A 56,375-nucleotide genomic window follows, 5' to 3' on the forward strand; every position below is an offset into this window, starting at 1 on the left:
CCTCATGATCCAACGGTGCTGCGGAGCCGGCCAGCGGCCGGCACTACCAGGATGCGAGGAGCCGGCCAGCGGCCGGCACTACCAGGATGCGAGGAGCCGGCCAGCGGCCGGCACTACCAGGACGCGAGGAGCCGGCCAGCGGCCGGCACTACCAGGATGCGAGGAGCCGGCCAGCGGCCGGCACTACCGGGATGCGAGGAGCCGGCATTGCCGGGATTCGTGCGCCGACCAACGGTCGACGCCTACCGATGGATCGCGGCGCCCTCAGCGCCTGGCCGGTGCGTCCCCGGCGACGTAATACGCCGCCGTGCTGCGCGGCAGCGGAGCACGCCCCCGGATCCGGTCGGCGATCTTCTCGGCGATCATGATCGTGGTGGCGTTGAGGTTGCCGGTGATGATGCGCGGCATGATCGAGGCATCCACCACACGCAGGCTCTCCATCCCGTGCACACGGCCCTGGCCGTCCACCACGCTCATCGCATCGGTGCCCATCGCGCACGAGCAGGAGGGGTGGTAGGCGGTCTCGGCATGCGCGCGCACGAAGGCATCCAGTTCCGCATCGGTCTGGCACTCGGCGCTCGGACTGATCTCGCGGCCGCGGTACTCGTCCAGCGCGGGCTGGGCGATGATCTCGCGGGTGATGCGGATCGCATCGCGGAATTCCTGCCAGTCCTGATCGGTGGACTGGTAGTTGAACAGGATCGAGGGGTGCTCACGCGGGTCCAGCGACTTGGCATGCACATGGCCGCGGCTGGGCGTGCGCATCGACCCCACATGCGCCTGGAAGCCGTGCTCCTTGACCGCGTTGGTGCCGTTGTAATTGATCGCCACCGGCAGGAAGTGGTACTGGATGTTGGGCCAGTCGAAGTCCTCGCGGGTGCGGATGAAGCCACCGGCCTCGAACTGGTTGCTGGCACCGATGCCGGTGCCGGCGAACAGCCATTCCGCACCGATCGCCGGCTGGTTCCACCACTGCAGCGCCGGGTACAGCGAGACCGGCTTTTTGCAGGCGTACTGCATGTACACCTCGAGGTGATCCTGCAGGTTTTCGCCGACGCCGGGCAGGTCGTGCACCAGCGGTACGCCAAGTGCGGCCAGCAACGCCGGCGCGCCCACCCCAGAGCGCTGCAGGATCTGCGGCGAGGCGATCGCCCCGGCGCACAGCAGCACCTCGCGGCGGGCGGTAGCGTCGATCGGCTCGGCGCTGTTGCCAGCCAGGTAGCGCACGCCCACCGCGCGCTTGCCGGCGAACAGGATGCGGTCGGTGGTGGCGTGCACCACGATCTCCAGTCCCTCACGGTCCTTGGCCATGTCCAGGTAACCGCGCGCGGTACTGGAACGGCGCCCGCGCGGGGTCACCGTGCGGTCCATCGGGCCGAAGCCTTCCTGCTGGTAGCCGTTGAGGTCATCGGTACGTGGGTAGCCGGCCTGCACGCCGGCCTCGACCATCGCGTGGAACAGCACGTTGTTGCCGTTCTTCGGCGTGGCCACGCTGACCGGCCCGTCGCCGCCGTGGTAATCGTTGGCCCCGATGTCGCGCGTTTCCGCCTTGCGGAAGTAGGGCAGCACGTCGTGGTAACTCCAGTCCTCGAGGCCGTCGAAGCTGGCCCACTGGTCGAAGTCCATCGCGTTGCCGCGGATGTAGCACATGCCGTTGATCAGCGAGGAACCGCCCAGCCCCTTGCCGCGGCCGCACTCCATGCGCCGGTTGTCCATGTAGGGTTCCGGCTCGGTTTCATACGCCCAGTTGTAGCGGCGGCCCTGCAGCGGATAAGCCAGTGCGGCCGGCATCTGGGTGCGGAAATCCATCCGGTAATCCGGCCCGCCGGCTTCCAGCAGCAGCACGCTGACGCCGGCGTCTTCGGTCAGGCGCGCGGCCAGCGTGTTGCCGGCCGACCCGGCGCCGATGATGATGTAGTCGTACTCGCGCTTCATCGCGGTGTCTCCTGGTAAGGCCGGTTCAGAACACCGACGCGTAGCGGTCCAGTTCAATCTGGATGGATTTGGTGCGGGTGTAGGCACGCAGCGTGGCCAGTCCGTTTTCGCGGCCGACACCGGACTGCTTGTAGCCGCCCACCGGCATCTGCGCCGGCGATTCGCCCCAGCTGTTGACCCAGCAGATGCCGGCCTCGAGCTGATGGATCAGGCGATGCGCGCGCGCCAGGTCCGGCGTGACCACGCCGGCGGCGAGACCGTAATCGGTGTCGTTGGCGCGGCGCACGGCCTCGTCTTCGTCGTCGTACGCCAACAGGCTCATCACCGGCCCGAAGATTTCCTCGCGTACGATGCGCATGTCATCGCGGCAATCGCTGAAGATGGTCGGTGCCACATAGCAGCCCTTGCCCAGCGCGCCGTCGGTCAGCCGTTCGCCGCCGCAGACCAGCCGTGCACCCTCGGCCTTGCCGCTGCCGATGTGCTCAAGCACGCGCTGCATGTGCGCGGCGCTGACCAGCGGGCCGAAGTTGGTGTCCTTGGCCAGCGGGTCACCAATGCGGATGCGCTTGACCCGTTCCAGCAGTTTGGCTTCGAACGCGGCCAGGGTGCTGCGCGGCACGAACACGCGGGTGCCGTTGGTGCATACCTGACCGGAGCTGTAAAAGTTGGCCATCATCGCCACGTCGGCGGCCAGGTCCAGATCGGCGTCGGCGCAGATGATCAGCGGCGACTTGCCCCCCAGCTCCATGGTGACGTCTTTGAGCGTGGAGCTGGAGGCACTGGCCATCACCTTGCGGCCGGTGGCGGTGCCGCCGGTGAAGGAGATCTTCTCGATCAGCGGATGCTCGGTCAATGCCGAGCCGACGCCGGCGCCATCGCCAGGCAGCACGTTGAACACGCCATCGGGCAGGCCGGCCTCGGTGAAGATTTCCGCCAGCTTCAGCGCGGTCAGCGGCGTCACTTCGCTGGGCTTGAAGATCATCGCGTTGCCGGCGGCCAGCGCCGGGGCAGCCTTCCACAGCGCGATCTGGATCGGGTAGTTCCAGGCACCGATCGCGCCGACCACGCCAAGGGGCTCCTGCCGGGTGTAGAAGAAGCTGCTCTCACGCAGCGGCACCTGGCTGCCTTCCAGCCCGTGCATGACGCCGGCGTAGTACTCCAGCACGTCCGCACCGGTGACCACGTCCACGCTGAGCGTTTCGCTCAGGGCCTTGCCGGTGTTGCGCGATTCCAGCTCGGCCAGTGCATCGTTGCGCTCGCGCAGCAGCGCGACCGCCCGCAGCAGGATGCGCGAGCGCTCCACGGTGGTCAGCGCGGCCCATGCTTTCTGGCCGGCTTGGGCGCTCTCCACGGCAGCGTCGAGATCGTCGCTGTTGGCGCTGTGGACGTTGGCGAGCAACTCGCCGTTGGCCGGATTGATGACCTGGAAGGTCTGTCCGCCCTGGGAGGGAACGTGGCGGCCGCCGATGTACAGCAGCTGGTCGGGGAGGGTAGGCATGTCGGTGACTCCTTTGCAGCGGGAGATCAGTGCGTCAACGCGTGAGATGCAGGAACTGCAGGTGACGCTCGTACTGATCGATGATGTCGTTGATGATCTGCTGGCGGCTGTAGCCGAACAGCTCGTAGTCCTGTCCACCTTCATAAAGATGCACTTCGGCGCGGTAGTAACGCTGGTTGCGGAAGCGCTGCGCGGCGAACGAAGGCGTGAGGTAGCCGCGCATGATCACCTGGTAGGTGAACACCTGTTGTTCGCCATGGTCCACCAGCAGCTCCATGTGACCCGGCTCGAACTTCGTCTGCACATCCAGGCCCTGTTCGAGCAGCTGCGCCGCGACGGCTTCGATCGCCGGCTTCACATCGGTATCCATGAACCGGTACACCTCGTCGCGGACCGGGAAATGCACCGCCTGGGTGATGCGCTGGCGCCAGCCGCGCTGGTGTCGCGATTGCCCGATCAATGGGATCGGCGAGTACTGCGAGGCTTTCTTGCGCTGCGACTCTTCGCCCAGCGCGCGGGTCAGGCCCCACAGCATCAGCAGCAACACCACCGAGAACGGCAGCGAGGCCAGCACCACCGCGGATTTGAGTGCATCCATGCTGCCGGCCAGCAGCAGTCCGGCGGTGACCAGGCCGGTCATCACGCCCCAGAACACGCGCAGCCAGCGCGGGCCGTCGTCTTCCGGATTGCCGCCCTGCGAGGACAGCGTGGACAGCACCACCGTGCCGGAATCGGCCGAGGTGACGAAGAAGATGAAGCTGACGATCACCGTGACCGCGATGACGGCGCGGCTCCACGGATAGCTCTCCAGCAGCGCGTACAGCACGGTCGGCGGGTTCTCCACCGCCATCTGCGCCAGGTGTACCTGGTCGTGATGCAGGATCTGGTCCAGCGCGCTGTTGCCGAAGATCGACAGCCAGGCCAGGGTGAAGCCCAGCGGGATCAGCAGCACGCCGAGCACGAATTCGCGGATGGTGCGGCCGCGCGAGATGCGCGCGATGAACAGGCCCACGAACGGCGCCCAGCCGATCCACCAGGCCCAGTAGAACACCGTCCAGTTGCCCAGCCAGTCCGGGCGCCCGCCGTAGGCGTACACATCGAAACTCTTGCCGACCACGTTGCCCAGGTAGTCGCCCATGTTCTGCATGAAGGCATTGAGCAGGTACTGGGTGGGGCCGGCGAACAGCATGAACAGCAGCAGCGAGATCGCCAGCAGCATGTTGATGTTGGACATCCAGCGCACGCCTTTCTCCACGCCGGACACGGCCACGGTGATCGCCGCGCCCATCATCAGCACGATCAGCCCGACCTGCACCCAGGCCGCGTGCGGCACCGGGAACAAGGTGTTCAGGCCGGCGTTGAGATGCAGCACGCCAAAGCCCATGTCCGCGCCGAGGCCGAACACGGTGGCCACGATGCCCAGGGCATCCACGGTGTAGCCGATCGGCCCGTTGATGCGCTTGCCGATCAACGGATACAGCGCCGAGCGCAGCGCCAGTGGCAGGTTGTGGCGGTAGGCGAAGTAGGCCAGCGCCATCGCGGCCAGCGCGAACACGCCCCAGCCATGCAGGCCCCAGTGCAGGAACAGCAGCTGCATGGCCTGGCGCGCGCTGGCCTCGCCACTGCCGGTGCCGCCCTGCGGCGGCAACAGGTAATGGGTCAGTGGCTCGGAGACGCAGAAGAAGAACAGGGTGATGCTGATGCCGGCGGCGAACAGCATGCCGGCCCAGGACAGATAGCTGAACTCCGGCTCGTCATGGTCCGCGCCGAGTTTGACGTTGCCATAGCCGGACAACGCCACGCCGACCACGAACACCAGGTACACGGTCATCGCCAGCAGGTAATACCAGCCGACATTGCGCGAGGCCCAGGTCTGGGCATCGAGCAGCATCACGCCGGCATCGATGGGAAACACGGTGACCAGAATGGCGAATGCCGCCACGATCGTGGCGGCAAGCAGGAACACGGGTCGAAGCGTGCGCACCTCGGGCAGAGGCGGCTCCACGGTACTCATGGGGTGGGGGATACTCCCGGTGCCGGAGCGGCAGACGGCGGGATTTATCGCACAGGCGCTGTGGACAGCCTGTTTACACGCTCACGATGCCCGCCGCGCAAGGGCGGCGGGTGCACAGGGGTCAGCGCAGCGCGCTGCTCGGCACATCGATCGACATCGCCAGTGCGAGGTGATCGGAGAACGCGGCCGGCACGGCTTCGGCACTGCGTTGCTGCAGGCCGTCGCTGAGCAGGATGTGGTCGATCGCCCTGTCCGGGCGCCAGCTGGGGAAGGTCGGCACCACGCAGCCCGGCGGCTGCAGCGTCGTCTTCTGGTACAGCACCTGCATTTCGGGCCGTTCGGCCAGGCAGTTGAAATCGCCCATCAGCACGGCGTTGGGGTGGTCGGAGAGCAGATCGGCAATGAAGGCCAATTGCGACATGCGCGAATTGGTCCCCAAGGACAGATGCGCCACCGCCACCGCCAGGCCCTGGCTGCCTTCACCGAACTTGGCCAGCAGCACGCCGCGCCCGCCGATCCGGCCGGGCAGGGCGTGGTCCTGGACCTCGACCGGCTCGAGTTTGCTGAGCAGGCCGTTGGCGCTGGAGGCCACCCCACCCATCCGGCGGTTGGGCTGGTGGCTCCAGTAATTGAAGCCGGCGCGCTCGGCCAGATAGTGGGTCTGGTTGGTGAAGCCTGAGCGCAGGCTGCCGGGATCGGCCTCCTGCAGGCCGACGATGTCGTGTTCGCGGGCCATCTGCGCGATGGCATCCAGGCTGGTTCGCTTACGCCCGGCCGGCAGTGCATGCGACCAGCTGCGGGTCACGTAGTCACTGTAGCGGCGGGTGCTCGAACCGGCCTGGATATTGGCCGTCAGCAGGCGCAGGGTCCGCGTGTGGGGGGAGGTCACGACGGTTCGCTATCGCTGGATCAGTTGGCCTTGCCGGCGCGTTCGCGCGCGATCAGGTGATCGGCGATGCGCAGCATGTCCGGGAAGCCCTTGCCCTTGACCAGGTACTTGCCGTTGACGATCACCGACGGGGTGCCGGAGATCTTGCTGCGCTGGGCGAACTGCTTGGCCGAGTTGGTCTTGGCGTTGACGGCGAAGCTGCCCATCATCGCGGCGAACTGCTTCGGGTCGGCGCCGTGCTTGCCGTAGAAGTTGGCGATGTCGTCGACCGAATCACGGCCGCGCTCGCCCTTCAGGCTCTGCTCGGCATGGATCGCGGCGTACATGGCTTCGTGGGTCTTTTCCTGCAGGCCCATGGCCTGCGCGGCGTAGAACGCACGGCCGTAGTCATCCCAGGTGCCGCCGAACATGGCCGGCACGTAGACGAAATTGACATCGCTCGGCAGACCCGCCTTCCACGGCCCGATCAGCGGCTGGAACGCGGCGCAGGCCGGGCACACGTAACCGAAGATTTCGGCGACTTCGATCTTGCCGGTGGCCGGCTGGAACGGCTGGCCATTCTCGATCACCACATAGTCGGTGCCGGCAACCGGCTCCGGGCCGGTCGGGCGCGACGAGGCCGGCGCCGGCGCCGGGGTGGTGGCTTCGGCAGCGGCGGTCTCGGCGGCGGCGGTTTCACCGCTGGCGGCCGGGGCCTGCTCGCTCGGGGGGGCCGTTTCGGTGGCCGGGGTGCTGCTCGGCGCGGCCGGTTCGGCCGGGGCGGTGGTGTTGGCGGTACCGTCCTGCGCCTTGCAGGCAGCCAGGATCGGCAGCAGGGCCATGAGCGTAATGGCGAAACGGGTCTTCATCGAAGCATCTCCAGCGGATGAGCATGGTGGGGCCGATGCTGGAAGCACCGGCCAGGGAAGCATGATGACACGCGGAAACGAGCGTCCCGCGTGCACGGTGCGTGATGGTTCAGCGAGCGCTGTTAGAGCGCCTTGCCGCTGCGCGCACGGGCGATCAGGGCATCTGCATTGCGCAGCATCGACTCGAACGAGTCGCCCTTGACCAGGTACACGCCATTGACGATCAGCGTCGGCGTGCCGGGCACCTTGGTGCGCAGGGCGAAGGCACGGGCGGCCTTGACCTTGGCATCCACGGCGTCGCTCTTGAGCGCGGTGATGTACTGCGCCGGGGCCACGCCAAAGCCCTGGTAGAACGCGGCCAGTTCATCCGGCGAGACGTTCTGCATCGGCAGCGAGCCCTTCTCATGCAGGGCATCGAACATGGCGCGGTGGCTGCGCTTGGCCACGCCCAGCTGGTCGGCGGCGTAGTAGGCGCGGGCAAACGAATCCCACACGCCCCCGAAAGCGGCCGGCACCGGGGTGAAGCGGACGTCCTTGGGCAGCTTGGCGGCCCAGGCTTCCAGCTGCGGCTCGAAGTGCGCGCAGTGCGGGCAGGTGTAGCCGAACATCTCCACGACTTCGATCTTGCCGGCCAGCGGCGCGAACGGACCGGCATCGGCGATGCGTTCGTAATCCTTGCCCTCCACCAGCGGGGCCGGGGTGGCAGCGAGGGTGGTCAACGGGCTCAGGGCCAGCAGCAACAACATCAGGCGGGGCATCAACGTCATCTACATCCATCTCCATACAGAAAAAACGACGCCGGCCCAGTCGCCGGCGTGCCAGTGAACATACCCCGCCGGCCGGGGCGTCCGCATCCGTCATCCGACCAGGGGGATGCGCTGCGGGGTGGGCGGTCGTCAGGGAGCCTGCGCGCCTCCGGCGACCGGGGGGGCGGCTGCGGCGACGTCATCGGCCCGGTTGTGCAGGCCCTGCAGGTAGCTGGCCAGGGCCTGGATTTCCTGCTCGGTCAACGACTTGGCGATCGAGGCCATGATCTGGAAGTGGGCCTTGTCCGTTTCCTGGGTCGTCCCGGCCTGGTACTCCTGCAGGCGGCGCGCGACATACGCTGCGTGCTGGCCACTGATATGCGGGTAGGCCGGGCCCGGGTTGCCGGCGCCGGTGGGGCCGTGGCACGCCATGCAGGCCGGGATGCCGCGCTCGGCATCGCCGCCGCGATACAGCTGCTGGCCGATCTCATAGAACTTCTTGCCCGCGTACGGGCCCTCGGTCACCGCGCCATCGTCGGCGATGCCGGCCGTGGCCTTCTGCGTGGCGAAGTAGGCACCGATGTCGCGCATGTCCTGCGGGGTGAGGTCCTGCACGAACGGCACCATCGCCGCCGAAGCCCCGGAGGTGCGCTGCCCATTGGCGATCAGGGCCATCTGCTGGGCGCTGTAGCGCTCGCTCTGGCCGGCGATGCTCGGGTACATCTCCACCGTGGAATTGCCATCGGCCGAGTGACAGGCCGCGCAGGCGGCCGCCTTGGTCTGCCCGGCCTTGGGATCGCCCCAGGTGGTTTTGCTGAAATCGACCTCCAGCGAGGCGGTCTTGATCGGCCCGTTGTCCGGCAGGGGCGTGATCGAGGTCTGGGCAACGGCAACGGCGGCGAGCAGCGATACAGCAAGTGCGGAAACGGCAAGAACGCGAGCATGGCGCATGCGGAAGCTCCGTGTGGACCGGCCTGGCGGTTGCGGGACCGCAACCACGGGGATCGCCCGATTATCAACGCCGTTTCACGCCACGGTCAACGCAGGGTGCAGCAAAACCGAGCGCGGGCAGCGCGGATCGGGCCCGGACATGCGATCCTATGCCCATGTCATTGCTCCTCGAACGCGCCCAATACCTGCTTTCGGCCCACAACACCCGGCAATTGCCGGAAGACGTGGGCGCGGAAGTCGCCTTTGCCGGTCGCTCAAATGCTGGCAAGTCCAGTGCCCTCAACGCCCTGACCCGCCAGAACAGCCTGGCCCGGGTCTCCAAGACCCCCGGCCGCACCCAGCAGCTGGTGTTCTTCGAGGTCACCCCGGAGGCCAAGCTGGTCGATCTGCCCGGCTACGGCTACGCCAAGGTCCCGCTGGATCTGCAGGCGCACTGGCAGGCGTTCATCGACCAGTACTTCCGTACCCGCGAGGCCCTGCGTGGCCTGGTGGTGGTGATGGACATCCGTCACCCGCTGAAGGACTACGACCGCCAGATGCTCGCCTATGCGGTGCAGCGCGGCCTGCCGGCGCACGCGCTGCTGACCAAGGCCGACAAGCTCGGCCGTGGCCAGCAGGGCATCGCCCTGCAGAAGGTGCGCAAGGAACTGCAGTCCTCCTTCGGCGATACCGTCAGCGTGCAGACATTCTCCGGTCCCGCCCGCCAGGGCGTGGATGAAGCCCGCGGCATCATCGGCGGCTGGCTGGGCCTGAACAAGCCGGCGCCCGAAGCGGCCTGATCCGGGCGTTGCCGCGGTCCAACGGGCCGCGCGGCGCCGGGTAGTGCCGGCCGCTGGCCGGCTGCGCTTTCCATCAGATGTATCGGGAGCCGGCCAGCGGCCGGCACTACCCGAATGCGCCTGACGCCCGGTGTACGGCGCAGTCGTGTCCCCTCATTTCGCCGGTAACGGCGAGAATTCGCCCGGCACCCAGGCGAACGCCTCTCCTTCGCGCCGCACATGCCCCAGCCCCGGGAACGGCAGGTGCGCGCCGGCTACCCACCAGCCCTGATCGGCTGCCTGCGCCATCATCCGGCGCCGGCTGGCGATCGCGGCCACGCGGTCGCTGTCCGCTTCAAACGACGCCTGAGGCTGCGCGAACTGCACCGCGTGGAAGTGCACGATGTCGCCCCATACCAGCAGTTGCTGGCCGGCGCCGCCATCGATCCGGTAAGACACGTGGCCGACCGTATGACCGTGGCTGTCCAAGGCGGTGATGCCCGCCGGCAGTGTGTCCCCAGGTGCAAAACGCTTCAGTTTCCCGCCCGCTTCATACGGCGCCACCGCCTTGCGCGCCAAGGCGAAGGCAAAGCGCACACCCTGCGGCGCGGTTGCCTCGCTGGCCGGATCCAGCCAGAACGCGGCATCGGCCGCCGACAGCCACACCGTGGCATTCGGGTAGGCAATCCTGTCCTGCGCATCGAGCAGGCCGCACAGGTGATCCGGGTGCGCGTGGGTCAGCACCACCTCATCCACCTCGGCCGGGTCGTAGCCGGCCTTGCGCAGGTTGCCAAGCACCTGGCCCAGGCCGGGGCCGAAGCACTGCGCGGTGCCGGTGTCGACCAGGGTCAGGTGATCGCCCTGCTGCACCAGGTACGCATTGACTGCCGTCTGCAGGCCCTTGCCATCTTCGGGCACATAGCGGTGATCGAGCAGGCGGGTGACTGCCCCGGGGGCGATCCCGACCAGTTCCTGCCGGCCCAGTGCGACCGTGCCGTCGAACAGCGCCGTGACCTGCAGTGTGCCGATCGTCTGGTGATAGACGCCGGGGACCTGCTCGCGCGGGGTGTGCGTGGTGGTGGCCCATGTGGGGCTGGCGACAACGGCCAGCAACACGGCGCTGGCGAGCGTGCGAACGCGGGGGAAAGGCATGGCAGGTTCCGGACAGGGCGGCGGCGCCGCGGTGCCTCCATGCTGCGCGCCTGGTCGGCTGCGTTCCGCTCAGAATGCCGCGCGATCCGCTCGCGCTCAGCTGTTGCCTATCGCCGCCGGTTCCAGCCCATAGCGTTCGGCGAAGCGCTTGTTGAAGCTGCCCAGCGAACGGTAGCCCACGCGCGCGGCCACGGTCTTCAACGGCAGCCGGGTGGTGTAGAGCAGGCTCATGGCATGCGCGAGCCGCGCATCGGTGATCAGTTCGCGCACGCTGGAGTGCTCGCTGGCCAGGCGCCGCCGCAGCGTGGCACCGCTGAGGCCGAGCTGCGCTTCGAAATCGCGTGACTGCCAATCGCGCTCGGGCTGGGCAGCGATCAGATCGCGGATGCGTTCCCCCAGGCTGGGTTCGGGGGGAACCAGCAGGCTGCCGTGCCCGCGCCGGCAGAACGCCACGGCAAGCGATGCCAGGGCCAAGCGTGCTTCGGTGTATTGGCCGTGTTCCAGTGCCTGCCTCCACTGCAGCAGGGTCGCCGCATGCTCGACCAGTGGCAGCCTGGCCAGTGCATCACCGGCCTGCGGCAGCGGCTCGTTCCACAGCGCCCGGGCGGCAGTGAGCGCCTCGGCACACATCGGCACGATCGCACTGAGATAGAGGCCGCTATGCGGATCGGGAATGTTGACCACATCGATGCGGCAGCGCCGGGTGATGAGGAACAGATCGCCCGGTGCGAATTCCAGCGATTGCTGCGCGGTACGCACCTGCTTGCGCCCCTGCAGCAGGATCGCGAACTGCGGCTGCGGAATCTCCACGGAGGAGGCGCCATGCTCGCGGCGCGCGGTGATGCAGGCGTAGCCATCGGCGCGCTGGCAGTCAGCCAGGCTGGCCATTGTCGCCAGCAGCGAGGAGGTCGTATCGATCGACGCGGACACCGCTCAGCCCGCCACGTTGAACAGTCGGCCGACCAGCGCGGCCGCGGCCATCGCGATCGCACCCCAGAAGGTGACGCGCACCGCACCGCGCAGACGTGGGGCACCGCCGGCATGGGCGGCCAGGGTGCCGGTCAGGCACAGCCCCAGCAGCGTCACCGCGGTGGTGGCCTGGCCGACGACAGCATGCGGCGCGAGCAGGGCGGTCAGCACCGGCAACGCGGCGCCACTGACGAAGGCGCCGGCGGAGGCCATGGCCGCCTGCATCGGGCGCGCCCGCAGCTCCTCGGTGATGCCCAGCTCATCGCGGGCATGTGCCCCCAGCGCGTCGTGCGCGGTGAGCTGGGTGGCCACCTCATGCGCCAGGTCGGGGCTCAGCCCGCGATGGCGGTAGATCGCGGCCAGCTCTTCCAGCTCGCTGTGCGGGTCTTCGTGCAGCTCGCGCTTTTCCACCGCCAGGTCGGCCAGCTCGGTATCGGCCTGCGACTGCACCGAAACATACTCGCCAGCCGCCATCGACATCGCACCGGCCACGGTCCCGGCGATGCCGGTGGCCAGGATCGTGGCGGCCGAGGCGCCGCTCGCCGCGATGCCGACCACCAGGCCGGCTACCGAGACAATGCCGTCATTGGCGCCGAGCACCGCGGCACGCAGCCAGCCGACACGGTCGGAGCGATGTACTTCCGGATGTCGGGATCGGCTCATCGAATCAGTGTAGGGGCTGGCGGCGGCCAACAGCGGAATGACTCGCAGCCGCGGCGGGGCCGGCGCAGCGTCAAGCCCATGCCAGTAGGATGCTGAAAACCGTCACGGTGACACGACGGCAGGGGACGCCACGATATAGTGCGCCCTTGCGATGCGGGGGCGTGAACCCCACATCCCCGCCCTGACCAGAATTCTGCGAGCCTCCCCTTGTCGAGCCCCAGCCACGTCGCCGAGACGCCGATCACCGACCGTAATGAACTGGTCGCCACGTTGGCCTCCGGCGAAAAGCCCCAGGCGCAGTGGCGCATCGGCACCGAGCACGAGAAGTTCGGCTTCCGCCTGGATGACCTGCGCCCGCCCACCTTCGACGGTGACCGCGGCATCGAAGCGCTGCTCAACGGCCTGACCCGCTTCGGCTGGGATCCGGTGCAGGAAGAGGGCCGCACGATAGCGCTGCTGCGCGACAACGCCTCGGTGACGCTGGAGCCGGCCGGCCAGCTGGAACTGTCCGGCGCGGCGGTGGAGACCATCCACCAGACCTGCGTGGAAACCGGCACCCATCTCAATGAAGTGGCGCAGGTCGCCGGCGAACTGCAGCTGGGCTTCCTCGGCATGGGCTTCCAGCCGAAGTGGGCCCGCGATGAAATGCCGTGGATGCCCAAGGGCCGCTACAAGATCATGCGCGAGTACATGCCCAAGGTCGGCACGCTCGGCCTGGACATGATGACCCGCACCTGCACGGTGCAGGTCAACCTGGACTACGCCACCGAAGCGGACATGGTGAAGAAGTTCCGCGTGTCGCTGGCGCTGCAGCCGATCGCCACCGCGCTGTTTGCCGATTCGCCGTTCACCGAAGGCGAGCCGAACGGCTACCAGAGCTACCGCTCGCACATCTGGACCGACACCGACAACGACCGCACCGGCATGCTCGACTTCGTGTTCGAAGACGGCTTCGGTTACGAGCGTTACGTGGATTACCTGCTCGATGTGCCGATGTACTTCTCTTACCGCGACGGCAAATACCATGATGCCAGCGGCCAGAGCTTCCGCGATTTCATGGTCGGCAAGCTGCCGGTGCTGCCGGGCCAGCTGCCCACGCTGCGCGACTGGTCCGATCACATGACCACCGCCTTCCCGGAAGTGCGCCTGAAGAAGTATCTGGAAATGCGCGGCGCCGATGCGGGCCCGTGGAGCCGCCTGTGTGCGCTGCCCGCGTTCTGGGTGGGGCTGCTGTACGACGATGCCGCATTGGATGCGGCCTGGGACCTGGTGCGTGATTTCAGCCTGGTCGAGCGCAATGTCCTGCGTGATGGCGTGCCGCGGCATGGGCTGAAGCTGCCGTTCCGCAACGGCACCGTGCTGGATCTGTCGCGCGAAGCGTTGAAGATCGCCGTGGCCGGCCTCAAGCGCCGCGCCGCGCGCAATGCCGATGGTCAGGACGAAAGCAAGTTCCTGGAGGTGCTGCAGGAGATCGTCGATTCCGGATTGACCCCGGCCGATCGCAAGCTGGCGCTGTTCCATGGCGAGTGGGGCGGCAACATCGATCCAGTGTTCAAGGAATTTGCGTACTGATCGCAAAACCACCGTGGAAGAACGGCGCTCGCCCGGTCCGGGTGAGCGCCGTTTTTCCACGTGACACCTTACGACCAAGGTCGGGAATTTTCGACGCCACCTGGACGTTGCGAACTCAGGGGAGGGCAGAGTCCGCCCGAGGCCTTACGGGAGAACGGCACGCTCTTTGCGTGGCCCCACGACAGGCAGACGTTTCAGTTCCAGATCATGTTGCTGCCGTCAGGCCCAGCCATCCAGTCAGGCAGGCCTTACCGCCGACAAGACAGCTTCAATTCCGACGTCTGTACAGATCTCGAGCGCGAGCTCCCGCGCTTCAGAGGCCGTCAGTCGCCCGGCCGTCTTCAATGCTTCGAATGAAAACTCCGGATCAACCGAAATCCTGTTCACCACTTCCTCCTGGATTCGGCGATGCAATTCGATAGCCGGACCTAGCCGAACCCTATCTTCCGCATGTATTGCACTTGAAACCTCGTGGCCGTCCAACGCCTCGTAGTAGTAAAAATTAGAGTACGTGTCGATGAAGCTCTGGGCGTTGACAGCGCCTAGTGCAAATTCTCTGACAAGCCTCGTCATCTGGATGAGTTCTGCCTCGCTATCCATGTTCCACGCACTCCTCACTCATTGCTTTACGGGAAGCCAAGGGGTTCCATCGGCATTGGTTACACCTGGCACATGGCCATGCGGCTGCTGCGCTCGGGGATCGGGATGGGTTGATGGTTTATGTCCTCCATCAATACGCACTCCAGTAGGCTGGCCGTCGGGGCCTTTCGCTTGAACGAAGCGGCCATCTGGAGATCCTTCAATTCTTCCGCCTGGAGGTGTCGGGATCGCGTTTCCCTTGGAATCGACATAGATGGTTCCAGAAGCCTTCTGCTGGCTGGCGACCTTTCGTCCTAGTTGCGCGGCCTCGTCACCGTGCTTCAACACTGCCTTTCCGGCGTCACCGGCCAATGGAATCAGACCAATTGCCGCCCCGGCAATGTTCGCAGGTGTTGGAGCTTGGATTGCCTCAACGATACCTTTGACGTCCCCCAGGACCGGCGTGAAGTCGGCAACCACTGGGAGAATCTGCTGGGCTTGCTCAGCTGTTACAGGATTGTAGAAATCCCTTGGTGCTCCCAACGCTTGACGCCCATCTGGGTCAGTAAAGCGATATGGGTTGCCGTTCGCATATCGGTATCGATTGAATTGCCCCACCGGCTGGTCATACGCCGTCACAGGGTCCACCGACAGGAACCTGCCCAACTGCGGATCCATGTATCGCTGCTGCATGTAGCTGAGCCCCGTGGCCGCATCGCTCACATGCCCCGTATATCCCGGTCCATCCGTGACCTGTCCGCTCACAACAGCGCCATAGGGCTCATAGTCGTAGCGTTTGATCACGTTGCCATTGGCATCAGATTCGGCAACGACCGAACCGAGTGCATCGGTATGGATATAGGTGACGGTCTGAGCGCGTGCAGATGGCACAAGGGTCATGCTGACCAGTAGCACACAGCAGAGCCATGCGCCCACGACACTCAGCTTCCGAAAGAAATTCTCCACTTCTCTGCGGAGAGCAAACGTGCTGCCAGCACTTCCACCGAATCTGCGCATCCTTCCAATCCCTGAAAGAGCCTTGAAGCAAGGCGTGCCATTGATAGCACAGCAATGAGAGGCCTGTGGCTGAACTGCTTCAGCAAGGCCAAAGGTGCCATGGCGGGTCGGATCGTGCGAGAAGCGCCAAGCGCCAAGGGAGTCGGGCCAGGGAGCAGTGGCGAGGCCAGTGGCGACGCGTCAGCGGAAGATGACAATGGGAAGATCGCATCTTGGCAACCGGCAGCTAGGTGTCACAGCTCCGATCGGAGAGGGGGCGCTCCTGGGGCACCGTCCTCGGCCAACTACGCCGAGGACGGTGAAGATCTCCAAATCCCATCATCCGTTCGGTGTCAAGACTGCTCCTCTCAGACGAACAGTATTGCGGTGTCTCCGGGATGTTTCACTTGAACCTGTGGAAGGATCAGGCCGCCTTTTCCAGCGTGCCCATGTCGATGACGAAGCGGTACCGCACATCGTTCTTCGCCATGCGCTCCCAGGCCTCGTTGACGGTCTTGATGTCGATCACTTCCACGTCGCTGACGATGTTGTGCTCGGCACAGAAGTCCATCATTTCCTGCGTCTCAGCCATGCCGCCGATCGCCGAGCCGGTGATGTGCTTGCGGCCGAACATCACCGAAGCGCCCATCAGCGGCGGATCCAGCTCGGTCAGCACGCCGACCAGGCACATGGTGGCATCGCGCTTGAGCAGGGACATGTACGGGTTGGTGTCGTGGCTGACCGGGATGGTGTTGAGCAGGAAGTCGAAGCTGCCCGCATGGGCCTTCATCTGCGCCGGATCACGCGAGACCAGCACTTCATCGGCGCCCAGGCGCTTGGCGTCGGCACCCTTTTCCGGGGTGGTGGTGATCATCACCACGGTGGCGCCCATCGCCTTGGCGAACTTCACGCCCATGTGGCCCAGGCCACCGAGGCCGATCACGCCGACCTTCTGGCCGGGGCCGACCTTCCAGTGGCGCAGCGGCGAATAGGTGGTGATGCCAGCGCACAGCAGCGGCGCGGCGGCCTTGAGGTCGAGCGTTTCGGACACCTTCACCACGAAGCGCTGCTCGACCACGATGTGGTCGGAGTAGCCGCCGAAGGTCGGCTGGCCGCTCTCGCGCTCGGTGCTGTTGTAGGTGAAGGTCGCGCCCTTCTCGCAGTACTGCTCCAGATCTTCATCGCAGGCCGCGCAGTGGCGGCAGGAATCGACCATGCAGCCGACGCCGGCGAAATCGCCGACCTTGAAGCCGGTGACGTTGGCGCCGACCTCGGTCACGCGGCCGATGATCTCGTGGCCGGGCACCATCGGGAACTTGGAACCACCCCAGTCGTCACGGGCCTGATGCAGATCGGAGTGGCAGATGCCACTGAAGAGAATCTCGATGCGCACGTCATCGGGACCGGCCGGGCGGCGTTCGAAGGAGAACGGCACCAGCGGCGCGGTCTGGTCGTGCACCGCATAACCATGGGCGAGGGACATGGGGGAATCCTTGGCAGGTTTGTAGAAAGGCGCTTTACAATACGCCCCGATCCCGTGCACAAAAAGTCAGGATATCGGCATGATTCATCAAGTGAAACGGGATAATCATGGCCACTGACAACCTGACCCATCTGGCCGCCTTCGCCGCCGTGGCCCGCCACCGCAGCTTCCGCAAGGCCGGGGCTGAGCTGGCGCTGTCCACCTCGGCGGTCAGTTATGCGATCCGCGCGCTGGAAGAGCGCCTGGGCGTGGGCCTGTTCCACCGCACCACCCGCAGCGTGGCCCTCACCGAAGCCGGTCAGCGCCTGCTGGAGCGCCTGCAACCCGCGCTTGGGCAGGTGCACGACGCACTGGAAGAAATGAACCACTTCCGTGCGGCACCGGCTGGCCTGTTGCGCATCAACGCCACGCGCGCCGCCGTCCAGACCCAGCTCGGCCCGCGGCTGGCGCGCTTTCTACAAGCCCACCCGGATGTGCGCCTGGAGCTGGCCCAGGATGACGGTCTGGTCGATATCGTCGCCGGCGGTTACGACGCCGGTGTGCGCCTGCACGAATCGGTCCCGGAAGACATGGTCGCGGTGCCGCTGGGACCGGCGCTGCGCGGCTTGATCGTGGGTGCGCCAGCATATCTGGCAGGGCGCGAGATACCGCGGCACCCCCGTGATCTGCATCACCATGAGTGTGTGCGGTTCCGCTTCGCCAGCGGCCATCTTTACAAGTGGCAGTTCGAACGCGATGGCCAGGCGCTGGAAATCGACGTGCCCGGGCGCCTCACGTTGGGTGACCAGAACACCATTCTGCAGGCGGTGGTGGACGGGCTGGGGCTGGCCTACGTGCTGGAGGATTCTGCGCGTCCGTATCTGGACGACGGCCGGCTGGTGGCGGTGCTGGAAGACTGGAGCGAGCCGTTCGCCGGCTTTGCGGTGTATTACCCGCGGCAGCGGCAGATGTCGTCCGCGCTGCGGGCGTTCATTGATCTGCTGCGGGGGTAACGGCCGCGGTTTACCTATGCTCCGGATGCTCGCTCTTCAAAGGCAGATGCCGCATTCTGCGCGTGCACCTCGCATCGGAGGAGATGTATCTGGCTTCGAGTGGTGCAGCTCCACGCCCTGTCCTCATCAACGGTGAAATGGATGCGTAACCGACGATTCGTGAACATTCTGGCGCTGGTCGGCGGTGCCGCCCTTGCGCTGTATGGGGTGCTGATCCTGATGATCGCAACGACGGGAGATGTTACGCAGGGCCGCACAGCACTGGCGTGTGGCGGTGCAGGACTGCTGCTTGTCGGGGCGCCATTGCTGGCCCTGCCATTCTCCAACCGAGTCTCAAAGACGCTCGCGTTGTTGGCGTTGGTCAGCTTCGCTGTGCTCGCAGGCTGGCTTGCGTTCTGGCCCCAGCCGGGCATCTCGCCTGATCCGCTCGTTCAGACCGCGGTAGTGGCATTTGCGGTGTTGGTTGCCGGCCGCATCCATCTGGCACGCCGCCGCCGACTCTCGGACCATCAGCCCTGATCAGTCCTGGCGCAGAACCTACTGCCGAAAGGGTTGGTTTTGCGGATGCTGTATACTCACCCCCAGTATAGTTAACTGGCCTTGCCCCGATGCCTCATTCCCCGCAGGAAAAAAAGCGCGTTCTCGCCCGGGTCCGTCGGATCCGTGGTCAGTGCGATGCGCTGGACCGCGCGCTGGAAGCCGGCGCCGAGTGCGGGCCGGTGCTGCAGCAGATCGCCGCGATCCGCGGTGCCGTCAACGGGCTGATGTCCGAAGTGATGGAAGCGCATCTGCGCGAAGAATTCGGGCAGCCGGCCCAATCCGATGCGCAGCGCGACGAGCGCGTGCGCGAGATGAGCATGCTGATCCGGTCCTACCTCAAATGAGTACGCGGACGACCGCGTGCTGCCACATTCTGTTCCCTGCCTTGGAGTGCTCCCCATGAAATCCCGTGCCGCTGTTGCCTTCGCCGCTGGCGAACCGCTGAAGATCGTCGAGATCGACGTCGCTCCGCCGCAGAAGGGCGAAGTGCTGGTCAAGATCACCCACACCGGCGTCTGCCACACCGATGCGTTCACCCTGTCCGGTGATGATCCGGAAGGCCTGTTCCCGGCCGTACTCGGCCATGAAGGCGCGGGCATCGTGGTCGAAGTGGGCGAGGGCGTCACCAGCGTCAAGCCGGGCGACCACGTGATTCCGCTGTACACCGCCGAGTGCGGCGAGTGCCTGTTCTGTACCTCGGGCAAGACCAACCTGTGCGTGGCCGTGCGCGCCACCCAGGGCAAGGGCGTGATGCCCGATGGCACCACCCGCTTCAGCTACAACGGCGAGCCGATCTACCACTACATGGGCTGCTCCACCTTCAGCGAGTACACCGTGGTGGCTGAAGTGTCGCTGGCCAAGATCAACCCGGAGGCCAACCCGGAACACGTGTGTCTGCTCGGCTGCGGCGTCACCACCGGCATCGGTGCGGTGCACAACACCGCCAAGGTGCAGGAAGGCGATTCGGTCGCGGTGTTCGGGCTGGGCGGCATCGGCCTGGCGGTCATCCAGGGTGCGCGCCAGGCCAAGGCCGGCCGCATCTTCGCGATCGATACCAACCCCTCCAAGTTCGAGTTGGCCAAGCAGTTCGGCGCGACCGACTGCATCAATCCCAAGGATCATGACAAGCCGATCCAGCAGGTGATCGTGGAGATGACCACCTGGGGCGTGGACCATACCTTCGAGTGCATCGGCAACGTCAACGTGATGCGTGCGGCGCTGGAATGCGCACACCGTGGCTGGGGCCAGTCGGTGGTGATCGGTGTAGCCGGCTCGGGCCAGGAAATCTCGACCCGTCCGTTCCAGTTGGTCACCGGGCGCTCCTGGAAGGGCACCGCCTTCGGTGGCGTCAAGGGCCGCAGCCAGCTGCCGGGCATGGTCGAAGACGCCATGAAGGGCGACATCGAGCTGGCCCCGTTCGTGACCCACACGATGGGCCTGGACGAGATCAACGACGCGTTCGATCTGATGCACGAAGGCAAGTCGATCCGCTCGGTCGTGCATTTCTGAGCCATTACGGGCGGCGCGCGGTCCGCGCCGCCCCTACGGAGAATCACCATGGAACGCATCGAACATCGCGCCGCGTCCGGCGGTTGGCAGGACGTGTACCGCCACACCTCGCAGGTGCTGGGCTGCGACATGAATGTCGCCGTGTATCTGCCGCCGCAGGCCGCCACGCAGAAGCTGCCCGTGCTGTACTGGCTCAGCGGGCTGACCTGCAACGAACAGAACTTCATCACCAAGGCCGGTGCGCAGCGTTACGCCGCCGAGCATGGCGTGATCCTGGTCGCGCCGGACACCAGCCCGCGCGGCGATGACGTCGCCGATGCCGAGGGCTATGACCTGGGCAAGGGCGCCGGCTTCTATCTCAATGCTACCGAGCAGCCGTGGGCGGCGCACTACCGCATGTACGACTACGTGGTGGAGGAGCTGCCAGCGTTGATCGAGGCGCATTTTCCGACAACGGGTGCGCGCAGCATCAGTGGCCACTCGATGGGCGGCCATGGCGCGCTGGTGATCGCGTTGAAGAACCCGGGTCGCTACAAAAGCGTCTCGGCGTTCTCGCCGATCGTCGCGCCGACCCGCGTGCCGTGGGGGCAGAAGGCCTTCACTGCCTACCTGGGTGAGGACCGCGCCAGTTGGGCGGCGTGGGATGCCAGCGAGCTGGTCGCCGCCGCGACCGAACGCCTGCCGTTGCTGGTGGACCAGGGCGGTGGTGATGAGTTCCTCGACACCCAGCTGCAGCCGCAGTGGTTGCAGGCGGCCTGCACGGCGGCCGGTCATCCGCTGACGCTGCGCCTGCAGCCCGGTTACGACCACAGCTATTACTTCATCAGCAGCTTCATCGGCGAGCACATCGCGCATCACGCCAAGGCGTTGCACGGGTGATGCCCGCCCAACGGCCACGCGGGAGCGTGGCCGTTGCGTCGCTCATTGGCGATCGTAGGAGAACTGGATGCCGGCAGTGCCGCCCGTCTGGATGAAAAGATCCATGAACGCCGGCACCGTGTCCTGGCGCTGCCAATCGCGCTGCAGCTCACAGAACAGCTGAGGCACGCTGATCATCCTGCCGCCGGCCTGTTCGATGCGGCGCAGTCCCGCGTCATGCGCGGCCAGGGAGGTGCCGCCAACGGCATCGACCACGACGTACACCTCGTAGCCCTCCTTCAAAGCATCCAGGGCGGGGAAGGTCAGACAGGCTTCGGTCCACAGGGCGGTCATGATCAGCTTGCGGCGCCCGGTGGCCTGCACCGCGTCGCGGAATGCGGTGTCTTCCCATGCATTGATGGTGGTGCGGTCGTAGGTGGGATGGTCGGCCAGCACCTTGCGCAGCTGCGGAATCGGCGGTTTGTTGAGGCCGCTGCGCACATTGACCGTGGAATGCACGATCGGCAGCCCGTAGGCGACGGCGGCCTTGGCGGTGCCGACGATGTTGTTGACCAGCAACTGCCGGTCCATCGAGGCGATCGAGTTCACCTGCACCGGCTGGTAGTCGATGATGATGAAGGCGGCGTTCTGCGGGGTCAGCAGGTGATCGGTGACAGGATCACGGATGGGTTCGCTTGCCATGGGAAATACTCCTGGGCATGGGGAGGCCGCTGGGCGGCCGGGGTATGGCGATGGCAACGACCATCGCCACGGAGGACAGGGGATGCGTCAATCGCGCTGCGAATCCAGCGTCGCCGGAATTACGCGTGAGCGATCTGGCCGAAGCGGCCGCTCTTGAAATCGGCGAAGGCCTGGCTGATGTCGTCCTGGCTGTTCATCACGAAGGGCCCGTAGCCCACGATCGGCTCATCGATCGGTTCGCCACTGAGCACCAGCACCGTGGCATCGCTGTTGGCCTCGATCTGCAGGGCGCTGCCATCGCGATCGAGCATCACCAGCTGCGCCTCGTGCACGGCCTGGCTGCCATTGACCTGCACGCTGCCGCGCAGCACGACCAGGGCGACATGGCGCCCCTCGGGCACCGGCAGGTGGGCGCTATGGCCCTGGAGCAGCCGCAGGTCCCACACATCCATCGGCGTGAAGGTGCGCGCGGGGCCACGCTGGCCGTCGAACTCACCGGCGATCACGCGCACGCGGCCCGCCTGGTCCGGCAACGGCACCGACGGAATCTGCGCGTTCAGCAGGGTCTGGTAGCCGGGCGCGGCCATCTTGTCCTTGGCCGGAAGATTCACCCAGAGCTGCACCATCTCCAGCGTGCCGCCGGTGCGGGTGAAGGCGTGGGAGTGGAACTCTTCATGCAGGATGCCGGAGGCGGCGGTCATCCACTGCACGTCGCCCGGGCCGATGGTGCCGCCCGCGCCGGTGGAATCGCGATGCTCCACTTCACCCTCATAGACGATGGTCACCGTCTCGAAGCCGCGGTGAGGATGCTGGCCAACGCCGCGTGGCTGCGCAGCGGGGGTGAACTTCATCGGGCCGGCATAGTCCAGCAGCAGGAAGGGGCTGACCTGCTGGCCGTGGCTGGAATAGGAGAACAGGGTCCGGGCCGGGAAGCCGTCGCCCACCCAGTGCGCCTTGGGGGCGCTGTAGATGCCGAGAATCTTCTTCATGTCGTACTCCTCCGGGGGCAGGCCCGTGTCTGATGGAAGAGATGATGTATTCAGGACGCTGGCGCCGGTAGTCAGCAGAATTTATCCTCATAGTCCTATTTGGTGAACGCTGGAGGCGGCCGTGCAGGATCTCAATGACCTCTACTATTTCGCCCAGGTGGTCGATCACGGCGGTTTCGCGCCGGCGGGGCGGGCGCTGGGGGTGCCCAAGTCGAAACTCAGCCGCCGGGTGGCGCTGCTTGAGGAGCGGCTGGGGGTGCGCTTGATCCAGCGTTCGACGCGGCACTTCTCGGTCACCGAGGTCGGCCAGACGTTCTACGCGCACTGCAAGGCGATGCTGGTGGAAGCCGAAGCCGCCCAGGAAGCGATCGAACTCACCCGCAGCGAGCCGCGCGGCATCGTCCGGGTGGCCTGCCCGGTCGCGCTGCTGGACACGCGTGTCGGCGAGATGATCGCGGCCTTCCTGGCGCAGTGCCCGGGGGTGGCGATACAGCTGGATGCCACCAACCGCCGGGTCGATCTGATTGCCGAGGGCATCGATATCGCGATCCGGGTGCGGCCACCGCCATTGCAGGACACCGAGCTGGTGATGCGGGTGCTGGCCGAGCGCAGCCAGTGCCTGGTCGCCAGCCCGGCGTTGATCGCGCGGCTGGGCCTGCCGCAGGTGCCGGCCGATCTCGCTGCGTTGCCGAGCATGGAGCTGGGCCTGCCGCAGAACGAGCACGTCTGGAATCTGTTCGGCCCGGACGGCACGCGCGCGGACATCCATCATCGGCCGCGCCTGGTCACCCGCGGCATGCTGACCCTGCGCGCGGCCGCGGTGGCCGGCGTGGGCGTGGTGCAGCTGCCGCGGATGATGGTGTGCGACCAGATTGCCGCTGGCACGCTGGTGCACGTGCTGCCCGCGTGGGCGCCACGGCGGGAGATCATCCACGCGGTATTCCCCTCACGGCGCGGACTGCTGCCCTCCGTACGCGCGCTGATCGATTTCCTGGCGGAACGTTTCCAGCAGCTCGAGGAAGAGTAGCCGACGCTGCCCGGCGCCCTGCCGCGCCCACGCCGTCAACGCGGGATGAATTGATCCCCAGGTGCCGGGCAACCTTGTATGTTGGTCGCAACGCCGCATCGGAATGGAAAGCCGCATGGTGGTCTGGCTGTCGCTGCTGTACCTGCTGTGCCATGGCATCGCGCTGGTGCTGATGCCCGCGCATGCGCTGCCGGTGTCCTATGTGTTCCTGATCGGAGCGCCCCTGCTGGCCGGGCTGGCCTGTGCGTGGCGGGGCCGCCGCAGCGCGTCGATCGTCGGCTGGGTCGCGATGGCGCTGGGCACGGGGCTGTGGGCGGCCGGCATGGCGCTGAACATGTATCAGGAGGTCGGCCGCGGCAATGCCGATGCGACGCCGGGGCTTGGCATGCTGTTGTACGTGCTGTACGGCGTGCCGCTCACATTTGCGATGGCCCATCCCCGGCAGGAGCCGTGGTATCTCAGTCTGATCGATGCGCTGCTCGCGCTGCTGCTGGGCTACCTGTTCTTCGTCTATACCTTCTCGTTCGCCACGCTCAGCGATGCGGGCGAGGACGGGATCGCACCCCTGCGGCTGATGTTCGATGTGGAGAACATTTTCATCGCCGGCTTTGCGCTGCTGCGCTGGCGGGCGAGCGAAGATCCTTCACGGCGCGTGTTCTTCCGCACGTTGTGCGTGTTCGCCTGGGTGTACCTGGGCGTTGCCGCGTACATCAACTACGTCGAGACGGAGGGCGGCTACGGCGGCCTGGTCGATCTGCTGATCGATGTCCCGTTCCTGTTGCTGGCGATCATGGCGCTGCGGCCTTCTCGACGCAGTGAAGTGCGTGTGCCGCGCGCGCTGGTGATGGCCGTGCGTGCCGGGAGCCCCTTGATCCTGGCCCTGTCGCTGGTGGTGGTGTCGGCATTGATGGTGCGTGAGCATCCCTATCTGGCCGTAGCCGGGTTTGCATTGGCTACCGTGGGGTCGGGCCTGCGCAGTGTGTTGATGCAGATGCGTTCGTTCGCGCGGCAGGACCAGCTCGATGCATTGTCGCGGATCGACAGCCTCACCGGCCTGGCCAACCGACGCCAGTTCGACCAGAGCCTGCGTGATGCGTGGGAGCAGGCGCGGCGAAGCGGGCAGGGGATCGCGTTGCTGATGGTCGATATCGACTGCTTCAAGGCGTTCAACGACCGCTTCGGGCACCCGGCCGGCGATCAATGCCTGCGCCTGGTCGCTGCAACGTTGGCGGGGTGCGCGGTGCGCAGCACGGATCTGGTTGCCCGTTATGGCGGTGAGGAATTCGCCGTGGTGGTGGCATCCACGCCGCTGGCAGGCGCTCCTGCACTGGCCGAGCGCATGCGCCGTGCAGTGGAGCAGCTGCAGTTGCCTTCCGCTGAGTCGGGACGACCGGTGACGATCAGCATCGGCGTCGGGACCGTGCCGAGGGTGTTGGACGCCGATCCTGCCGAGGTGCTGGCGGCGGCGGATGCCGCGCTGTACGCCGCCAAGCGGGGCGGGCGCAATCGGGTGGAAGCGGGCGGCGCACCGGGCTGAGCGCGATCACCGTTCGCCGCCGGGCCAAGGCACGGCCGCGGCCGATGGATGACGGCACGCCGGCGTTCGCTCAGGCATCGCCACCGCGCACTTCCACCAGCACCGGGCAGGGCGCATGGTCCACTGTCCATTGCCCGACCGAGCGGTCCAGCAGGCGTTCCAGCCGCGACAGGTGGCGATGGCCAATGACGATCAGGTCACAGCCGTGCTGGCGGGCATGGTCGCAGATCACCTGCGCCGGCTCGCCGGCCGGGTGGTGGCCGATGCCGTCGATACCGCGCTCGCGCAGGCTGTTCAGGGCGGTGGCAAGCAGCTGTTCGGCCTGGTGGACCTGGGCGTCGGCGGCCGGATACTCGGCGTGCTCGGCACGGGGTGCGTCGTCGGCCAGCGCGAAGGCGGGGTCCAGCACGCACAGCAGGTGCAACCGGGTGGAAGGCCCGGCCAGCGACCCGGCGAGGTCCAGTACCTGGGCGTGCTGTGGGCCGCCATCCAGGGCGACGAGGATCTTGGTGAACATCGGCAATCTCGGCAGAGGGGGCGCTAGGGTCGCGCACCGTTGGCGCTGGACCCATGCCGTGCGCCGCAGCGGAGCCGTGCGTTGGGCGCATCAATACCGGTTTTGGATTGCAGTAAAGTCACCGCCACACGTTGAAGGTGATACTGCCGTGACCATGCCCGATCTGAACCTGCTCATTGCCCTGGATGCCCTGATCGAGGAGGGCAGCGTCGTGGGCGCGGCGCGGCGGATGAACCTCAGTGCCCCGGCGATGAGCCGTACCCTGGGCCGCATCCGCGAGGCGATCGGCGATCCGGTGCTGGTCCGCGCCGGCCGTGGCCTGGCCCCGACCCCGCGCGCGCTGCAACTGCGTGAGCAGGTGCGCGGGGTGATCGAGCAGGCCCACCTGGTGTTCAATGCCGGCCGCGAGGTCGACATGCTGACGCTGGAGCGCACCTTCAGCATCCGCGCCAACGATGTGTTTGTCGGCACGTACGGTGGCCGCATGCGCGAGTTGTTCAAGGCGCAGGCGCCGTGCTCGGTGCTGCGGTTCGTGCCCGAGGGCGATGGGGACGACGATGCGATGGCGCAGGGCCGGATCGATCTGCACATCAGCGCTGTCAGCAAGCTGAGCGCCGATACCAAGGTGCAGAACCTGTTCAGTACCTCGTTCTTCGGTGCCGCCCACGAGGGCCACCCGATCTTCGCCGGCGAGATCACTGCCGAGCGCTTCGTGGCCTTCGACCACATCGCCGTATCGCGCCGTGGCCGGTGGTATGGCCCGATCGATGAGGACCTGGAAGCGCTGGGGCTGACCCGACGGGTCGCGCAGATCATGCCGACCTTCCACTCGGCGATCTTCGCCGCGGCCGATTCGGACCTGATCCTGCCGCAGATGCCCAGCGTGATGCTGGGCCGGCTGGAACGCCTCGGGGTACCGCTGCGCCTGTTTGAACTGCCGATTCCGGTCCGCAGCGCGATTGTCGTGCAGGCATGGCATCCCCGCCTGGACAGCGATCTGGCGCATCGCTGGCTGCGCCGCAGCATCAAGGCGATGTGCGACGCGGAGTCCACGCAGGCCTGACGCACTGCGACCCCGGCCGCCTGCACGGTCACCGGTGAGGCGTGCGTCTGATGCACGCCAGCGATGGCCGGCGCAGCATTTTTCGCAGCATCGGCGCTGCCTAGACTGCCGCTCCCCGTCGTGGAGTGGACCCATGTCCGTGTTGTTCCCGCTGCATCCCCCGTACCCGGGGGGTGTTCGATGACTGCTGTTGCCGCCCCGTTGCCGGCAGCAACTGCCGTGCCGGCTGCACCGCCCGCGCAGGCGGTGTTCGGCCTGCGTCTGGCCGTGGGCCTGTGCGGCGTGCTGCTGGCTGTGTTGATCTCGGGTATCAACGAAAACGTCACCAAGGTCGCGCTGGCCGACATCCGGGGCGCGATGGGGTTCAGTGCCGATGACGGCAGCTGGATCATCGCGCTGTACACGGCGATGTCGGTCAGCGCGATGGCGTTTGCGCCGTGGTGCGCGGTGACCTTCTCACTGCGTCGCTTCGCACTGGTGATGATCGGCGCCTTCATGGTGCTGGGCGTGCTGTGTCCGTTCGCACCGGATCTGCCCTCGTTCCTGATCCTGCGCGCGCTGCAGGGGCTGGCGGGCGGCGCGCTGCCACCGCTGCTGATGAGCGTGGCGCTGCGCTTCCTGCCGCCGGGCATCAAGTTGTACGGCCTGGCCGGCTATGCGCTGACGGCCACGTTCGGGCCGAGCCTGGGCACACCGATGGCCGCGCTGTGGGTGGACTACGTGGGGTGGCACTGGGCGTTCTGGCAGATCGTGCCGTGGTGTGTGGCCGCGCTGGGCATGGTGGCATGGGGCCTGCCGCAGGACCCGCTGCGGCTGGAGCGTTTCGCGCAGTTCAACGGGGTCGGCCTGGCGCTCGGGTTCCCGGCGCTGGTGATGCTGGTCATCGGCCTGGTGCAGGGGCCGCGCCTGGACTGGTTCGCCTCGCCGCTGGTCTGCCTGCTGCTCGGCGGTGGCACTGGCCTGTTGGCGCTGTTCTTCTACAACGAATGGTCGCACCCGCTGCCGTTCTTCAAGCTGCAGCTGCTGGCCAACCGCAATCTGAGCTACGCGCTGATCACCCTCGGTGGCGTGCTGTTCGTGCTGCTGGCGGTGATCATGATTCCCTCCAGCTTCCTGGCCAAGGTGCAGGGCTACCGGCCGCTGCAGACCGCGCCGATGCTGCTGTGGGTCGCGTTGCCGCAGCTGATCGCGCTGCCGCTGGTGGCGACCCTGCTCAACCAGCGCCGGGTGGACAGCCGCTGGGTGCAGGCGATCGGCCTGGGCCTGCTGGCGTTGGCCTGTGGCCTGGGCGCGCAGCTGACCACCGATTGGCACCGCGACAACTTCGTGTGGCTGCAGGTGATCCAGGTCATCGCCCAGCCGATGGCGGTGCTGCCGCTGCTGATGCTCGCCACCGGCAGCCTGGCGCCGACCGATGGCCCCTTCGCTTCAGCATGGTTCAACACCGTCAAAGGCTTCGCCGCGGTCCTCGCCGGTGGCCTGCTCGAGGCGGTCACCACCGCGCGCAGCCATCTGCACTCGACCGCGCTGGTCGACCGGATCGGCAACGCACCCTGGTTTGACGCGGGCGCCGCACCCGGGCTGGGCGCGCGTCTGCATGCGCAGGTCGTGGCGCTGACCTCGGCCGATCTCTATCTCCTCGTCGCGTGGGTGGCGGTGGCGCTGATCGCGCTGATTCCGTGGCTGCCCACACGCATGTATCCGCCACGTGCCGTGGCTTGAATTCAAGGAACTCCCCTGTGTCCCTGCATCGCAACTCCGTTCCCTTCGTCATCGCTGCCGGCCTGCTGCTGCTCGCCGGCGGCGCCGGGTGGCTGCTGCACGATGGCCGCCATCAATCCACCAACAACGCCTATGTCACCGCGGACTTCACCGTGGTCGCGCCGAAGATCGCTGGCTTCGTCAGCGAGGTCCGCGTGCGGGACAACCAGACGGTCAAGGCCGGCGATGTGCTCGCGCGCATCGATGATCGCGACTATCAGGTCGCGCTGGCGGCCGCGCGTGCCGATCTCGCCAATGCACGGGCGCAACTGGCCAATGCGCAGGCCGCGTTGGCGCAGCAGGGTTCGGTAATCGATCAGGCCCAGGCCAGTGTGGATGTCAGTCGCGCCGAGCTCAGCCTCGCCCAGGCCGATCAACGCCGCTATCAAGCGCTGGCCAGCGACGGTGCCGGCACCGTGCAGAACGCACAGCAGGCGCAGTCGCGCCAGGCGGTGGCCAGTGCGCATCTGCAACAGGGCACCGCGGCCGTGGTCAATGCACGCCAGCGCACTGCGCTGCTGACCGCCAGCGTGCAGTCCGCGCAGGCCGCCGTGGAGCGGGCCGACGCCGCACAGGCCCGTGCCGAACTGGATCTGTCGCATACCGAGCTGCGCGCGCCCATCGATGGCATGGTTGGCCGCCGCGCAGTGCGCGTGGGGGCTTACCTTACCCCGGGCACGCCGGTGCTCGCGGTGGTGCCGCTGCAGCAGGCATTCGTCGTCGCCAACTTCCAGGAAACGCAGATGACGCGCATGCACGCCGGACAGCGCGTAGACGTGCAGGTGGATGTGTTCCCCGGCCAGTCGCTGCACGGCCGGATCGACAGCATCGCCCCGGCGACCGGGGTGACCTTCGCCGCGATCGCGCCGGAGAACGCCACCGGCAACTTCACCAAGGTGGTGCAGCGGATACCCGTGAAGATCGTGCTCGACGAAGGCCAACCGCTGGCCGGCAAGCTGCGCGCCGGCATGTCGGTGGAGGCGCGCGTGGATCTGGACAGCGGCGGGCGTGGGCTGCCGGGGGAGGGCGCATGATGCGCCGGCAGACGGTGCGCCTGATGGCAGGCAGCGCGCTGTGCACCGCACTGGCGGCCTGCACCCTCGGCCCGGACTTCGTGCGGCCCCAGGCAAGCCTGCCCGCGCAGTGGGAGGGTGGCGTGATCACCTCGGCGGCCTTCGCTGATGACGCGGCGTGGTGGAACGGCTTCGAGGATCCGCTGCTGGTGGCGCTGGCGAGCCAGGCCATGCGCGCCAATCTGGATGTGCAGCTGGCGGCCAACCGCGTCGCGCAGAGCCGCGCGCTGCGCCGGAGCAGCGCCGCCGACCGCGTCCCGGCCGTCGGCGCGACGGTCGGCGCCACCCGTGCGCGCAACAGCGAAGTGGGTTTGAACGATCCGTCCGGCAATGCCGGGCGGGAGGACTATGGACTGTTCCAGGCCGGTATCGGCCTGAGCTGGGAGCTGGATCTCTGGGGCCGTGTGCGCCGCCAGGTGGAGATCGCCGATGCCCGCGTGCAGATCGCCAACGAAGACTGGCACGCGGTGCAGACCGCGGTGATGGCTGAAGCCGCCGGTACCTATCTGCAGCTGCGCGCGACGCGTCAGTTGCTGGCGATCACCGAGGACAACCTGCACATCGCGCGCGACGTGCAGCGGCTGACCCTTTCCCGCCAGCAGCAGGGCGTAGCGACCACCTTGCAGGTGGCCAGTGCGGCCGCGCAGGTGGCAGCGCTGGAGGCGCGGGTGGCGCCGCTGCAGCATCGGCAATCGCACCTGCGCAATGCGCTGGCCCTGTTGCTGGCGCGCTCCCCGCAGGCGCTGGACGCACAGCTGGAAAACGCGCGGCGCGATTGGCCGGCGTTGCCCGGCATGGCGGCCGGGCTACCCAGCGACCTGGTCGAGCGCCGCCCGGACATCCGCCGCGCCGAAGCGGCCCTGCATGCGGCGACGGCTGGCATCGGTGTGGCCAAGGCCAACTTCCTGCCGCGCATCACCCTCAATGGCGATGCCGGCTTCCAGGCCAAACAGCTCGACGACCTGGACGGCTGGAACGCCCATCGTTTCAGCATCGGTCCGGCGATCAGTCTGCCGATCTTCCAGGGCGGCAGGTTGAAAGCGAACCTCGCTCTGAGCCGGCTGCAGGAACGCCAAGCTGCGCTGCAGTTCCAGAAGACGGTGCTGCAGGCGTGGCACGACGTGGACGATGCGATAGACGGGTACAGCGCGGAGCAGCGACGCGGGCAGGCGCTGCAGGTGGCGGTGGAGGAAAGTGATCGTGCCTTGATGGCTGCGCGTCGTCAGTACCAGGCCGGGGTGATCGATATGCTCGACGTGCTGACCACCCAGCGCATCGCGCTGGACAACCAGGCAGCGCTGGCTGACAGCCAGGCGGCGGCTGCGATCGCACGGGTGGATCTGTATCGCGCGCTGGGTGGCGGCTGGCGCGATGTGGGGGTAGGCGTGACCCGCGCTGGCAGCGCGTCGGCTGCCAGCGGGCCGGGCAACATGGCTCAACGCACGTTGCGCAGTTCCCAGTGACTGCCGGCCAGCATGCGCAGGCGCTGCTTGAACACGTCGCTGTCGATGCTGGTGGTGGCGCAGAGGTTGATGCGCAGATCATCCTGCGCGCCGGTCACGGTGGCGGCCGGATCGGTCGCGCCCCACTGCGGGTCGACCGCGTCGGGATCGTCCTGTTTGGCGCGCCAGCGGTCGAACAGCACCGGGGTGCGCAGGGCATTCTGAAGCTCTTCGGCCAACCCTGCCGCGCCCTGGGCGTGGAAGGACAGGTCCGGATCGTTGCCGCGCGCCTTGGCCGGGTCCGGCAGGCTGATGTCATAACTTACTGGCATGGTTACCTCCATTGAATACGGCAAGGCTGGCAGAGACGCGGTGCAATCCGCGTGCAGAACCCGCGGCCGTGCCCGGATCGTGGCATGGCCGCGGCGATGCTGACCAGTGCGGTCAGCCGTTGAAGGTGTGTGGGCCGTCGGCAAACCCGATCGTCACCGCGCCCTTGCCCACGTTGACCATGCCGGTCAGGCTCATCACCGCCTCGAACACATCCACGCCATGCGCCTGGCAGGTCTCACGCAACATGGCGTAGCCGGGCAGGGCCTGCAGGTCGGCCAGCTCGCCGCCGTAGCTGATGCACACGGTTGGCGTCATCAGGCCGCCCTTGACCCGCTGGCCGACGAAATCGAACAGCTTCTTCACCGCATTGTCGAAGCCCTTGATCTTGGCCACCGGCCCGGTCTCGCCGCGGTAGCCATGCAGCACCGGCTTGATGTCCAGCGCGCTGCCCAGCGCGGCGCTGATCAGGCCCACGCTGCGGTCGCCCTTATGACGTGCCCGGGCGCGCATGTAGTACAGATCACGGGTGATCATGTAGCCGTGTACGTTGTGCGCCAGCAGCTCCAGTCGCTCGCGGATCTGCTGCACGCTCGCGCCACTGTCGCGCAGGCGCACCGCTTCCACCGCGGTCACGCCCTGTGCGGCGAACAGGTTCTGGGTATCGAGCACGCGCAGCGCGAACGGTGAGTTGAACCCTGCCGCCTGCCGCACCGGCTTGTAATCGTTGAGGATCGCGAAGCTGGCCTGCATCGCGTTGTCGTGGATCGGGCTGCGGGTCTTGGTGATCGTCATGCAGAACACATGGTCGTAATCGATCACCAGCTTGCCCAGGAACAGATCCCGGATCTGATTGACGCTGAACGGAATGGTCTCCGCCTCGGCGCCATGCTCGGCCACATGGGCATGCAGAAAGCTCAGTGTCGCCTGTTCGTCGCGATGGTCGGCCAGCACGGCCTCGCCGATGCGGACGGTGATCGGCAGCAGCACGATGTTGTGTTGTTCAATGAAATCCTGCGGCAGATCGCACGCAGAGTCGACCACGATTCCGATGCGCATCCTGTGCCCCTCCGGCAGGTTGTAGGTTCGGAAACGTGAACGCTATCTCAAAACGGCTCGCCTTGCCTGACCGGGGAGCCGGCCCGGGCTCAGCGGCTGCGTTCCACCGCCACCGGCAGATCCTCGATCCGGGCCCACTCCCCCTGCTCAAGCAGGCGCGGGTCGGCCAGCACCGCCTGCATCAGCGGGTGGGCGTCGTTGCCCCAGAACAGTTCGCTGCCGATCGCCAGCGTCGGCACGCCGAACACCCCCGCGGCCAGCGCGGCATCCGTGTTGCGCCGCAGTTCCTCTTTGACCGACGGTGCGCCGATCGCCGCAGCGACATCGGCGATGTCCAGCATCGCGCCGGGCAGGGCGAGCGCGGCCGCACTGTCGCCGGCGTGGCCGTCGCGCCAGATCCAGTTGAACAGGAGGTCGACCGTCTCGTGGGTGGCCCCGGCGGCCAGGCACAGGCGCAGGGCGGCCAGCGGATTGAATGGGTGGCCCGCTGGAAAACGCAGTGTCACCCCGGCGCTGCGGGCCTGCCACAGCGCCTGCCGATAGGTGAACAGTCGTTTGGCGGGGATCTCGGCAGGGCCCAGATTGCCCAGGTGGTGCAGCACCGCGCCGAAGGCGATCGGCACCGGCACAATGCTCTTGAACTGCGGCAGGGCCTTGAGCTGCTGCCAGTGCAGGTAGGCGAACGGTGAGACGAAATCGAAATACCAGCGCAGGGCCATGATCGGGTGCTCACGTTGCGGGACGGCAGTGCCGCCGAACGCAGGGCCGCCGCAGGCAGCGGCCCTGTGCAGGGACTCAGCGCGAGTATGCGCGCGGTTCGCTCGACGCCGGCGCCTGGTAGCGGTCGCGCAGCTCGGTCTGGCGCGACCGCATCGGCATCGCGCGACCGCCCAGCCAGACCTGCTCGGCGTAATGCCCGACATCCAGCGGATCGCCTTCCCACAGCACCAGATCGGCCAGCTTGCCCGGCTCGATGGTGCCAAGCCGGTCGCCGACGCCCAGCGCCTGGGCCGGCACCCGGGTCAGGCCCGCCAGGCCATCATCCCAGGGCAACCCGTTGGCGACGGCATTGCCGGCCAGCTGGCGCATCTTGCGCGCGTTGTGCGAGGCATCGTCGCGCTGGGCGAAGCTGACCGGCACGCCGGCCGCCTTCAGGCGCGCGGCGTTCTGCAGGGTCGCGCCGAGCTGATCGAAGCTGCTCGGCAGGTTGCCCAGCCCATCCACGAACACCGGCACGCCGGCCTGGGCCAGCTGCGGGGCCAGGCGCCACGCCTCGGCACCGCCGGCGATGGCGATCTTGACCTTCTCGCGGCCGGCCCAGCGCAGCAGCTGGCGGATGTCCGCCGCGCGATCGACCTGCACCACGATCCGGCCCTGGCCGGCCAGGTAGCGCGCCAGCGTGGCGCGCCCGGCGGGTGTGAGCAGCGCATGCGGAGAGTCCGCCGGCACGCGCCCACGCGCCTCGCTGACCATCTGTTCCAGCAGCATCCACTGCGCGGCCCGCGAGGTGCCGGTCAGCTCCGCGCCGGATGCACCGAGGCGGATGAACAGCGCCTGCGGGCCGACCGGATCGGCGCTGCCGTCCAGCCGCATCAGCCCGCCCTGGCCGGCGATGAAGCCGCCGCCGGTATTCGCCCCGAGCAGGGTGAAGCCGATGCCATCCAGCCGCGCCACCGGGATCAGCACCGAGTCCGGATTGAAGGCCAGGGTGACATCGAATTCCGGACGCAGCGGCTGGTCTTCCAGCTTGAGCGCGCTGTCGACCGTGGCCGATTCGCCGGACACCTCTTCGATACCGATGTCGGTGATGCCGCCGAACAGCGCCGGGGTGAGCGGCTTGCCCGCGGCCTCGACCACCGCTACACCGGGCGGTGCGGACAGGCCGGGACCGACGGCGCGGATCACACCGCCCTGGATCAGCACATCGCTGTGCGCCAGGCTGCCGCGTGCGGCGGCGGTGTGCACCGTGGCGTTGCGGATCAGCAGATCCTGCGCGAACAAGGACGGTGCCACGCAGGCGCCGGCAATCAACAGCAAGGCCTGCGGAAGCAGGCGCATCGAGACGCGGCGGCTCATGGGCGTGCCTCCTGGCCGAGCATGAAGTCCGACAGCGGCTGCCGCCTCACGTCCTGGCGGTCATAGACCTGATGGCCATCGACGTAGACCTTTTCGGCCAGTGCGTAGGAACTGAAGGGGCTGCCGTTCCAGACCACCACGTCACCCATCTTGCCGGCCTCCAGGCTGCCGGTCTGCTTCTCCACACCCAGCGAGCGCGCCGCGTTGGAGGTGAGCCACATCATGGCGCGCTCCGGGGCGATCTCGATGCCAGCCCGGCGTGCGTTGGCGATCACCTTGGCCGCTTCCTGGTTCAAGCGCTGGATGCCCTCCGGGGAATCGGAATGCACGATCGCGCAGCTGTTGGCCGGGCGGTCGACCAGGGCGATGTTCTCCTGGATGCCATCGAAGGCCTCCATCTTGAAGCCCCACCAGTCGGCCCACAGCGCACCGCACACGCCTTCCTCGGCGAGCCGGTCGGCCAGCTTGTAGGCCTCCACCGCGTGATGGAAGGCGGCGATCTTGAAGCCGAACTCCTTGGAGAGATCCAGCATCGTGGCCATCTCATCGGCGCGGTAGCAGTGGATATGCACGCGGATGTCGCCCTGGATGGCGCCGGCCAGCGTATCCAGCTTGAGATCGCGCTTGCCGCCACTGTCGCCGGCGCTGTCGCCCTTGTCGTCACCGCTGAACCAGCGCTTCTTCTTCGGCTGCTTGGGGGTGTTCTTGGCGATGTATTCGCTGGCATCGATGAAGGCCGCGCGGTAACCGGCGACATTGCCCATGCGCGTGCCCGGCGCGGTGCCCTTGCCGCCGTAGACGCGCTTGGGGTTCTCGCCGCAGGCCATCTTCAGGCCCCACGGCGCGCCGGGGAACTTCATGGCCTGGTAGGTCGTTGCGGGCACGTTCTTCAACGTGACCCCGCGGCCGCCGACCAGATTGGCCGAACCGGGCAGCACCTGCATCGAGGTCACGCCACCGGCCAGTGCCGCGGCAAAGCCGGGATCCTGCGGCCATACCGAGTGCTCGGCCCAGACATTGGCAGTGACCGGTGCGGTCATCTCGTTACCGTCGCTGTGCGCACTGACGCCCGGGCTGGGATACACGCCCAGGTGCGAGTGCACATCGATGATGCCGGGGGTCACCCACTTGCCCTGGCCGTCGACACGCACCGCATCGGCCGGGGCTGTGAGGCCGGTACCCACCGCCGCGATGCGGCCGTCGCGCAGCAGCACATCGGCGTTGTCCAGGCGCACGCCGGTGCCGGTGAGCACGGTGGCATTGCTGATCAACACCGGGGCCGAGGCGATCGGCGCATAGGTACTGGGGTAGGGATCCTGGAGGAAGCGCGACGCGGCGGGCGCCGGCGCGGACACGATCGACATCAACGCCAGGCCAACGCCGACGCTCAACAACTTCTGCATGGTTCTCCCCAAGCCGCATGGACACAATTCTTCGACGCTATCCGGGACGCGGGTCGTTTGCCAAGTGACCTTCTGCATAGTTTTAGCAAATGAGACCTAGCACTGATATGAGAAACAATTGTGAACTTTTCATGAATTTTTCGGGTAGGCTCAAAGCGGCGGCGAGGACCGATGCGCGCCCGTCGCAAGAGAGTCGCAGTGCATCCAGTTCCAGATTCCAACACTCGAACCAGATCAAGGAAGTTCTCAGTACATGACCGTGAATTCACTGTCCCGCGCGACGTTCCGTCGCCCTTCGCCGTCCCTGCTGGCCTCGGCCATCATCGGCACCCTGCTTTCCGCCAGCGCCGTTCCGGCGCTGGCCGCTCCTACCAGCGATGCCCTGCAGCGTTATCAGCAGCAGCGCGCCGAGCAGTCCGCCGCATTCGGCCGTGATCTGCAGACCGCCTCGCTGGCGGCGGCGTTTGCCGCGCCGACCGCCTCCATTGGCCAGGCCGGTTACCTCACCAGCCCGCGCGTCAGCGCCGAGGCGGCCAACCCCATCCTCGGCAAGCCGGGTGATGTGGAAAGCTGGCACAGCGATGAGTTCAATGCCGACTGGGGTCTGGCCGCAATGGGGGCTGATTACGCGTATGCGCGCGGCCTTACCGGTCAGGGTGTGCGCCTGGGCGTGTTCGATTCGGGCTCTGCCCTTGCCCACGACGAATTCGCCGGACGCAACACGTCCAGCATCTCCATCGGCAACGGCGGCTGCGCCGACCCGAGCATCGTGGCGGGCGAAGGTGCCTGCGGCAGCACCCGGGGCGACCAGCCCGGGTATAACTACTACGGTCTGGGGCCGGGTGTGCCGCCTGCGCTTGCTGATCGCCTGATCGCGGCAGGCCAGCCGTACGGCTTCAGCTACGCCGACCATGGCACGCACGTGTTGGGCACCGTCGGCGCCAACCGCGATGGCAACGGGATGCATGGCGTGGCCTTTGGCGCCAACCTGACCGCTGCCCGCGTCTTTGGCGACACGTATTACGAGTGGCGCCTGGATCCTGACAACTTCTACCGGCCGCGCGCGTTGTATCGCACGGATCCGGACGATGCCGCCACACTGGACATGTATGCCCAGGCAGACGCGCAGGGCGTGCGCGCGCTCAATCACAGCTGGGGCATCTCGACCCGCCATGCCACGGTGGAGAGCCTGGATGCGCAGTACGCTGCGATCGGCGCGGACTACGGCGTCTACGGCAGCATCTATGGTGAAACGGAGGGTGCACCGGGTTCCAAGCTGATCCAGGTGTGGTCGGCAGGCAACTCTGCTGGCGGCATGGCTGGCATCACGGCGGCATTGCCGCGCTGGAACCCGGAGATCGAGCCGTACTGGCTGGCCGTCGCGAATGTCCGTCTCCCCACCGCAGGTGAGACGGACTACGTCATTGATGCCAGTTCCAGCATCTGTGGTGCTTCGGCCAACTGGTGCCTGTCCGCACCGGGCACCAACATCGCCAGCACGATCGTGGCCGGCGAGATCAACGGTCGCATGGAGCTGACCGAGGATTACCTGCGTTTTCTCATCGAAAGCGAAAGCCCTGAGTACACCTACGGCTACAAGACCGGCACATCGATGGCGGCACCGCACATCACCGGTGCGCTCGGTCTGCTGATGGAGCGCTTCCCGTACCTCGACAACGCACAGGTGCGCGATGTGTTGTTGACCACGGCACGCGACCTGGGCGCGCCCGGCGTCGATGCGATCTACGGCTGGGGCATGGTCGATCTGAAGACCGCCATCGAAGGCTACGGCCTGCTGCGCGTGGACACCGACGTGGTCATGAACCAGAAAGCCGGTGGCCTGAAGGTGTGGGAAGGCGATGCGTGGGACGACTGGACCAATGACATCGGCGGCCCGGGCAAGCTGACCAAGTCCGGTATCGGCTGGCTGCGCCTGAGCGGTGACAACAGCTTCAACGGCGCCATCGTGCGCGACGGCGTGCTGGAACTGGACGGTGCGAATGCACTGACCGCTTCGGTCGATGTACAGGGCGGCCAGTTCCTGCTCAACGGCAGCCTGGTGTCCACCACGCTCAACAGCCTGGGGGGAAGCAGCGTGATCTCCACCACGGGCGTGCTCAAGGGTTCGGCGCTCAACGTGACCGGCGGTTCGGTCACGTTCAACGGTCTGCAGCAGGCGGGCGACACCAGCGTCGGCAGCGGCGGCAGCTTCGTGCTCAATGGCCGGCTGCTCGACAGCTCGCTGACCTCGTCGGGTGCCACCCGCGTCAATGCCGGTGCCCTGCTGGACGGCTCGGACCTGTTCGTCACCGCCGGCACCGTGTCCTTCAACGGCGTGCAGCAGGATGGCGCGACGGTGGTCGGTGCCAAGGGCACTTTGAAGGGCGTCGGCACGCTGGGCAGCACCCGCGTGGAAGGCATCATCGCCCCGGGCAACTCGATCGGCACGCTGACCATCAACGGCGATTACGTGCAGACCGCCACCGGCATCTACCAGGCCGAGCTGGCCCCGGGCAGCCGCAGCGATCTGCTGCGCGTCACCGGTACGGCCACGCTGGATGGCACCCTGAAGGCACTGCCGGAAGCCGGCGTGTACTACCTTGGTGAGCAGTTCAACTTCCTGCAGGCTGCCGGTGGCATCAACGGTCAGTTCGCCACGACCGACTTCTCGGCCTTCTCGCCGTTCCTGAAGTTCAGCCTGGGCTACAGCGCCAATGGGCTGCGCATCGACGTCGCCCGCGGCAACGCGCTGGCCAGCGCTGCGGTCACGCCGAACCAGATCGCCGTGGCCACCAGCGCCGATGGCCTGGCCATCAACCAGGGCCTGCCCAAGCCGCTGACCCAGCTGTTCCCGGCCCAGGTCGGTGCGGCACTGGACGCGCTGAGTGGTGAACTCCACGCCGCCACGCCGATGGCGCTGGTGGAAAGCAGCCGTTACCTGCGTGATGCGGCGCTGAGCCGTGCCGTGGGTGTGCGTTCGCCGGGGGCCGCGGATGAGGCGGCCGGTGGCGGCGCGTGGGTGCAGGCGATCGGTGGCAGCGGCAAGCTCGACGGCGATGCCAATGCCGCGCGCACCGATTCCAACAGCAATGGTCTGCTGGTCGGTGCCGATCATGTGTTCGGCGGCGGTTGGCAGGTCGGTGGGCTGGTTGGTACCGGCCGGACCGACATCAAGCAGGCCGCGGGTCGCGGCGCCCGGTCGGAGATCGACAACACCCACTTCGGTGCCTACGTGGGCAATCAGTGGGGGGCGTTCGGTCTGCGCGCCGGTCTGGGTTATTCCCGCCATGACGTGGACAGCAAGCGTCAGCTGACGTTTGCCGGCTACCAGGACGCGCTGTCGGCCACGTACGACGCCACCACCCGCCAGGGCTTCATCGAGGGCGCATACCGCTTCGGTGGTCGCGAAGGTGGCCTGGAGCCGTACCTGCAGTTCGCGCGCGTTGAGGTGGACGTGGACGGCATCACCGAGCAGGGCGGTGCTGCGGCACTGCACGGCCAGGTCGCCGACACCCGCACCAACGTGGCGACCGCCGGTGTTCGGTTCGACAAGGGCCTGAAGACCTCGTGGCAGCAGGAAAGCTGGCTGCACGTGCGCGGTGGCGTCGGTTACCGCCGTGCCTCCGGCGACCGCAGCCAGGTCGCCGATCTGGCCTGGACCGGCGGCAGCAGCTTCGCGGTCAGCGGTGCGGCGATTGCCGACAACGCCGTGGTCGCCGAGCTGGGCCTGTCGGCCTGGTTGAGCCCGCGCAACCAGCTGGAGCTGGGCTACAACGGCACCTTCGGTGACGACGCCCGCGACCGCAGCGTCACCGCGCGCTGGTCCGTGCAGTTCTGATCCAGCGGTACTGGTAAACGGGAAAAGGCGGCCATTGGCCGCCTTTTTCTTGCCTGCGGCCGTGAGGTCGCGATCGCCACTTGCGCCGTGATCATCCAGCGTGGGAGGGTCAGACAGGCGGGGGCCGTCCGTGCCACTCTGCATTCACAAGGAAGTGTCGATGAACGTCACCGAAGGCTTCGATCGCAAGCACGCCACGCATTACCACCGGTTGCTTGTCCTGCTGGCGTTCGCGTCCGGCCTCATGCTGGTGGCTGGATTCTTCGAGCAGTCGCCCAGCGCGCTGCCCAAAGAAGCGCGCATCCTCCTCGCAGCACTCTCCCTGCTGACGGCCACCGCCAGCTACCTGGTGATCAAACAGATCCAGTACGCCTTTCCGTTTGTCGGCATATCGTCCATCGCCTTTGCCGCCTCGCTCTGGGCGTTCGGTGCGCCAACGGCCCTCGTCCTGCTGCTGGCCATACCGGCTGCCCTCCTTTCGCTGGTCTCCCTTGTCCTCAAGGGCAGGGCCGATGGGATCGACCACCGGGAGTAAGCGGCCACGCTCGACGCCGCGCGGCCGGTCTCGCAGAATTGTCGCCTGTCGTTTGTCGGAACAGCCCCATGAAAACCAAACAGGACATCGTCGAAAACTGGCTGCCGCGTTACACCGGCGTGCCGTTGGAGCAGTTTGGCCAGCACATCCTGCTGACCAACTTCGGTGGCTACCTGCACACCTTTTCCCAGCTGACCGGTGCCCCCATCCAAGGCGCGGACCGGCCGATGGCCAGCGTCACCAGCGACGACATCACCCTGATCAACTTCGGCATGGGCAGCCCGAACGCGGCCATCATCATGGACCTGCTGTCGGCGGTGATGCCCAAGGCGGTGCTGTTCCTGGGCAAGTGCGGTGGGCTCAAGCGCAAGAACCAGCTGGGGGATCTGATCCTGCCGATCGCCGCGATCCGCGGCGAGGGCACCTCCAGCGACTACCTGCCGCCGGAAGTCCCGGCCCTGCCGGCTTTTGCCCTGCAGCGCGCGGTCTCGACCATGGTCCGCGACCTCGGCCACGACTACTGGACCGGCACCGTCTACACCACCAACCGCCGGGTCTGGGAGCACGACGAGGCCTTCAAGGAAAAGCTGCGGGTGATGCGCTGCATGGCCATCGACATGGAGACGGCGACCCTGTTCGCGGCCGGTTTTGCGAACCACATCCCGATCGGGGCCTTGCTGTTGGTGTCCGACCAGCCGATGATTCCCGACGGCGTGAAGACCGAGGTCTCCGACGCCAAGGTCAGCTCACAGTTCGTCGAGAACCATATCCAGATCGGTATCGAGGCGCTTAAGCTGATACGGCGCAACGGCAAGTCGGTCCGCCACCTGCGTTTTGACGAGTAACGGCAATGGAACGGATGGACGTCTTGGGGCGTGCCATCCACAGGGGTAGTGAATGGACGTGGCGGCACAAGTAGTGGAGTTCTGGCGCGACGCCGGACCGCAGCAGTGGTTCGCGCGCGATGACGCGTTCGATGCGCGGTTTCGCCATCAATTCCAGGAAGAACATTTTGCCGCCGCCCGCCGCGCGCGCGAGCATTGGTTGAGCAGCGCAGAAGGCGCGCTGGCGCTGATGATCCTGCTCGACCAGTTCCCCCGCAATTGCTTCCGCGATACGGCGCACGCCTACGCCACCGATGGCCTGGCGCGCCATTACGCCATGCGTGCGGTGGAGGAGGGCCTGGATCTGCAACTGGTGCCCAAACTGCGGGCCTTCATCTACCTCCCGTTCGAGCACTCCGAGGATCCGCAGGACCAGGAGCGTTCGGTGGCGATGTTCGATGCGCTGGGCGACAAGGAATACCTGCAGTTCGCCGAACTGCATCGCGACATCATCCGCCGCTTCGGGCGCTTCCCGCACCGCAATGCGGTGCTGGGGAGGATGCCGACGCCGGAAGAGCTGGATTATCTGGCCGAGGGTGGGTTTGCGGGTTGACCGGTGGAAGGACGCCACCGGCGCCACGAACAAAAAAACGCCGGCAATGCCGGCGTTTTTCTTACCCGCAACGTGCTGAAGATCAGTACTTCGGCACGCCGTTGTCCACCTCGTTCGACCAGGCGTCGATACCGCCGGTGATGTTGGACACCTTGGTGAAGCCCAGGGCACGGAACTGCTCGGCGGCCTGCGCGCTGCGGCCACCGTGGTGGCACAGGAAGGCCAGCGCGGTGTCCTTGGGCAGGGCTTCCAGGCGGGCGCGGTTGTCACCGTCGAAGGTTTCGAACGGGGCGTTGATCGCCGCGATCGCACGCTCGTCGGCCGGACGCACGTCGACCACGGTGATGCTGCCGGCGCGGAGCTGGTCATCAGCGTCGCGCACGCTCAGTTCCTGAACGGCCTTGGGCGCGTTCGGGTTGTCGATCGCCAGGCCCTTGCCGCGGATGTCGTCCACCCAGTCGATGGTGATGCCTTCGGCGCGGCGGGCGCTGGCCAGATCGAACTGCACGCGCAGGCCGTTGGACTCGGCGGCGATCGCGTTGTCGTCGTGCGGGGCGAGCTGGAAGTTCGGCTGGAAGCGCGCGTCGATGCCCAGCTGCAGCGAGGCACCCGGGGAATCGGCCAGCGCGCCACGCAGCATTTCCACGGCGGCCGGGGTCACGGTGATGCGCGGCGGGGTGCGGTCGGGGGCGGCAAGGCCGAGCACACTGCTCAGCTCACCGTTGCCGGCCATCTGCAGGATGATGTCGCTGCCACCGATCAGCTCGCCGTCGATGTACAGCTGCGGAATGGTCGGCCACTCGCCATAGGCTTTGATGCCTTCGCGGATGTCGGCGTCGGCGAGCACGTTGACGTGGTCGAACTCCACCCCGAGGTCCTGCAGGGCGCCGACGGCTTTGGCCGAGAAACCGCACTGCGGCATGCTCGGCTGACCCTTCATGAACAGCACGACGCGGTTGGCGTTGAGAATGGATTCGATGCGCGAGCGCAGGGCGGGATCAAGGGACATGACGGTCAGGGTCCGGATATGCGAACCGCCTATTCTACGCGGCATGGCATCATGGGGCATGACCGTACCGGAAACGTTGTATCGCATTCCCCGCCGCCCCTGGCGCTGGCTGCCGTGGCTGGTGCTGTCGCAGCTGCTGGTGGTGCTGGTCTGGGCCGCCTGGGGCTGGCGCTACGGCCTGCCGCTGATGGTGGCCACGCATGCCCTGTTCATGGTGCCGGTCTTCCTCCCCAACAGCCGCTTCTACGCCCCCGTGCTCAGCCGCCTGCCCGGGGATGCCCGCAAGGTCTGGCTGACCATCGATGATGGCCCGTCGGCGGAAACCCCGGCGGTGCTCGATCTGCTGGACCGCTACGAGGCCAGGGCGACCTTTTTCCTGGTTGGTGAACGCGCGCAGGCGCAGCCGGACCTGGTCCGCGCGATGCTGGCCCGGGGGCACAGCCTGGGCAACCACAGCCACCGCCACCCGCAGACGCGTTTCTGGCGGCTGGGGCGACAGGCCATGGCCGCGGAGATCGCGCAATGCCAGCAGGCCCTCACCGCGATCGCCGGCACGCCACCGCGCTGGTACCGCTCGGTGGTCGGGATGACCAATCCATTCGTGGCCCCCGCGTTGAAGCAGTGGCAGCTGACCCGGGTGGGCTGGAGCGCGCGCGGTTTCGACGGGGTGGAGTGCACGCCCGATCAGGTGGTCGAACGGATCACCCGTGATCTGGCGCCGGGCAGCATCGTGCTGCTGCACGAGGGCGCCGCACATGGCCACAACCTGGCCATCATCGAGGCGGTGCTGCAGGCGGTGCAGGCACGTGGCCTGCACGCCGGGCTGCCGGACTGAGGCCGAGGGCTACGCCGGCGGGAGTGCGGGGATCAGCTCAGGGAGCCGATGATCATCAGCAGCACCACACCGAGGATGCTGCCGATCGAGATCACCAGGCCGAGGATCGCGAACACGCGGCGGCGGTCTGCCTGCACTGCACCGGCAACGCCCAGGCCAAAGGCCACCAGCTGCATCAGGGCCGTGCACATCAAGCCGAGGCCGACCAGGATCGCCGACATCGAGGTCTCCTCCATGCCGCCGGGCGTGGTGGTCTCGATGATGCCGGCGATGACGATCAGGCCCAGCATCAACACGGCACCGCACAGGGCGGTAATGAACGCGGCAATACCCATGCCGGAATGAGGGGTGTGCATCAGGGCTCCTTGTCGATGCGGTGAAACGGAGGAATCAGGGGGCGAGGGGCTGCGCGGCCGCGGCGTCTGTTGGCGGATGCGAGGCGTGCCACTGGTCGCGGATCCAACCGCCAAGCGACAGCTGTGCGATCAGCAGACCCAGCGTCACCAGCAGCGCGATGATGCCGAACAGGCGGCGCCGGCGCGGCTGCAGCACGCTGCCCAGGCCGAGCAGCAGGGCCAGGATGGCCAGGCCGACACTGCTGCCGAGCAGCGCCGCCAGCGACCACGGCAGCTCGCGCATGGCCGCGTGTTCGGGCACATGCGCGTAATGCATGCTCAGCAGCAGCATCACCAGGCCACAGGCGCTGACGATCAGCGCGGCGATGCCAAGCGCGGAATGTCGGGTCTGTCGGGGCATGGGCGGCTCCTTGCCGGAAGGGGGGCGGGAGTATGCGCGTGTGCGGCCCGCGGCGCGAGCCACGGCGACTACGCAGCGAGCGGACGATCGCCGACGATCAGCCAGTTGTTGAACGGGGTATTGCCGTACAGCGGTGTCATCCGCAGCTGCAGCCCGGCGGTTTCCAACGGAGTGCGCAGGCTCCCGGCATCGGGATAGTGGCGTGGACGCGTGCCCATCCAGCCCACCAGGTGCGCGAGCATGTCGGTGATCCGCGTGGTCCGGTCGCGGCCACTGTGGTCAGCCAACGTGGTGCGGATCACCAGCCGCGCCCCGGGTGCCACGCGCGCGGCGGCATCGTGCAGCAGTTGAGTCTGCGCGGGCGCGGGCAGGTACTGCAGCACGTCGAGCAACGCGACGTTGCCGAGGTGGGCGGGCAGGGCCGCGCTGGCGTCCATGCAGGTGAACCGTGCATCCGGCAGCGCGGCCCGGGCACCGGCCTGCTCGGCGCGGGCGACCTTGCCAGCGTCGATGTCCACACCGTGATACGCAAGTGTACTGCCCTGCTGGCGCAGCACGTGCGCCAGCAGCCCCAGGCCGCAGCCGATATCCAGCAACGGCGCCACAGGCGCATCGTTCAACGCCGCGAGCACGCCGGGATACAGCGGATCACTGCCGAGCTTGCCGCGGCTGTAGTAATAATCGCGGCGATTGCCGAACCGCTGCGGCGGCAGGAACGCCGTGGCGATCCGGCGGGCCTGCTCCCTGGCCAGCGGCAGCGTGGCCTCGCTCAGCGGGTCGGCTCCGCCCACAGCACGCGCGTGACTTCGAAGGCGCGCTGGTGCCACAGCGTGTACATCGCGGCGGACGGATGCAGACCATCCTCGGCCAGCATGACGCGCTCGCCGCCCAGCTGGCGGCTCAGGTCGGTGATGTCGACAAAGGCCACGTCATGTTCGGCGCAGATGGCCGCAGCGGCAGCGTTGTAGGCATCCAGTTCCTGCCCGACCTGCACGCGGTCGCGGCCGGATGCCACGGCATAGGGGGTCACGCCCCAGTCCGGGATCGAGAGCACCAGCACGCGCGGTGCACGCTCGCCGGCGAAGGCGAGCGCGCGCTGCAACAGCGCGGTGAAGCGCGGGCGGTACTCGTCCACGCTGCGGCCACGGTATTGATCATTGACCCCGATCAGCAGGCTTACCAGCGCGAACGGACCCTGCGGTGCGTCGGCATCGATGCCGGCCTCAAGCTCGTCGGTGGTCCAGCCGGTGGTGGCAATGATCGTTGGATCGTCCACGTCCACGCCGATATCGCGCAGGGCGGCGGCCAACTGCGTCGGCCAGCGCCCGGACGGCTCGACGCCTTCGCCGATCGTGTAGGAATCGCCCAGCGCCAGGTACGGCCGGACCATCAGGCCACCGCGCTGCGCGGCTTGAGCGGGACCACCTTGGTGTTGGCCTCGGCACGGCGTGCCAAGGCGCGGTCGATGCGCGCGAACACATCGCGCATCACCTCCGGCTCGGGCAGCAGGGTCACGCGGAAGTGGTGGCGGTAAGGCACGTTGAAGCTCGAGCCCGGGACCACCAGTACGCCTTCTTCGTTCATCAGTTCCAGCGCGAAATCATGGTCGTCGAAGCTGCGTGCCGCCGCACCGACCACCGCCGGGAACGCGTACAGCGCGCCGGCCGGGGCCACCAGCGACAGATGCTCGCTGGCGTTGCAGGCTTCGATCACCGCGCGGCGGGTTTCATACAGACGGCCACCCGGCGCGCACAGCGGCGAGATGGTGTCCGGCCCGTTGACCGCGGCATCGATGGCGTACTGGCCCGGCACGTTGGCGCACAGGCGCAGCGCGCTGAGCAGGTCCATCGCCGCACGGAACTCGCCCAGCCGCTCGGCCGCGCCGGACAGCATCGCCCAGCCCACGCGCCAGCCGCAGGCGCGATGCACCTTGCTCAAGCCGCTGAAGGTGATGCAAGGGTGCTCGCCGGCCAGCGGCGCGACGGCATGGAACTGCGCGTCGTCATACAGGATCTGGTCGTAGATCTCATCGACCATCAACAGCAGGTTGTGCTTGGCGGCGATGGCCACGATGCGCTCCAGCAGATCGCGCGAGTAGCTGGCGCCGCTGGGATTGTTCGGGTTGATCAGCACGATCGCGCGGGTGCGCGAGGACACCAGCGCCTCGATCTCGACCGGGTCGGGCTGGAAGCCGTTCTCCGGTGCGCAGCGGTAATACACCGGGCGGCCATCGTTGAGGATGGTCGCGGCCGACCACAGCGGGTAATCCGGCGAGGGCACCAGCACTTCGTCGCCCGGGTTGAGCAGGGCGCGCAGCGACAGGTCGATCAGCTCGCTGACGCCATTGCCGATGAACACCCGATCCGGGTGCGCATCGGGTGCGCCGCGACGGGCGTAGGCGGCGGCGATGGCTTCGCGCGCCTCCGGCAGGCCCTGCTGGTGGGTGTACGGGTCGGTGCGGCCCATGTCATCGGCGATCGCGCGCTGCAGGTGCTCAGGCGCGCGGAACCCGAAGTTGCCCGGGTTGCCGATGTTGAGCTTGATCAGCTTGCGGCCCTGGGCCTCCAGCTCCCGCGCTCGTCGCGCCAGTTCGCCCCGGATCTCGTAGCGGACTTCGGACAGGCGCTCGCGGGTGGCGAGCGGCTTCAGCGGGGGCGTGGACATGAACGGGCCGTCATTCAGGCATGGAAACCGCATGGTAGCGGAATTGTTGCGTTGCAGGGCAAGCGTTTCCGGCCCAACGCCCAGCCCTGCAAGGCAGTTGCAGATGAAAGGATTTCCACCCGTCCACGCCTGCGCCGCTCCGCCGCGGCAACGCCTGGTCGCCACACCCATTAGAATGGGCACGATGAGCGAACCCACTGATTACCTTGCCCTGCAGACCATTGGCTGGCCCTGGCCGGGCGGCCCGGAGCTGCCGGACTGGCAGGCCCTGTTCGAGCAGTTCCCGCAGGCGCGCCCGGGCCGGGTGATCGAGCAGCATCGCACCGGCTACATCGTCTCCGATGCGCCCGAAGCGGCGATCAAGACCGAATCCCCGCCGGAATGGCAGCGCCCACGCTTCCCCAGCCACGAGCGCGCGGCGGTAGGCGACTGGGTGCTGCTGGAGGGCATCAAGATCGTGGCCCTGCTGCCGCGGCGCACCGCGATCAAGCGCGGCGCGGCCGGCGAGCATTACCACCAGCAGGTGATCGCGGCCAACATCGATACGGTGTTCATCGTCTGCGGGCTGGATGCGGACTTCAATCCGCGCCGGATCGAGCGCTACCTGCTGCTGGTCGGCGGGGGCGGTGCACAGCCGGTGGTGGTGCTGACCAAGGCCGACCAGACCGAGTACAGCCAGGACGCCCTGGACGTGCTGGAAGAACTGGCAGCGCAGAATATTCCGCTGCTGGCGATCAACGGCAAAGACCCGGCCAGCGCCTCGGCCCTGTTGCCGTGGCTCGCCGCTGGCCAGACCGTGGTACTGGTCGGCTCCTCCGGTGCGGGCAAGTCGACCCTGACCAATACGCTGCTCGGCCACGAGCGCATGAAGACCGCCGATGTGCGCGTCAACGACTCGCGCGGCCGCCACACCACCACCCACCGCGCACTGATTCCGCTGCCGGCCGGCGCCTGCCTGATCGACACCCCTGGCATGCGCGAGCTGAAGCCGACCGGTGAAGAGGCCCTGAGCGAAGGCGGCTTCTCCGACGTGGAAGCCCTGTCGGCGCAATGCCGTTTCCGCGACTGCGCCCACCAGCGTGAGCCGGGCTGTGCGATCCGCGCGGCCATCGATGACGGCACGCTGGATGAAGAGCGCCTGCTCAACTACTTCAAGCTGAAAGAAGAAGTGGCTGCCGCCGCGGCCAAGCTGGCCGTGCGCCAGGCGCAGCAGGCCATCGAGCGCAAGCACGTGGGCAAGGGCGCGCAGTGGCGGCCGGGCGGAAAGGGCGGCCGACGATAGCTTTTGCTACTGTCCGTCCATGGACACGCCAATGACCGTGGATCGTGACGTCGCCCACCACACCGCGCTCGATGCCCAACTGGTCGAGGCGGTGGGCGGGATCAAACTGCTGGGGCTGACCAGCTGGCCGGCCGCGCTGCAGGCGCCGTTCCTGGCCAGCGTCGCCCGCGGGCAGCCGGTGCTCCCGCAGGTCGACTACCCCAAGCTCGATTTCACCGATACCCGCCACCGGCTGGCCGCGATCAGCGCGCAATGCGATCCCGACCATCCCATCGGCCTGTACGTGCAGCGCTCGGCGCACAGCTGGGACCAGGCTGCCGGCCTGCTGGAATCGCTGGGCACCGCCGAGGTGGATCGTTACTCGGTGGAACTGTTCGGCGCGCCCGAGCAACCGCTGCCCGGCAACGGCCCCAGCACCCGCGACGCCGCCCGCCACTTCATCCAGATCGCGCAGGAACTGGACCACGAGCTGCTTGCGCCCGAAGAACAGGTGCCGGTCTCGGCCACCGCGCTGCAACTGCAGTTGCAGAGTGATCTGGATGCTTTCTTCGAATCGCGGATCATCAGCGTCCAGCTCGATCCGGACCTGATCTCCAAGGCGGCCGCCGGCCCGAACCGGATCCGCCTGCGCACCAGTGCGCGTTTCAGCGCCTACGACCGTGCGCAGTTGTTCCATCACGAGGCGCTGGTGCATTCCTTGACCGCGCTCAACGGCCGCGAGCAGCCGCACCTGCCCAGCCTGGCGCTGTCCTCGCCGCGGGTCACCGCGACCCAGGAAGGACTGGCGACCTTTGCCGAGCAGATCACCGGCAGCATCGACATCGAGCGCCTCAAGCGCATCAGCCTGCGCACCGAAGCCATTGCCATGGCGCGCGAAGGAGCCGATTTCATCCAGGTGTTCCGCTACTTCTGCGAGGCCGGCCAGAACAACGAAGAGAGCTTCGCCTCCGCCCAGCGCGTGTTCCGCGGCGTGCCCCCGAGCGGGGGCGCGGCCTTCACCAAGGACACGGTGTACCTGCGCGGGCTGGTCTCGGTGCACACCTTCTTCCGCCACATGCTGGCCGAAGACCGCCTGCAGGTTTGCCGCTGGCTGTTTGCCGGCAAGATGTCGCTGACCGATGCGATCGCCTTCGCACCGCTGTTCGAAGAGGGCATCCTGCGCCCGCCGCGCTGGTTGCCGCATTGGGTCAGTCGCGCGAACGGATTGGCCGGCATGCTTGCGTTCTCCTTGTTCGCCAATCGCATCCGCATGGATCAGCTCGCCCCCGAGTAGTGCCGGCCGCTGGCCGGCAAGCTCGCGCGCCTTCCACAGGCACCCAGTGCGTCAATGAGCACTGCATCGCAATTCATCTGCGATGCGCTGAACCGTAAACATCCTTTCATCTTCCGCTCGCATGCTGGTCATGCACCTGCATTGCGCAGGTCATCTTCCCCCATGTAACGGACGACCATGCTTACCCGACCCCTGACGATCGCGGTGGCGCTCGCGCTGTGCGCCGCCCATGCCAACGCCAACGCTGCCGATGTAGACGCCACCGCTGCTGCCAACGTCGCGCTCAGTGCGCAGACCCTGGACACCGTTTCGGTGATCGGCCAGGGCGAGACCCGCCAGGTGCAGCGCATCACGGCCGTGGACAAGGAAGTACTGCCGCCTGGCACCAGCGGCCAGAAGATCCTCGATCGCCTGCCGGGCGTCTCGGTACAGTCCAACGATGCCTTCGGCGCCAACGAAGAATCGCAGACGATCAGCCTGCGCGGCTTCGACAAGAGCCGCCTGGGCTACACGCTGGATGGCATTCCGCTGGGCGACAACAGCTACGGCAACTACAACGGCCTGAGCATCGCCCGTGCGCTGATCGCCGAGAATCTCGCCGGCGCAGAATTGTCGCAGGGCATCGGCTCGCTGGGCGTCGCCTCGACCAGCAACCTCGGCGGCACCATCCAGTACTTCTCGCAGGACCCGTCCACCGAGTTCGGCGGCAAGGCCAGCGTCACCGTCGGCGATGACAACCAGCGCCGCGGCTACCTGCGCGTGGACACCGGCGACATCAATGGCTTCTCGGCTTATGTGTCCGGCGTGCATCAGGATTCGGACATGTGGGCCGAACCGAACCAGAACCAGACCACCCGCCAGTTCAACGCCAAGGCGGTCTGGAACGTGGGTGACAACCGCTTCGGTGCCTTCGCTGCCACCTCGCGCGTGAGCCAGGCCAACTACGCCTACCTGTCCAAGAGCATGCTCGCACGTGGCCTCGGATGGGACTGGAACATCTACGCACCGGACTGGGATCGCGCCGTTGCCGCTGCCTACTGCGCACCGGGCACCTACAACGCGCAGAAGTGTGCGTTCACCGGTGGCGTCAACAGCATCGATGACGCGTACTACCAGAGCCGCGCGCTGCGCGACGACAACCTGTACTCGCTGGATGCCGACCTCGCGCTGGGCGACAGCGCCCGCCTGAAGCTGCTTGGCTACCACCATGAGAACCGTGGCCAGGGCCACTGGTGGGCACCGGGCCAGCCGTCCAACCCCGGCACCCCGGAGATGTTGCCGATCTCCATCCGCAGCACCAACTACACCATCAACCGCCAGGGCATCACCGCCGCGCTGAGTTGGCAGTGGGGCATCCATTCGCTGGAAGCAGGGCTGTGGTATGAGCGCAACGACCACAACGTCGAGCGCAATTTCTACTACATCACCGGTCCGTTCCTGGATGACGGCTACCTCAACCACCCCGACCGCCGCCTGTTCGATCAGGACTTCGACATCCGCACGCGCCAGTTCTACGTGCAGGACCGCATGCGCTTCCTGGACGACCGCCTGACCGTGGATGTGGGCATCAAGAGCCCGAACACCCGCATGACGGCCAACGCGAAGCCGGGCACGGAAGCCAGCTACGCCTCCGGCACGCTGACCGCCAAGGAATCGGTACTGCCGCAGGCCGGCATCGGCTTCAAGCTGAGCCCGAACCAGGAAGTGTTCGCCTCGTACTCGGAGAACATCGCCGCCTTCGTCGGTGGCGGCAGCGGTGGCCCGCTGCAGGTCTCGCCGGAATCCTTCGCGGCCAGCGCCGGGCTGGAACCAGAGAAGTCCAAGACGCTGGAAGCCGGCTTCCGCACCTTCGGCGAAAAGTACCAGGCCTCCATCGCGGCCTATCACGTGACCTTCGACAACCGCCTGCTCTCGCTCAATCCCTGCACCAGTATTGAAGTCGGCACGCGCCCGGAGTGCATCACGCGCTTCATCAACGTGGGTTCGGTGAAGAGCCGCGGTGCGGAACTGACCTTCATCCTCAAGCCGATGGACGGCCTGCAGTGGTACAACGCGCTCTCGTGGAACAAGACCACCTACGAGGACAACTACACCTCGGGCGGTGCGATCGTGCCGGTGGCCGGCAAGATCACGGTGGACACGCCCGAGCGCATGGCCTCCAGTGAGATCAGCTGGAACCGCGATGGTTTCTTCGCCAGCCTGCGCGCGAAGTACACAGGCAAGCGTTACTACACCTACACGAATGACCAGTCGGTGCCCGGGGTGACGACGTTCGATGCGGGCATGGGCTATTCGTTCGGGCCGGGCATGGGCCTGCGCGATATCAAGGTGTCGCTCAACGCGACCAACCTGACCAACAAGCGCTACGCCGGCCAGCTCAGTTCGTTCGCCCCCACCGATCCGACGGGTACCCGCTATGCGATCCACGCCAGTGCGCCGCGTCAGCTGTTCATGACGGTCGCTGCGGAGTTCTGATCTCCGTCTGCAAGGGCAGGGTAGCCACCGACCGTTGGTCGGTGGCTTTGCCTTGTGCAGCGGTAAGAGCTCAACGCCAAAAGCGCAATGTCCGTCTTGTGGCTGGGCCAGGCGTGGGGTGTGTGGGTTCGCGGGACGCGCCGTAAACCCATCCATGGGGGCTCGTGAGCCGCATCCATGCGGCACAACGGTCCCGCCAACCCACACACCCCACGCCCCCGACAGTTGGTTGGTGGCCACGGCGAAGCAAAGCTGGAGCCGAGCAGAGCCGAGCAGAGCCGAGCAGAGCCGAGCAGAGCCGAGCAGAGCCGAGCAGAGCCGAGCAGAGCTGAGCAATCTGAGCGGAGTAAGTCACGTAGGCGAGCCAAGCAAGCGAACCAGGCAGACCAACGCAAGCAAAGCAAGCAAGGCGAGCAAGGCAAGCTAAAGCCACGGCAGTACTAAGAGCCGGCTCTTTCGTTGCGCACCAGCCCCCTGTCAAAGGGTAGGCACGGGTGGGTTGGCGGGACCGTGTGTTGCCATGGATGGCAACACACGAGCTTACATGGACGTACTTGCAGCGGGTTCCGCCAACCCACCCGTGCCTGCCCAGCGCGACACGAGCCTGCCCATAGGCTTTTGATCTGCCGTCGCCGTCGCCGTCGCCCTTCGCGCAGCCCCCCCAAAAGCTTGAAAGCAAAAGAAAAAAAAGCCGCGATGCCAACCAGCATCGCGGCTCACCTCGTGGGGGAGGCCACGCATCACGTGGGATGCGCAAAACCGTCAGAACATGTGCAGACCACCGTTCACCGCATAATCCGCACCCGTCACATACGCCGCATCGTCCGACGCCAACCACGCACACAGACTCGCCACCTCCTCCGGCTTGCCCAACCGCCGGATCGGCACCGAGCCCGCCAGACGATCCAGCACATCCGGCGGAAAACTGCTGATCGACTGACTCGCGATATACCCCGGCGAAATCGTATTCACCGTCACGCCCCGCGTCGCCACCTCATTGGCCAACGCCCGGCTGAAGCCATGCATCGCCGCCTTCGCCGTCGCGAAGTTCACCTGGCCGATCTGGCCCTTGTGCGCACTCACCGAGCCGATGTTCACGATCCGGCCCCAGCCGCGCGTGCTCATGCCATCGATCACCTGCTTGGTGATGTTGAACAGCGCATGCAGGTTCGACCCCATCACCGCATTCCAATCATCCGGGCTCATCTGGCGGAACAGCACATCGCGGCTGCCGCCGGCATTGTTGACCAGCACATCGATCTCGCCGACTTCGGCCTTCACCTTGGCGAACGCGGCCACCGTCGACGCCCAGTCCGCGGCATTGCCTTCCGAGGCGATGAAATCGAAGCCCAGTTCGCGTTGCTCGCGCAGCCAGGCGGCTTTGCGCGGTGAATTCGGGGCGCAGCCGGCGACCACGGTGTGGCCGTTGCGGGCCAGCTTCTGGCAGATGGCAGTGCCGACACTGCCCATGGCGCTGGTGACGTAAGCGATGCGAAGAGTCATGGCGGAAGGCTCCTTGGTAGGCGGATCAGGACGCAAGCGGATACAGGCCGAACAGCAGCCCACCGAACATCAGCAGCATCGAAATGGCGATGGCCCACTTCAGGGTGAACTTCTGGTGATCGGCGAACTCCACCTTGGCCAGGCCGACCAGCAGGTAGGTCGAGGGCACCAGCGGGCTGAGCAGATGCACCGGCTGGCCGGCCAGCGAGGCACGCGCCATCTCCACCGGCGTGATGCCGTAGTTGCCGGCCGCTTCGGACAGGATCGGCAGCACGCCGAAGTAGAAGGCGTCGTTGGACATGAAGAAGGTGAACGGCATCGAGGCCAGCGCGGTGATCACCGCCAGGTAGGGGCCCCAGCTGTCGGGAATGATCGCCAGGAAACTGTGCGACATCGCCTCGACCATGCCGGTGTTGTTGAGGATGCCGGTGAAGATGCCCGCCGCGAAGATCAGCGAGACCACCGACAGCACGTTGCCGGCATGGTTGACCACGCGGCGGCGCTGCTCGGCCAGGTTCGGGTAGTTGATCACCAGGGCGATCGCGAAGCCGACCATGAACAGGACCGGCATCGGCAGCACGCCCAGGATCAGCGCGGTCATCAGGGCGATGGTCAGGCCCAGATTGACCCACAGCAGCTTCGGGCGCTTGGTGTCCTCGGCGTCTTCCACCGTCGGCAGCATGTTGCCATCATCGGAGACGCTGTTGTCCATCCAGCTCCCGCCCTGCGGCAGGGTCACCACGCCCAGGCGACGGCGTTCCTTCATGCCCAGATACCAGGCCAGCACCAGCACGCCGGCGCAGGCGATCACCATCGAGGGAATCAGCGGCACAAAGACGTCGGCCGGGTCCACGTGCAGCGCGGTGGCGGCACGGGCGGTCGGCCCGCCCCACGGGGTGAGGTTCATCACGCCACCGGCGAGGATGGTCACGCAGGTCATGTTCAACGCGTTCATGCCCAGGCGCTGATACAACGGCAGCATCGCCGACACGGTGATCATGTAGGTGGTCGAGCCATCGCCGTCGAGCGAGATCAGCATCGCCAGGATGGCGGTGCCGAGCACGATCTTCATCGGGTCGCCCTTGACGAAGCGCAGGATGATCCGCACCAGCGGATCGAACAGGCCCGCATCGATCATCACCCCGAAGTACAGGATGGCGAACATCAGCATCACGCCGGTCGGCGCGATCTTCTTGATGCCTTCCAGCATCATGTCGTCGATGCCGGCCGCGAAGCCGCCGATCAGCGCGAACAGGATCGGAATGGTGATGAGGGCGACCAGCGGCGAGAGCCGCTTGCTCATGATCAAATACATGAATGTAATGACCATGCCAAAGCCGAGGATGCTCAGCATCATCTGCATTCTCCAGAAGAAACGGTGCGGAAAGTAGGCATCAGAAGTCGTACTGCAGGCGGCCGGTGACCGCGCGCGTGCGATCCACGGTGGCGTCGGCCAGGCGGTCGCGGTTGCGGCTTTCGATCAGGTTGAGCATGAAGCGCAGGTTCGGGCGCATGTACCAGTTGCCACCCAGCGTCCACGCCTCGGTCTGGCCGTCGCGCAGGTCCGGCTGGCCGATCAGGTGCTGGTCGCCGCGCATCTGGTCATAGCGCAGTGCCAGTTCGAACGCGCCGGCGGTGTGCTGGAAATCCTTGACCCGGCCGAAGCGCCCCGTCTTGCGGTCGTACACGCGCGATTCGCCGGTGACGAACCAGCTGACCAGGCCGTAGCCGGCCAGCACCTTGCCGCGCTGGCTGCCGTCGTCGAAGGTGGCGCCGCTGAATTCGCCCTGCCAGGACAGCGGCCCGTTCACCTGTGCGTACTCCAGCGACCACTTGTTGACGTCGGTGTCGCGCCCGGCCGAGAAATCGACCAGGGTCAGGCGGCTGTTGTCCGAGAGATGGCCGGCCGGGCGCGGGCGGATGCGCAGGGCGGGGACGCCGTCGGCGCCAGGGGTGTCGTAGCGCTCATGCGCCAACGACACGCCCAGGTGCAGGACATCACCGGCGGTGGCGCCGGGGGCCCAGGTCGCACGGCCACCGGCGGCACGGCCCTTGACCTGCCACGCGTCGATGCTCTCCAGGCTGTAGGCGCTGGCGGCCCACGTCATGTCGCCGCGCGCGGCCTGCCAGGAGGCGCCGAGGCGATACAGCGGCGCCAGCGTGGTGCCGGCATTGCCGCGCTCCAGGAAGCTGCCGTAGTTCGAACTGGTGCGGTCATCCAGCGAGAAGAACTGCTTGAACTGGCCCACGGTGAGCTTGCCGGCATCGCCGAAGCTGCGGCTGACGAACACATCCTTGGCCTCGACCCGGTCGCCGGAGAAATCCGCTTCCAGCTTGTAGTCGACCACGAAGAACTTGCCGGATACGTCAAGCCATGCGCGACGGATCTCGGTGTCGTCCTTGTTCGGCGTACCGCGGCGGTCGTTGTGGAAATCGGCGAAATCCAGATGCAGGCGGCCGCCAAGGCTGGCCGTGACCGGGCGGTCGTCAGTGTTGTCGTCGGCGGCCCAGGCGGGTGCGGCCAACAACAGCGTGCAGGCGGCCGGCAGGCACCAGCGCAGTGTGTTCAGTTCCATGGCCCCTCCCAGGTACCGTGTGTTCGGTGGTGTCGCGTTGGCGCAGCCTAGTGCCGGGATGCTGTCATCCACCTGTCAGCCATTGCTGCACCGCAGCGAAGCGCACGGATGCGGCCGCACGCGCTAGCATTCGTGCACCTTTCCCGATCCCGACCGATGCGCATCCTGCTGGTGGAAGACAACCCGGACCTGGCCGACGCGATCGTCCGCCGCATGCGCCGCAGTGGGCATGCCGTGGATTGGCAGAGCGACGGCCTGGCC

General features: G+C 66.9%; 52 protein-coding genes (1 of these 52 running past the window's edge). 22 read left to right on the forward strand and 30 right to left on the reverse strand.

What is annotated here, in order from left to right:
- Positions 1-264: 264 nt before the first annotated feature.
- The 7 genes from betA to ABE483_RS15595 form a co-directional block, all read right to left on the reverse strand.
- Entirely contained in the window at positions 265-1,935 is a 1,671-nt protein-coding gene (gene betA, locus ABE483_RS15565) for a choline dehydrogenase (RefSeq protein ID WP_313219598.1), read from the reverse strand.
- A gap of 25 nt (positions 1,936-1,960) precedes the next feature.
- Positions 1,961-3,433: a betaine-aldehyde dehydrogenase gene (betB, locus tag ABE483_RS15570; RefSeq protein ID WP_346481985.1), complete on the reverse strand. Its 1,473-nt coding sequence runs from the start codon at positions 3,431-3,433 to the stop codon at positions 1,961-1,963.
- A gap of 34 nt (positions 3,434-3,467) precedes the next feature.
- A complete protein-coding gene (gene betT / locus ABE483_RS15575) occupies positions 3,468-5,447 on the reverse strand; it encodes a choline BCCT transporter BetT (RefSeq protein ID WP_313219600.1) in 1,980 nt (659 codons plus the stop codon).
- A 121-nt stretch (positions 5,448-5,568) separates the two neighbouring features.
- Entirely contained in the window at positions 5,569-6,306 is a 738-nt protein-coding gene (locus ABE483_RS15580; protein ID WP_172838073.1) for an endonuclease/exonuclease/phosphatase family protein, read from the reverse strand.
- 50 nt (positions 6,307-6,356) lie between these two features.
- Positions 6,357-7,184, reverse strand: a complete 828-nt coding sequence (locus ABE483_RS15585; protein WP_313219601.1) for a thiol:disulfide interchange protein DsbA/DsbL — start codon at positions 7,182-7,184, stop codon at positions 6,357-6,359.
- Positions 7,185-7,306: 122 nt separating this feature from the next.
- A complete protein-coding gene (locus ABE483_RS15590) occupies positions 7,307-7,951 on the reverse strand; it encodes a thiol:disulfide interchange protein DsbA/DsbL (RefSeq protein ID WP_313219602.1) in 645 nt (214 codons plus the stop codon).
- Between the two features lie 129 nt (positions 7,952-8,080).
- Positions 8,081-8,881 carry a c-type cytochrome gene (locus ABE483_RS15595; protein ID WP_346481986.1) on the reverse strand — a complete coding sequence of 267 codons (801 nt, stop codon included), beginning with the start codon at positions 8,879-8,881 and terminating at the stop codon, positions 8,081-8,083.
- Positions 8,882-9,036: 155 nt separating this feature from the next.
- Here ABE483_RS15595 and yihA point away from each other — a divergent pair, with 155 nt between their 5' ends.
- A complete protein-coding gene (gene yihA / locus ABE483_RS15600) occupies positions 9,037-9,660 on the forward strand; it encodes a ribosome biogenesis GTP-binding protein YihA/YsxC (RefSeq protein ID WP_070473671.1) in 624 nt (207 codons plus the stop codon).
- A gap of 153 nt (positions 9,661-9,813) precedes the next feature.
- Here yihA and ABE483_RS15605 read toward each other — a convergent pair whose 3' ends face one another.
- The 3 genes from ABE483_RS15605 to ABE483_RS15615 all read right to left on the reverse strand — a co-directional run bounded on the left by ABE483_RS15605 (position 9,814) and on the right by ABE483_RS15615 (position 12,423).
- The gene (locus ABE483_RS15605) at positions 9,814-10,791 is read right to left on the reverse strand and encodes an MBL fold metallo-hydrolase (RefSeq protein WP_346481987.1); all 978 of its coding nucleotides are present in this window, start codon (positions 10,789-10,791) and stop codon (positions 9,814-9,816) included.
- Positions 10,792-10,887: 96 nt separating this feature from the next.
- Positions 10,888-11,679: a helix-turn-helix transcriptional regulator gene (locus ABE483_RS15610; RefSeq protein ID WP_346482003.1), complete on the reverse strand. Its 792-nt coding sequence runs from the start codon at positions 11,677-11,679 to the stop codon at positions 10,888-10,890.
- 45 nt (positions 11,680-11,724) lie between these two features.
- Positions 11,725-12,423 (reverse strand): VIT family protein, encoded by a 699-nt coding sequence (locus tag ABE483_RS15615; protein WP_313219605.1) that lies wholly within the window; start codon positions 12,421-12,423, stop codon positions 11,725-11,727.
- 207 nt (positions 12,424-12,630) lie between these two features.
- Between ABE483_RS15615 and ABE483_RS15620 the strand changes: the two genes are divergently transcribed.
- Positions 12,631-13,995: a glutamate--cysteine ligase gene (locus ABE483_RS15620; RefSeq protein WP_346481988.1), complete on the forward strand. Its 1,365-nt coding sequence runs from the start codon at positions 12,631-12,633 to the stop codon at positions 13,993-13,995.
- Positions 13,996-14,232: 237 nt separating this feature from the next.
- On the opposite strand, the gene ABE483_RS15625 is transcribed toward ABE483_RS15620, so the two are convergent.
- The 3 genes from ABE483_RS15625 to ABE483_RS15635 form a co-directional block, all read right to left on the reverse strand.
- Complete coding sequence (locus tag ABE483_RS15625) at positions 14,233-14,595, reverse strand: hypothetical protein (protein ID WP_313209116.1); 363 nt, start codon at positions 14,593-14,595, stop codon at positions 14,233-14,235.
- An 18-nt stretch (positions 14,596-14,613) separates the two neighbouring features.
- Positions 14,614-15,474 (reverse strand): RHS repeat-associated core domain-containing protein, encoded by an 861-nt coding sequence (locus ABE483_RS15630; protein WP_346481989.1) that lies wholly within the window; start codon positions 15,472-15,474, stop codon positions 14,614-14,616.
- Positions 15,475-15,994: 520 nt separating this feature from the next.
- Positions 15,995-17,053, reverse strand: a complete 1,059-nt coding sequence (locus tag ABE483_RS15635) for an NAD(P)-dependent alcohol dehydrogenase (protein ID WP_313209118.1) — start codon at positions 17,051-17,053, stop codon at positions 15,995-15,997.
- A gap of 107 nt (positions 17,054-17,160) precedes the next feature.
- Between ABE483_RS15635 and ABE483_RS15640 the strand changes: the two genes are divergently transcribed.
- The 5 genes from ABE483_RS15640 to fghA all read left to right on the forward strand — a co-directional run bounded on the left by ABE483_RS15640 (position 17,161) and on the right by fghA (position 20,973).
- On the forward strand, positions 17,161-18,045 hold the full coding sequence (locus ABE483_RS15640) for a LysR family transcriptional regulator (protein WP_346481990.1): 885 nt from the start codon (positions 17,161-17,163) through the stop codon (positions 18,043-18,045).
- 141 nt (positions 18,046-18,186) lie between these two features.
- The gene (locus ABE483_RS15645) at positions 18,187-18,564 is read left to right on the forward strand and encodes a hypothetical protein (protein ID WP_346481991.1); all 378 of its coding nucleotides are present in this window, start codon (positions 18,187-18,189) and stop codon (positions 18,562-18,564) included.
- Positions 18,565-18,653: 89 nt separating this feature from the next.
- A complete protein-coding gene (locus tag ABE483_RS15650; RefSeq protein WP_019183747.1) occupies positions 18,654-18,929 on the forward strand; it encodes a metal/formaldehyde-sensitive transcriptional repressor in 276 nt (91 codons plus the stop codon).
- A gap of 55 nt (positions 18,930-18,984) precedes the next feature.
- Positions 18,985-20,094 carry an S-(hydroxymethyl)glutathione dehydrogenase/class III alcohol dehydrogenase gene (locus ABE483_RS15655; RefSeq protein ID WP_346481992.1) on the forward strand — a complete coding sequence of 370 codons (1,110 nt, stop codon included), beginning with the start codon at positions 18,985-18,987 and terminating at the stop codon, positions 20,092-20,094.
- 48 nt (positions 20,095-20,142) lie between these two features.
- Positions 20,143-20,973 carry an S-formylglutathione hydrolase gene (fghA, locus tag ABE483_RS15660; RefSeq protein ID WP_319623434.1) on the forward strand — a complete coding sequence of 277 codons (831 nt, stop codon included), beginning with the start codon at positions 20,143-20,145 and terminating at the stop codon, positions 20,971-20,973.
- 42 nt (positions 20,974-21,015) lie between these two features.
- Here the strand turns inward: fghA and ABE483_RS15665 are convergent, their stop codons facing one another.
- Positions 21,016-21,654 (reverse strand): hydrolase, encoded by a 639-nt coding sequence (locus ABE483_RS15665; RefSeq protein ID WP_319623435.1) that lies wholly within the window; start codon positions 21,652-21,654, stop codon positions 21,016-21,018.
- Positions 21,655-21,773: 119 nt separating this feature from the next.
- Entirely contained in the window at positions 21,774-22,643 is an 870-nt protein-coding gene (locus tag ABE483_RS15670) for a pirin family protein (protein WP_319623436.1), read from the reverse strand.
- A gap of 121 nt (positions 22,644-22,764) precedes the next feature.
- Here ABE483_RS15670 and ABE483_RS15675 point away from each other — a divergent pair, with 121 nt between their 5' ends.
- Together ABE483_RS15675 and ABE483_RS15680 are read left to right on the forward strand one after the other, a co-directional pair.
- The gene (locus ABE483_RS15675; RefSeq protein WP_319623437.1) at positions 22,765-23,670 is read left to right on the forward strand and encodes a LysR family transcriptional regulator; all 906 of its coding nucleotides are present in this window, start codon (positions 22,765-22,767) and stop codon (positions 23,668-23,670) included.
- 115 nt (positions 23,671-23,785) lie between these two features.
- Positions 23,786-25,207 (forward strand): diguanylate cyclase, encoded by a 1,422-nt coding sequence (locus ABE483_RS15680; RefSeq protein WP_346481993.1) that lies wholly within the window; start codon positions 23,786-23,788, stop codon positions 25,205-25,207.
- Positions 25,208-25,277: 70 nt separating this feature from the next.
- Here the strand turns inward: ABE483_RS15680 and ABE483_RS15685 are convergent, their stop codons facing one another.
- Complete coding sequence (locus ABE483_RS15685; RefSeq protein WP_346464302.1) at positions 25,278-25,724, reverse strand: universal stress protein; 447 nt, start codon at positions 25,722-25,724, stop codon at positions 25,278-25,280.
- A gap of 148 nt (positions 25,725-25,872) precedes the next feature.
- Here ABE483_RS15685 and ABE483_RS15690 point away from each other — a divergent pair, with 148 nt between their 5' ends.
- The 4 genes from ABE483_RS15690 (at position 25,873) to ABE483_RS15705 (ending at position 31,084) form a co-directional block, all read left to right on the forward strand.
- The gene (locus ABE483_RS15690; RefSeq protein WP_121039741.1) at positions 25,873-26,787 is read left to right on the forward strand and encodes a LysR family transcriptional regulator; all 915 of its coding nucleotides are present in this window, start codon (positions 25,873-25,875) and stop codon (positions 26,785-26,787) included.
- Between the two features lie 180 nt (positions 26,788-26,967).
- Positions 26,968-28,509: an MFS transporter gene (locus ABE483_RS15695; RefSeq protein WP_313219615.1), complete on the forward strand. Its 1,542-nt coding sequence runs from the start codon at positions 26,968-26,970 to the stop codon at positions 28,507-28,509.
- A gap of 17 nt (positions 28,510-28,526) precedes the next feature.
- A complete protein-coding gene (locus ABE483_RS15700; protein ID WP_313219616.1) occupies positions 28,527-29,582 on the forward strand; it encodes an HlyD family secretion protein in 1,056 nt (351 codons plus the stop codon).
- On the forward strand, positions 29,582-31,084 hold the full coding sequence (locus tag ABE483_RS15705) for an efflux transporter outer membrane subunit (protein WP_346481994.1): 1,503 nt from the start codon (positions 29,582-29,584) through the stop codon (positions 31,082-31,084). The genes ABE483_RS15700 and ABE483_RS15705 overlap by 1 nt, the downstream gene beginning before the upstream one ends.
- Here ABE483_RS15705 and ABE483_RS15710 read toward each other — a convergent pair.
- The 5 genes from ABE483_RS15710 to ABE483_RS15730 all read right to left on the reverse strand — a co-directional run bounded on the left by ABE483_RS15710 (position 31,057) and on the right by ABE483_RS15730 (position 35,931).
- Entirely contained in the window at positions 31,057-31,395 is a 339-nt protein-coding gene (locus ABE483_RS15710; RefSeq protein WP_313209123.1) for a hypothetical protein, read from the reverse strand. The genes ABE483_RS15705 and ABE483_RS15710 overlap by 28 nt on opposite strands.
- Before the next feature lie 112 nt (positions 31,396-31,507).
- Positions 31,508-32,452: a DegV family protein gene (locus tag ABE483_RS15715; RefSeq protein ID WP_346481995.1), complete on the reverse strand. Its 945-nt coding sequence runs from the start codon at positions 32,450-32,452 to the stop codon at positions 31,508-31,510.
- A gap of 89 nt (positions 32,453-32,541) precedes the next feature.
- Complete coding sequence (locus ABE483_RS15720) at positions 32,542-33,174, reverse strand: DsbA family protein (RefSeq protein ID WP_346482004.1); 633 nt, start codon at positions 33,172-33,174, stop codon at positions 32,542-32,544.
- 73 nt (positions 33,175-33,247) lie between these two features.
- Positions 33,248-34,528, reverse strand: a complete 1,281-nt coding sequence (locus tag ABE483_RS15725; RefSeq protein WP_346481996.1) for an amidohydrolase family protein — start codon at positions 34,526-34,528, stop codon at positions 33,248-33,250.
- Positions 34,525-35,931 carry an amidohydrolase gene (locus ABE483_RS15730; protein WP_346481997.1) on the reverse strand — a complete coding sequence of 469 codons (1,407 nt, stop codon included), beginning with the start codon at positions 35,929-35,931 and terminating at the stop codon, positions 34,525-34,527. The genes ABE483_RS15725 and ABE483_RS15730 overlap by 4 nt, the downstream gene beginning before the upstream one ends.
- A gap of 253 nt (positions 35,932-36,184) precedes the next feature.
- On the opposite strand from ABE483_RS15730, the gene ABE483_RS15735 reads away from it, so the two are divergent.
- From ABE483_RS15735 to ABE483_RS15750, 4 genes are all read left to right on the forward strand, one after another.
- Complete coding sequence (locus ABE483_RS15735) at positions 36,185-39,769, forward strand: autotransporter domain-containing protein (RefSeq protein ID WP_346481998.1); 3,585 nt, start codon at positions 36,185-36,187, stop codon at positions 39,767-39,769.
- 160 nt (positions 39,770-39,929) lie between these two features.
- Positions 39,930-40,304 (forward strand): hypothetical protein, encoded by a 375-nt coding sequence (locus ABE483_RS15740; protein WP_313219621.1) that lies wholly within the window; start codon positions 39,930-39,932, stop codon positions 40,302-40,304.
- A gap of 68 nt (positions 40,305-40,372) precedes the next feature.
- Positions 40,373-41,149 carry an AMP nucleosidase gene (locus tag ABE483_RS15745; protein ID WP_088432404.1) on the forward strand — a complete coding sequence of 259 codons (777 nt, stop codon included), beginning with the start codon at positions 40,373-40,375 and terminating at the stop codon, positions 41,147-41,149.
- Positions 41,150-41,201: 52 nt separating this feature from the next.
- Positions 41,202-41,741, forward strand: a complete 540-nt coding sequence (locus tag ABE483_RS15750) for a DUF924 family protein (protein WP_313209127.1) — start codon at positions 41,202-41,204, stop codon at positions 41,739-41,741.
- A gap of 82 nt (positions 41,742-41,823) precedes the next feature.
- Here ABE483_RS15750 and grxD read toward each other — a convergent pair whose 3' ends face one another.
- Positions 41,824-42,750, reverse strand: coding sequence for a Grx4 family monothiol glutaredoxin (gene grxD, locus ABE483_RS15755; RefSeq protein WP_121039705.1), 927 nt, complete (start codon positions 42,748-42,750; stop codon positions 41,824-41,826).
- A gap of 58 nt (positions 42,751-42,808) precedes the next feature.
- Here grxD and ABE483_RS15760 point away from each other — a divergent pair, with 58 nt between their 5' ends.
- On the forward strand, positions 42,809-43,585 hold the full coding sequence (locus tag ABE483_RS15760) for a polysaccharide deacetylase family protein (RefSeq protein WP_313219622.1): 777 nt from the start codon (positions 42,809-42,811) through the stop codon (positions 43,583-43,585).
- Between the two features lie 32 nt (positions 43,586-43,617).
- On the opposite strand, the gene ABE483_RS15765 is transcribed toward ABE483_RS15760, so the two are convergent.
- The 5 genes from ABE483_RS15765 to ABE483_RS15785 all read right to left on the reverse strand — a co-directional run bounded on the left by ABE483_RS15765 (position 43,618) and on the right by ABE483_RS15785 (position 47,005).
- The gene (locus ABE483_RS15765) at positions 43,618-43,941 is read right to left on the reverse strand and encodes a hypothetical protein (protein WP_313209129.1); all 324 of its coding nucleotides are present in this window, start codon (positions 43,939-43,941) and stop codon (positions 43,618-43,620) included.
- Between the two features lie 34 nt (positions 43,942-43,975).
- The gene (locus ABE483_RS15770) at positions 43,976-44,341 is read right to left on the reverse strand and encodes a hypothetical protein (protein ID WP_346481999.1); all 366 of its coding nucleotides are present in this window, start codon (positions 44,339-44,341) and stop codon (positions 43,976-43,978) included.
- A 68-nt stretch (positions 44,342-44,409) separates the two neighbouring features.
- Positions 44,410-45,093, reverse strand: coding sequence for a class I SAM-dependent methyltransferase (locus ABE483_RS15775; protein WP_346482005.1), 684 nt, complete (start codon positions 45,091-45,093; stop codon positions 44,410-44,412).
- A gap of 17 nt (positions 45,094-45,110) precedes the next feature.
- The gene (locus ABE483_RS15780) at positions 45,111-45,731 is read right to left on the reverse strand and encodes a GDSL-type esterase/lipase family protein (RefSeq protein ID WP_346482000.1); all 621 of its coding nucleotides are present in this window, start codon (positions 45,729-45,731) and stop codon (positions 45,111-45,113) included.
- Positions 45,731-47,005, reverse strand: a complete 1,275-nt coding sequence (locus tag ABE483_RS15785) for a pyridoxal phosphate-dependent aminotransferase (protein ID WP_313209132.1) — start codon at positions 47,003-47,005, stop codon at positions 45,731-45,733. Before ABE483_RS15785 ends, ABE483_RS15780 begins: the two co-directional genes overlap by 1 nt.
- A 175-nt stretch (positions 47,006-47,180) precedes the next feature.
- On the opposite strand from ABE483_RS15785, the gene rsgA reads away from it, so the two are divergent.
- The 3 genes from rsgA (at position 47,181) to ABE483_RS15800 (ending at position 52,035) form a co-directional block, all read left to right on the forward strand.
- Positions 47,181-48,287 (forward strand): ribosome small subunit-dependent GTPase A, encoded by a 1,107-nt coding sequence (rsgA, locus tag ABE483_RS15790; protein ID WP_265308967.1) that lies wholly within the window; start codon positions 47,181-47,183, stop codon positions 48,285-48,287.
- 19 nt (positions 48,288-48,306) lie between these two features.
- Complete coding sequence (locus ABE483_RS15795; protein WP_259259171.1) at positions 48,307-49,560, forward strand: flavohemoglobin expression-modulating QEGLA motif protein; 1,254 nt, start codon at positions 48,307-48,309, stop codon at positions 49,558-49,560.
- A gap of 177 nt (positions 49,561-49,737) precedes the next feature.
- Complete coding sequence (locus tag ABE483_RS15800; protein ID WP_313219626.1) at positions 49,738-52,035, forward strand: TonB-dependent receptor; 2,298 nt, start codon at positions 49,738-49,740, stop codon at positions 52,033-52,035.
- A gap of 762 nt (positions 52,036-52,797) precedes the next feature.
- Here ABE483_RS15800 and phbB read toward each other — a convergent pair.
- Genes phbB through ABE483_RS15815 form a run of 3 tightly spaced genes read right to left on the reverse strand, consistent with a single transcriptional unit; the run spans position 52,798 to position 56,114 of the window.
- Positions 52,798-53,538, reverse strand: a complete 741-nt coding sequence (phbB, locus tag ABE483_RS15805; protein WP_019183776.1) for an acetoacetyl-CoA reductase — start codon at positions 53,536-53,538, stop codon at positions 52,798-52,800.
- A gap of 25 nt (positions 53,539-53,563) precedes the next feature.
- Positions 53,564-54,892, reverse strand: a complete 1,329-nt coding sequence (locus tag ABE483_RS15810) for a CitMHS family transporter (RefSeq protein WP_346482006.1) — start codon at positions 54,890-54,892, stop codon at positions 53,564-53,566.
- Positions 54,893-54,932: 40 nt separating this feature from the next.
- Complete coding sequence (locus ABE483_RS15815) at positions 54,933-56,114, reverse strand: porin (RefSeq protein WP_313209134.1); 1,182 nt, start codon at positions 56,112-56,114, stop codon at positions 54,933-54,935.
- A gap of 156 nt (positions 56,115-56,270) precedes the next feature.
- On the opposite strand from ABE483_RS15815, the gene ABE483_RS15820 reads away from it, so the two are divergent.
- On the forward strand, positions 56,271-56,375 hold the start of the coding sequence (locus tag ABE483_RS15820; RefSeq protein ID WP_346482001.1) for a response regulator transcription factor. It continues 594 nt past the right edge of the window; the window shows 105 of its 699 coding nt (coding positions 1-105); its start codon is at positions 56,271-56,273; its stop codon lies off the right edge, out of view.

Source organism: Stenotrophomonas sp. TWI602, from assembly GCF_039674045.1.
Taxonomy (GTDB): Bacteria; Pseudomonadota; Gammaproteobacteria; order Xanthomonadales; family Xanthomonadaceae; genus Stenotrophomonas.

Bases quoted from the DNA above. Each gene is read 5' to 3' on its own strand.
- ABE483_RS15750 (WP_313209127.1), top strand. From the start codon at position 41,202: ATGGACGTGGCGGCACAAGTAGTGGAGTTCTGGCGCGACGCCGGACCG.
- ABE483_RS15705 (WP_346481994.1), top strand. From the start codon at position 29,582: ATGCGCCGGCAGACGGTGCGCCTGATGGCAGGCAGCGCGCTGTGCACC.
- ABE483_RS15680 (WP_346481993.1), top strand. From the start codon at position 23,786: ATGGTGGTCTGGCTGTCGCTGCTGTACCTGCTGTGCCATGGCATCGCG.
- ABE483_RS15765 (WP_313209129.1), bottom strand. From the start codon at position 43,941: ATGCACACCCCTCATTCCGGCATGGGTATTGCCGCGTTCATTACCGCC.
- ABE483_RS15800 (WP_313219626.1), top strand. From the start codon at position 49,738: ATGCTTACCCGACCCCTGACGATCGCGGTGGCGCTCGCGCTGTGCGCC.
- betT (WP_313219600.1), bottom strand. From the start codon at position 5,447: ATGAGTACCGTGGAGCCGCCTCTGCCCGAGGTGCGCACGCTTCGACCC.
- ABE483_RS15645 (WP_346481991.1), top strand. From the start codon at position 18,187: ATGCGTAACCGACGATTCGTGAACATTCTGGCGCTGGTCGGCGGTGCC.
- ABE483_RS15635 (WP_313209118.1), bottom strand. From the start codon at position 17,053: ATGTCCCTCGCCCATGGTTATGCGGTGCACGACCAGACCGCGCCGCTG.
- ABE483_RS15640 (WP_346481990.1), top strand. From the start codon at position 17,161: ATGGCCACTGACAACCTGACCCATCTGGCCGCCTTCGCCGCCGTGGCC.
- ABE483_RS15625 (WP_313209116.1), bottom strand. From the start codon at position 14,595: ATGGATAGCGAGGCAGAACTCATCCAGATGACGAGGCTTGTCAGAGAA.
- ABE483_RS15795 (WP_259259171.1), top strand. From the start codon at position 48,307: ATGGACACGCCAATGACCGTGGATCGTGACGTCGCCCACCACACCGCG.
- ABE483_RS15735 (WP_346481998.1), top strand. From the start codon at position 36,185: ATGACCGTGAATTCACTGTCCCGCGCGACGTTCCGTCGCCCTTCGCCG.
- ABE483_RS15665 (WP_319623435.1), bottom strand. From the start codon at position 21,654: ATGGCAAGCGAACCCATCCGTGATCCTGTCACCGATCACCTGCTGACC.
- rsgA (WP_265308967.1), top strand. From the start codon at position 47,181: ATGGGCACGATGAGCGAACCCACTGATTACCTTGCCCTGCAGACCATT.
- ABE483_RS15650 (WP_019183747.1), top strand. From the start codon at position 18,654: ATGCCTCATTCCCCGCAGGAAAAAAAGCGCGTTCTCGCCCGGGTCCGT.
- ABE483_RS15605 (WP_346481987.1), bottom strand. From the start codon at position 10,791: ATGCCTTTCCCCCGCGTTCGCACGCTCGCCAGCGCCGTGTTGCTGGCC.
- yihA (WP_070473671.1), top strand. From the start codon at position 9,037: ATGTCATTGCTCCTCGAACGCGCCCAATACCTGCTTTCGGCCCACAAC.
- fghA (WP_319623434.1), top strand. From the start codon at position 20,143: ATGGAACGCATCGAACATCGCGCCGCGTCCGGCGGTTGGCAGGACGTG.
- ABE483_RS15585 (WP_313219601.1), bottom strand. From the start codon at position 7,184: ATGAAGACCCGTTTCGCCATTACGCTCATGGCCCTGCTGCCGATCCTG.
- ABE483_RS15715 (WP_346481995.1), bottom strand. From the start codon at position 32,452: ATGCGCATCGGAATCGTGGTCGACTCTGCGTGCGATCTGCCGCAGGAT.
- ABE483_RS15770 (WP_346481999.1), bottom strand. From the start codon at position 44,341: ATGCCCCGACAGACCCGACATTCCGCGCTTGGCATCGCCGCGCTGATC.
- ABE483_RS15760 (WP_313219622.1), top strand. From the start codon at position 42,809: ATGACCGTACCGGAAACGTTGTATCGCATTCCCCGCCGCCCCTGGCGC.
- ABE483_RS15730 (WP_346481997.1), bottom strand. From the start codon at position 35,931: ATGCAGAAGTTGTTGAGCGTCGGCGTTGGCCTGGCGTTGATGTCGATC.
- ABE483_RS15615 (WP_313219605.1), bottom strand. From the start codon at position 12,423: ATGAGCCGATCCCGACATCCGGAAGTACATCGCTCCGACCGTGTCGGC.
- ABE483_RS15590 (WP_313219602.1), bottom strand. From the start codon at position 7,951: ATGACGTTGATGCCCCGCCTGATGTTGTTGCTGCTGGCCCTGAGCCCG.
- ABE483_RS15630 (WP_346481989.1), bottom strand. From the start codon at position 15,474: ATGACCCTTGTGCCATCTGCACGCGCTCAGACCGTCACCTATATCCAT.
- betB (WP_346481985.1), bottom strand. From the start codon at position 3,433: ATGCCTACCCTCCCCGACCAGCTGCTGTACATCGGCGGCCGCCACGTT.
- ABE483_RS15685 (WP_346464302.1), bottom strand. From the start codon at position 25,724: ATGTTCACCAAGATCCTCGTCGCCCTGGATGGCGGCCCACAGCACGCC.
- ABE483_RS15710 (WP_313209123.1), bottom strand. From the start codon at position 31,395: ATGCCAGTAAGTTATGACATCAGCCTGCCGGACCCGGCCAAGGCGCGC.
- ABE483_RS15725 (WP_346481996.1), bottom strand. From the start codon at position 34,528: ATGAGCCGCCGCGTCTCGATGCGCCTGCTTCCGCAGGCCTTGCTGTTG.
- ABE483_RS15785 (WP_313209132.1), bottom strand. From the start codon at position 47,005: ATGTCCACGCCCCCGCTGAAGCCGCTCGCCACCCGCGAGCGCCTGTCC.
- ABE483_RS15780 (WP_346482000.1), bottom strand. From the start codon at position 45,731: ATGGTCCGGCCGTACCTGGCGCTGGGCGATTCCTACACGATCGGCGAA.
- ABE483_RS15815 (WP_313209134.1), bottom strand. From the start codon at position 56,114: ATGGAACTGAACACACTGCGCTGGTGCCTGCCGGCCGCCTGCACGCTG.
- ABE483_RS15740 (WP_313219621.1), top strand. From the start codon at position 39,930: ATGAACGTCACCGAAGGCTTCGATCGCAAGCACGCCACGCATTACCAC.
- phbB (WP_019183776.1), bottom strand. From the start codon at position 53,538: ATGACTCTTCGCATCGCTTACGTCACCAGCGCCATGGGCAGTGTCGGC.
- ABE483_RS15655 (WP_346481992.1), top strand. From the start codon at position 18,985: ATGAAATCCCGTGCCGCTGTTGCCTTCGCCGCTGGCGAACCGCTGAAG.
- ABE483_RS15670 (WP_319623436.1), bottom strand. From the start codon at position 22,643: ATGAAGAAGATTCTCGGCATCTACAGCGCCCCCAAGGCGCACTGGGTG.
- grxD (WP_121039705.1), bottom strand. From the start codon at position 42,750: ATGTCCCTTGATCCCGCCCTGCGCTCGCGCATCGAATCCATTCTCAAC.
- ABE483_RS15695 (WP_313219615.1), top strand. From the start codon at position 26,968: ATGACTGCTGTTGCCGCCCCGTTGCCGGCAGCAACTGCCGTGCCGGCT.
- ABE483_RS15610 (WP_346482003.1), bottom strand. From the start codon at position 11,679: ATGGCCAGCCTGGCTGACTGCCAGCGCGCCGATGGCTACGCCTGCATC.
- betA (WP_313219598.1), bottom strand. From the start codon at position 1,935: ATGAAGCGCGAGTACGACTACATCATCATCGGCGCCGGGTCGGCCGGC.
- ABE483_RS15810 (WP_346482006.1), bottom strand. From the start codon at position 54,892: ATGCTGAGCATCCTCGGCTTTGGCATGGTCATTACATTCATGTATTTG.
- ABE483_RS15595 (WP_346481986.1), bottom strand. From the start codon at position 8,881: ATGCGCCATGCTCGCGTTCTTGCCGTTTCCGCACTTGCTGTATCGCTG.
- ABE483_RS15745 (WP_088432404.1), top strand. From the start codon at position 40,373: ATGAAAACCAAACAGGACATCGTCGAAAACTGGCTGCCGCGTTACACC.